This is a genomic window from Candidatus Pelagibacter communis (assembly GCF_001180185.1).
In the GTDB taxonomy this organism is placed as follows: domain Bacteria; phylum Pseudomonadota; class Alphaproteobacteria; order Pelagibacterales; family Pelagibacteraceae; genus Pelagibacter; species Pelagibacter ubique_F.
The window spans coordinates 1-47,531 of record NZ_CVSS01000013.1; the positions used below are offsets into that span (position 1 = coordinate 1).

The 47,531-nt window shown below is 28.5% G+C and carries 42 protein-coding genes and 2 tRNA genes; 24 read left to right on the forward strand and 20 right to left on the reverse strand.

Translation table 11 applies throughout. The features are described 5' to 3' along the window. Nucleotides 1-50: 50 nt before the first annotated feature. Genes coaBC through ubiE form a run of 3 tightly spaced genes read right to left on the reverse strand, consistent with a single transcriptional unit; the run spans nt 51 to nt 3,246 of the window. On the reverse strand, nt 51-965 hold the full coding sequence (gene coaBC, locus AMN95_RS00950) for a bifunctional phosphopantothenoylcysteine decarboxylase/phosphopantothenate--cysteine ligase CoaBC (RefSeq protein WP_075522140.1): 915 nt from the start codon (nt 963-965) through the stop codon (nt 51-53). 8 nt (nt 966-973) lie between these two features. Next, nucleotides 974-2,542 carry a 2-polyprenylphenol 6-hydroxylase gene (ubiB, locus tag AMN95_RS00955; RefSeq protein ID WP_075522141.1) on the reverse strand — a complete coding sequence of 523 codons (1,569 nt, stop codon included), beginning with the start codon at nt 2,540-2,542 and terminating at the stop codon, nt 974-976. Beyond that, nucleotides 2,542-3,246 (reverse strand): bifunctional demethylmenaquinone methyltransferase/2-methoxy-6-polyprenyl-1,4-benzoquinol methylase UbiE, encoded by a 705-nt coding sequence (gene ubiE / locus AMN95_RS00960; RefSeq protein WP_075522142.1) that lies wholly within the window; start codon nt 3,244-3,246, stop codon nt 2,542-2,544. Before ubiE ends, ubiB begins: the two co-directional genes overlap by 1 nt. Before the next feature lie 31 nt (nt 3,247-3,277). Between ubiE and mutM the strand changes: the two genes are divergently transcribed. The 4 genes from mutM (at nt 3,278) to dnaN (ending at nt 7,244) form a co-directional block, all read left to right on the forward strand. Continuing rightward, nucleotides 3,278-4,141: a bifunctional DNA-formamidopyrimidine glycosylase/DNA-(apurinic or apyrimidinic site) lyase gene (mutM, locus tag AMN95_RS00965; protein ID WP_075522143.1), complete on the forward strand. Its 864-nt coding sequence runs from the start codon at nt 3,278-3,280 to the stop codon at nt 4,139-4,141. A 50-nt stretch (nt 4,142-4,191) separates the two neighbouring features. After that, entirely contained in the window at nt 4,192-4,452 is a 261-nt protein-coding gene (gene rpsT, locus AMN95_RS00970; RefSeq protein ID WP_075522179.1) for a 30S ribosomal protein S20, read from the forward strand. A gap of 268 nt (nt 4,453-4,720) precedes the next feature. Further along, the gene (gene dnaA / locus AMN95_RS00975; RefSeq protein WP_075522144.1) at nt 4,721-6,142 is read left to right on the forward strand and encodes a chromosomal replication initiator protein DnaA; all 1,422 of its coding nucleotides are present in this window, start codon (nt 4,721-4,723) and stop codon (nt 6,140-6,142) included. Beyond that, a complete protein-coding gene (gene dnaN, locus AMN95_RS00980) occupies nt 6,132-7,244 on the forward strand; it encodes a DNA polymerase III subunit beta (protein ID WP_075522145.1) in 1,113 nt (370 codons plus the stop codon). The genes dnaA and dnaN overlap by 11 nt, the downstream gene beginning before the upstream one ends. Here the strand turns inward: dnaN and AMN95_RS00985 are convergent. From AMN95_RS00985 to argH, 3 genes are all read right to left on the reverse strand, one after another. Next, nucleotides 7,241-7,942: a lysophospholipid acyltransferase family protein gene (locus AMN95_RS00985; protein ID WP_075522146.1), complete on the reverse strand. Its 702-nt coding sequence runs from the start codon at nt 7,940-7,942 to the stop codon at nt 7,241-7,243. The genes dnaN and AMN95_RS00985 overlap by 4 nt on opposite strands. Nucleotides 7,943-7,951: 9 nt before the next feature. After that, nucleotides 7,952-9,166, reverse strand: coding sequence for a diaminopimelate decarboxylase (gene lysA, locus AMN95_RS00990; protein ID WP_075522147.1), 1,215 nt, complete (start codon nt 9,164-9,166; stop codon nt 7,952-7,954). 127 nt (nt 9,167-9,293) lie between these two features. Further along, entirely contained in the window at nt 9,294-10,682 is a 1,389-nt protein-coding gene (argH, locus tag AMN95_RS00995) for an argininosuccinate lyase (RefSeq protein ID WP_075522148.1), read from the reverse strand. A 24-nt stretch (nt 10,683-10,706) separates the two neighbouring features. Between argH and AMN95_RS01000 the strand changes: the two genes are divergently transcribed. Next, the gene (locus tag AMN95_RS01000) at nt 10,707-11,216 is read left to right on the forward strand and encodes a TlpA family protein disulfide reductase (protein WP_075522180.1); all 510 of its coding nucleotides are present in this window, start codon (nt 10,707-10,709) and stop codon (nt 11,214-11,216) included. Here AMN95_RS01000 and AMN95_RS01005 read toward each other — a convergent pair. After that, nucleotides 11,213-11,416: a twin transmembrane helix small protein gene (locus AMN95_RS01005; protein WP_075522149.1), complete on the reverse strand. Its 204-nt coding sequence runs from the start codon at nt 11,414-11,416 to the stop codon at nt 11,213-11,215. The two genes, AMN95_RS01000 and AMN95_RS01005, sit on opposite strands and share 4 nt — an antisense overlap. Before the next feature lie 49 nt (nt 11,417-11,465). Between AMN95_RS01005 and AMN95_RS01010 the strand changes: the two genes are divergently transcribed. Continuing rightward, entirely contained in the window at nt 11,466-12,122 is a 657-nt protein-coding gene (locus AMN95_RS01010; protein ID WP_075522150.1) for an alpha/beta hydrolase, read from the forward strand. Nucleotides 12,123-12,164: 42 nt separating this feature from the next. Then, complete coding sequence (locus AMN95_RS01015; protein ID WP_075522151.1) at nt 12,165-12,734, forward strand: HNH endonuclease; 570 nt, start codon at nt 12,165-12,167, stop codon at nt 12,732-12,734. A gap of 5 nt (nt 12,735-12,739) precedes the next feature. Here AMN95_RS01015 and AMN95_RS01020 read toward each other — a convergent pair whose 3' ends face one another. From AMN95_RS01020 to AMN95_RS01030, 3 genes are read right to left on the reverse strand one after another with little or no spacing between them, the layout of a single operon-like run. Then, nucleotides 12,740-13,270 carry a demethoxyubiquinone hydroxylase family protein gene (locus AMN95_RS01020; protein WP_075522152.1) on the reverse strand — a complete coding sequence of 177 codons (531 nt, stop codon included), beginning with the start codon at nt 13,268-13,270 and terminating at the stop codon, nt 12,740-12,742. Beyond that, a complete protein-coding gene (locus tag AMN95_RS01025) occupies nt 13,251-13,739 on the reverse strand; it encodes a disulfide bond formation protein B (protein ID WP_075522153.1) in 489 nt (162 codons plus the stop codon). The genes AMN95_RS01020 and AMN95_RS01025 overlap by 20 nt, the downstream gene beginning before the upstream one ends. A gap of 4 nt (nt 13,740-13,743) precedes the next feature. Continuing rightward, nucleotides 13,744-14,337 carry a YqaA family protein gene (locus AMN95_RS01030; protein ID WP_075522154.1) on the reverse strand — a complete coding sequence of 198 codons (594 nt, stop codon included), beginning with the start codon at nt 14,335-14,337 and terminating at the stop codon, nt 13,744-13,746. A 59-nt stretch (nt 14,338-14,396) separates the two neighbouring features. On the opposite strand from AMN95_RS01030, the gene AMN95_RS01035 reads away from it, so the two are divergent. Next, a tRNA-Leu gene (locus AMN95_RS01035) sits at nt 14,397-14,481 on the forward strand. Between the two features lie 4 nt (nt 14,482-14,485). After that, entirely contained in the window at nt 14,486-16,219 is a 1,734-nt protein-coding gene (locus tag AMN95_RS01040; RefSeq protein WP_075522155.1) for an AMP-dependent synthetase/ligase, read from the forward strand. 343 nt (nt 16,220-16,562) lie between these two features. On the opposite strand, the gene AMN95_RS01045 is transcribed toward AMN95_RS01040, so the two are convergent. From AMN95_RS01045 to AMN95_RS01070, 6 genes are all read right to left on the reverse strand, one after another. Next, a complete protein-coding gene (locus AMN95_RS01045; protein WP_075522156.1) occupies nt 16,563-17,441 on the reverse strand; it encodes a CarD family transcriptional regulator in 879 nt (292 codons plus the stop codon). Beyond that, the gene (gene fdxA, locus AMN95_RS01050; RefSeq protein ID WP_075522157.1) at nt 17,398-17,724 is read right to left on the reverse strand and encodes a ferredoxin FdxA; all 327 of its coding nucleotides are present in this window, start codon (nt 17,722-17,724) and stop codon (nt 17,398-17,400) included. Before fdxA ends, AMN95_RS01045 begins: the two co-directional genes overlap by 44 nt. Next, nucleotides 17,724-18,125: a tellurite resistance TerB family protein gene (locus AMN95_RS01055; RefSeq protein WP_075522158.1), complete on the reverse strand. Its 402-nt coding sequence runs from the start codon at nt 18,123-18,125 to the stop codon at nt 17,724-17,726. Before AMN95_RS01055 ends, fdxA begins: the two co-directional genes overlap by 1 nt. After that, a complete protein-coding gene (locus tag AMN95_RS01060) occupies nt 18,125-20,608 on the reverse strand; it encodes a helicase-related protein (RefSeq protein WP_082256647.1) in 2,484 nt (827 codons plus the stop codon). Before AMN95_RS01060 ends, AMN95_RS01055 begins: the two co-directional genes overlap by 1 nt. 120 nt (nt 20,609-20,728) lie before the next feature. Continuing rightward, entirely contained in the window at nt 20,729-21,154 is a 426-nt protein-coding gene (locus AMN95_RS01065; protein ID WP_075522160.1) for a PaaI family thioesterase, read from the reverse strand. Between the two features lie 118 nt (nt 21,155-21,272). Next, nucleotides 21,273-22,163 carry a glycosyltransferase family 2 protein gene (locus tag AMN95_RS01070; protein WP_075522161.1) on the reverse strand — a complete coding sequence of 297 codons (891 nt, stop codon included), beginning with the start codon at nt 22,161-22,163 and terminating at the stop codon, nt 21,273-21,275. Nucleotides 22,164-22,318: 155 nt separating this feature from the next. Between AMN95_RS01070 and AMN95_RS01075 the strand changes: the two genes are divergently transcribed. Continuing rightward, nucleotides 22,319-23,425 carry a glycosyltransferase gene (locus AMN95_RS01075; RefSeq protein WP_075522162.1) on the forward strand — a complete coding sequence of 369 codons (1,107 nt, stop codon included), beginning with the start codon at nt 22,319-22,321 and terminating at the stop codon, nt 23,423-23,425. Here AMN95_RS01075 and AMN95_RS01080 read toward each other — a convergent pair. Further along, nucleotides 23,426-23,502 (reverse strand) — tRNA-Arg (locus tag AMN95_RS01080). Nucleotides 23,503-23,574: 72 nt separating this feature from the next. Between AMN95_RS01080 and AMN95_RS01085 the strand changes: the two genes are divergently transcribed. After that, the gene (locus tag AMN95_RS01085) at nt 23,575-24,750 is read left to right on the forward strand and encodes an acetyl-CoA C-acetyltransferase (protein WP_075522163.1); all 1,176 of its coding nucleotides are present in this window, start codon (nt 23,575-23,577) and stop codon (nt 24,748-24,750) included. Here AMN95_RS01085 and AMN95_RS05615 read toward each other — a convergent pair. Continuing rightward, complete coding sequence (locus AMN95_RS05615; protein WP_179850332.1) at nt 24,747-24,923, reverse strand: hypothetical protein; 177 nt, start codon at nt 24,921-24,923, stop codon at nt 24,747-24,749. The two genes, AMN95_RS01085 and AMN95_RS05615, sit on opposite strands and share 4 nt — an antisense overlap. A gap of 36 nt (nt 24,924-24,959) precedes the next feature. Between AMN95_RS05615 and aceE the strand changes: the two genes are divergently transcribed. Genes aceE through AMN95_RS01100 form a run of 3 tightly spaced genes read left to right on the forward strand, consistent with a single transcriptional unit; the run spans nt 24,960 to nt 30,156 of the window. Then, a complete protein-coding gene (gene aceE / locus AMN95_RS01090; protein WP_075522164.1) occupies nt 24,960-27,998 on the forward strand; it encodes a pyruvate dehydrogenase (acetyl-transferring), homodimeric type in 3,039 nt (1,012 codons plus the stop codon). Then, on the forward strand, nt 27,998-29,257 hold the full coding sequence (locus AMN95_RS01095) for a 2-oxo acid dehydrogenase subunit E2 (protein WP_075522165.1): 1,260 nt from the start codon (nt 27,998-28,000) through the stop codon (nt 29,255-29,257). The genes aceE and AMN95_RS01095 overlap by 1 nt, the downstream gene beginning before the upstream one ends. Before the next feature lie 8 nt (nt 29,258-29,265). Continuing rightward, a complete protein-coding gene (locus AMN95_RS01100; RefSeq protein ID WP_075522166.1) occupies nt 29,266-30,156 on the forward strand; it encodes a DMT family transporter in 891 nt (296 codons plus the stop codon). Here AMN95_RS01100 and AMN95_RS01105 read toward each other — a convergent pair. Then, nucleotides 30,153-30,920 (reverse strand): undecaprenyl-diphosphate phosphatase, encoded by a 768-nt coding sequence (locus AMN95_RS01105; RefSeq protein WP_075522167.1) that lies wholly within the window; start codon nt 30,918-30,920, stop codon nt 30,153-30,155. The genes AMN95_RS01100 and AMN95_RS01105 overlap by 4 nt on opposite strands. 183 nt (nt 30,921-31,103) lie before the next feature. Between AMN95_RS01105 and AMN95_RS01110 the strand changes: the two genes are divergently transcribed. Together AMN95_RS01110 and gltB are read left to right on the forward strand one after the other, a co-directional pair. Beyond that, on the forward strand, nt 31,104-32,543 hold the full coding sequence (locus AMN95_RS01110; protein WP_075522168.1) for an NAD(P)-dependent oxidoreductase: 1,440 nt from the start codon (nt 31,104-31,106) through the stop codon (nt 32,541-32,543). Further along, nucleotides 32,543-37,048, forward strand: a complete 4,506-nt coding sequence (gene gltB, locus AMN95_RS01115) for a glutamate synthase large subunit (RefSeq protein WP_075522169.1) — start codon at nt 32,543-32,545, stop codon at nt 37,046-37,048. The genes AMN95_RS01110 and gltB overlap by 1 nt, the downstream gene beginning before the upstream one ends. Here gltB and AMN95_RS01120 read toward each other — a convergent pair. Continuing rightward, on the reverse strand, nt 37,041-37,787 hold the full coding sequence (locus tag AMN95_RS01120; RefSeq protein ID WP_075522170.1) for an alpha/beta fold hydrolase: 747 nt from the start codon (nt 37,785-37,787) through the stop codon (nt 37,041-37,043). The two genes, gltB and AMN95_RS01120, sit on opposite strands and share 8 nt — an antisense overlap. A gap of 42 nt (nt 37,788-37,829) precedes the next feature. On the opposite strand from AMN95_RS01120, the gene AMN95_RS01125 reads away from it, so the two are divergent. Genes AMN95_RS01125 through lepA form a run of 8 tightly spaced genes read left to right on the forward strand, consistent with a single transcriptional unit; the run spans nt 37,830 to nt 47,399 of the window. Further along, nucleotides 37,830-38,984, forward strand: a complete 1,155-nt coding sequence (locus tag AMN95_RS01125; RefSeq protein ID WP_075522171.1) for a glycosyltransferase family 4 protein — start codon at nt 37,830-37,832, stop codon at nt 38,982-38,984. Next, the gene (thrS, locus tag AMN95_RS01130; RefSeq protein ID WP_075522172.1) at nt 38,985-40,901 is read left to right on the forward strand and encodes a threonine--tRNA ligase; all 1,917 of its coding nucleotides are present in this window, start codon (nt 38,985-38,987) and stop codon (nt 40,899-40,901) included. Then, nucleotides 40,902-41,447 (forward strand): translation initiation factor IF-3, encoded by a 546-nt coding sequence (gene infC / locus AMN95_RS01135; protein WP_075522173.1) that lies wholly within the window; start codon nt 40,902-40,904, stop codon nt 41,445-41,447. 53 nt (nt 41,448-41,500) lie between these two features. Further along, on the forward strand, nt 41,501-41,707 hold the full coding sequence (rpmI, locus tag AMN95_RS01140) for a 50S ribosomal protein L35 (RefSeq protein WP_075522174.1): 207 nt from the start codon (nt 41,501-41,503) through the stop codon (nt 41,705-41,707). A gap of 2 nt (nt 41,708-41,709) precedes the next feature. Next, nucleotides 41,710-42,066 (forward strand): 50S ribosomal protein L20, encoded by a 357-nt coding sequence (gene rplT / locus AMN95_RS01145; RefSeq protein WP_075522175.1) that lies wholly within the window; start codon nt 41,710-41,712, stop codon nt 42,064-42,066. 43 nt (nt 42,067-42,109) lie between these two features. Further along, nucleotides 42,110-43,177 carry a phenylalanine--tRNA ligase subunit alpha gene (gene pheS, locus AMN95_RS01150; RefSeq protein WP_075522176.1) on the forward strand — a complete coding sequence of 356 codons (1,068 nt, stop codon included), beginning with the start codon at nt 42,110-42,112 and terminating at the stop codon, nt 43,175-43,177. After that, complete coding sequence (pheT, locus tag AMN95_RS01155; RefSeq protein ID WP_075522177.1) at nt 43,174-45,582, forward strand: phenylalanine--tRNA ligase subunit beta; 2,409 nt, start codon at nt 43,174-43,176, stop codon at nt 45,580-45,582. The genes pheS and pheT overlap by 4 nt, the downstream gene beginning before the upstream one ends. Before the next feature lie 8 nt (nt 45,583-45,590). Continuing rightward, the gene (gene lepA / locus AMN95_RS01160) at nt 45,591-47,399 is read left to right on the forward strand and encodes a translation elongation factor 4 (RefSeq protein WP_075522178.1); all 1,809 of its coding nucleotides are present in this window, start codon (nt 45,591-45,593) and stop codon (nt 47,397-47,399) included. The last annotated feature ends 132 nt before the right edge of the window (nt 47,400-47,531 follow it).

The window sequence follows — 47,531 nt, forward strand, 5'->3', positions numbered from 1 at the left end:
TAACCAATTTTGGTCTTAATGAATTGTGATTAGAAACATAATTCAAGATATCAACATTTTTTTTCAAATTTTAATGTAAATTCTTCTTTTTTTTTTATTTTAATATTTTTTTTCTCAGTAACTTTAAAATCTGAGACTGCAGCTGAAAAAACAGCTACGTCTACAGGTAAATTTTTTTGTGTCTCTTTAAACATTTCCTCAGCAGTTTCAACCTTGATTAGATTGATTTCTTCATCAATTTTAAGGTTAGTAGGCCCAGATATTAACGTAGTTTGAAAGCCATTTCTTAAAAAAGATTTTGCAATTTCATATCCTTGTTTTCCACTAGATTTATTTGTTATAAATCTTACAGGATCTATATACTCATGAGTTGGACCAGCAGTAACAAGCGCTCGATATTTTTTATTATTATTTAAATTAAATAAATAATCATTCAATATCTTTATTATATCTTCTGGCTCAGTCATTTTTCCTTCACCATATTCACCACAAGCCATTTCACCAATTTCTGGTCCAATTATTTTGTACGAATATGATTTTAAAATTTTTAAATTTTCTTTAATAGAAGGGTGTTCCCACATTCGCACATTCATAGCAGGAGCTAAAAATATAGGTTTATTTGATGCCAGAATTACAGTTGAGGCTAAATCCTCAGATGAGCCATTAGCAAGTTTTGCAATTGTATTTGCTGTTGCTGGTTGTACTAGAACTAAATCTGCCCATCTAGATAAAGATATATGGTCCATTTCATTTTCATTTTCTGCATTAAAAAGTTCATCGTAAACTTTTCCTTGTGATAATGAGGTAACTGATAACGGTGTTACAAATTCTTTTGCATTTTTAGTCAAGATTGTTTTAATTTTACAACCATTTTTTTTTAAGATTCTTATTGTTTCAAGACTTTTATAGGCCGCAATACCTCCACAGATAATCAATAAAATTTTTTTGTTTTCTAAGTTTTTCATTTTACAAATTAAAATACTAATAAGCCTATAATTACAACAATTAATATCCCAATTATTGACTGATTTCTGAATGCAGTCATTTCTGATTTTTTATCATTTAAAGCAGTGTAAGAATTTGAATTTTGAGGTATTTGTCCACTTGCTAGATATGTTAAAGCTTGATTAGCTTTATCCATAATTTCAGGAAATTCTGGCAATCGTTTAATTACTTCAGATGTACTTTGAATTGTTTCACTTATTGTGTTGAGTGGATCTTTTGTTTCTTTTAACCAGTTTTCTAAAACTGGTTTTGAGGTGGTCCAGATATTTGTATTTGGATTGAGTTTTCTTGCGACTCCCTCAACAACCACCATAGTTTTTTGTAGCATCAATAACTGTGGTTGAGTTTGCATGTTAAATTTTTCTGTTACATCAAATAATTGTTTTAAGAGTTTTCCCCCAGATATATCTTTTACTGCTTGCCCAAAAATGGGCTCACCTATTGACCTCAAGGCTTGAGCTAAATCATCAATTGGAACATTTTTAGGTACTAATCCTGCAATTAAATGGACTTCAGCAACTTTTTTATAGTCTCTTTGTATAAACCCAAATAATATTTCAGCTAAAAATCTTTTACTCATTTTATCTAGTCTTCCCATTATTCCAAAATCTATAGGAACAATTTGACCATTATTATCTACAAAAATATTACCTTGATGCATATCAGCATGAAAGAAACCATCTCTTACTGCATGTCTTAAAAAATTTTGAATAATATCTTCAGCTATTTTACTTGTATCTATATTTCGTTTCTTAAGCTCCTCTGTTTCTCTAATGGATACACCATCAATCCAATCAAGTGTCATAACGTTTTCGCTTGTGAAATTCCAATAAATTTCAGGAACGCGAAAACCTACGTCGTTTTTTGTATTTTGTGCGTATTCATTTGCAGCTGCAGCCTCAAATCTTAAATCCATTTCTAAATTAGTTATTTCTTTAAGTAAAAAAACTACTTCCACAAGTTTTAATCTTCGCGTTTTTTTAATTAATGATTCAACTAAAAAAGCAAATAGCATCATGGCATCAATTTCTTCATTAAAAATCTTTTTGATGTCTGGTCTTAAAATTTTTATTGCTACATCTTTAAGAGTACCGTTATCATCTATTTGCGCTTTATGAACTTGAGCTATTGATGCTGCAGCTACTGGTTCACTTAAATTAATAATTGAGTTGAAAGTATTTTCACCTAAGTCTTTTCTGATTATTTCTTTTGCTTGATTAATTGAGAAAGGCGGCAGCTTATCTTGTAAGTTTTCTAATTTTTTTGATAACTCTTCCCCAATTATATCTGGTCGAGTAGCTAAAAATTGTCCAAGTTTGATAAAAGTTGTTCCCATGCCCTCCAATGCACTTGATAATCTTTCACCTTCATCTTGACTAGTAAGAGCTTGTTGTGTTCGAGAAAATGAAAAAGATAAAATTTTAAATAAAATTTTTATAACTAAGGGCGGACGATGAAACTTGGAGGTAATCTTTAGTATATCAGATTTAGCTACTTTTCTTCCAAGTTTTAATAACGTGAATAGCTTTCTAATCATTAATATTTCCAACCACTATGAATTGATACGATTCCGCCAGACAAATTTCGATATGTACATTTCTTAAAGCTGTTTTTTTGCATTAAATTAATTAACTCTTCTTGATTAACAAAGTTCTTAATACTTTTGATTAAATATTCATATGGTTCTTTTTCACCTACAATAATATTTCCAATAATCGGGATTAATTTTGAATAGTTATTATAAATAAAATTTAAATTTGAATTTTCAATTTTTGAAAATTCTAAACATAAAAATCGACCACCAGGTTTTAAAACTCTATAAGCTTCAGATAATGCTTTGTTAATATCCTTGGTATTTCTCAATCCAAAACTAATTGTGTAATAATCAAATGAATTATTAGAAATAGGTAGTTTTTCTGCTGAGGCAATTACCCATTTAATATTTTTATAATTATATAACTTTTCTTTTCCCTTAGTTATCATGCCCTTATTTGGATCAACACATGTGATTGACAAATTTTTTTTGGTATTATCTAAAAATAATTTTCCAATATCACCCGTGCCACACCCCACATCAATTAGATTGTTATTCAAAGAGGGATTCATCATATCAATCAAATTTTTCTTCCATATTCTATGTATACCCATAGACATAAAATCATTCATTAGATCATATTTACTGTAAACACGATCAAATATGCCTTGAACTAAGCCTTTTTTGTTTTGAAGATATTGTTGCATAAATAATTTTATACAATCAATATAGTATCAAATGCCAGAATTACCAGAAGTAGAAATAGTAAGACAATCCTTGAATAAAAAAATTAGTAAAAAAAAGGTAAAAAAAGTTATTATTAGAAATAAGAATTTGAGAATCAAAATTCCTAATAATTTTGGAAAGTTTATTGAGAACAAAATTGTAAAAAATGTATCTAGATTTTCTAAATATTTGATCATTAATTTTCCAAATAATCAATACTGTTTGATTCATTTAGGAATGTCTGGGACTATACATTTCATCAAAAATAACGACAAAAAATATAAATCTAATTTAAGTTTTTATCATTCTCCATTTTTACCAGAAAAACATAATCACGTTGAATTAATTTTTAATAAATTTAGAATTATTTACAACGACCCAAGAAGATTTGGTTTTTTTCAAATTATCACAAGTTTTAGTGATTTAGAAAAGAAGTTTGCTCACTTAGGGCCTGAACCATTTAACAAAAAATTTGATTTAAATTATTTTTATCAATATTCAAAAGGTAAAAATAAAAAAATAAGAGACTTATTAATTGATCAAAAATTTGTTTCCGGTATTGGAAATATTTATGCTAATGAAATTTTATTCTTATGTCGAATTAAACCTTATAAAAAAATAAAATTTCTTAACAAGGAGAATTTTAATCAAATTATAATTAATTCAAAAAAAATTCTGAGTGAAGCTATCAATAAAGGTGGATCTAGTATCAAGGATTTTAAAAATACAGAGGGTGATAAAGGTGGTTTTCAAGATAATTTTAAAGTTTATCAGAGAGAGGGACTAACTTGTAAAAGATTTAGTTGTAGAGGTAAAATCATAAAAAAAAGAATTGGAAATAGATCAATTTTTTTTTGTAATTCTTGTCAAATTTAAACAATTATTTGATTGACCGACATAAATTCTCAAGCTATACCCCTGCGCATATGGCTAATACAAAATCAGCAATTAAGAGAATTAGAAGAATTTCTAAGCAGACAGCAGTAAATAAAGTAAGAAAAAGCAGATATAAAATTGCTCTTAAAAAAATGAAACTTTTAATTGAGAATAAAAAGAAGCAAGAAGCGCTAAAATTCTTGCCAAAATTGAATTCTGAACTGATGAAGATTGCAAAGACTGGTATAATTAAAAAACAGAATGCATCAAGAAACGTTTCTAGGATTACAAAGAAGATATCTTCACTTTAAGTTTAACACCTGTAGTTGATTCAACTTTAATGATACGCATTATGTATATTAATCTAAAGAGGTTTAACTACATTTAGATTTAGTAAATAAATAAATTTATTTGATTCAATTAAAAATTTTACAATAACTGATTGCAGAATTTGTCTTAAAAAAAATTTTTAATTTAAAAAAAAATTTACACAATCCTAGATTACATTTTTTTTTGAATACAAAGAATTATTTCTTGCAAACATATCAATATGGTTTTAACTGAGAGACTTCCTTAATTATGAATAATATCTTTACAAATAAAAATTTAAAAAATTCAAAGGTTGAGAAATTAGATTGGAATTTTGTTCAAGCTCAGATGAAAAATAAATTAGGCATAGAAATCTATGAGAGCTGGTTAAAAAAGATAAATTTTATAGAAGAGTTTAATAATTATATTATATTAGAAGTTCCCACTAGATTTATAAGAGATTGGATTACTTCAAGGTATTTAGATCAAATTTTACAAATCATAAAAAGCTTTAAAAAAGATATAATTCGAATCGAATTCAAAATAGATGAAAAAAATTTGATTAATAATCCAGAAATTAGAAATAATTTAAATAATTTTAACAATAAAGAAAACGTATCTTTTATCAAAGACTCTTATCTTCAATACAACAGGATAGATTCAAACAAAAGACTTGATAATTTTCTTACAGGTTCTAGTAACAGACTTGCCTATGAAGCCTCACTAAAAGTATCAGAAAATATTTCGCATTATAATCCGTTATACATATATGGTGGAGTGGGCATGGGTAAAACTCATTTGCTAAATGCAATAGGATTGGAATTAAAAAAAAATAATAAAGTTATGTTTATTTCTGCTGAGAGATTTATGTATCAATTTGTCAAATCAATTAAATCAAATGATATGGTTAGATTTAAAGATTATTTCAGAAACACAGATATTTTATTGATTGATGATATCCAGTTTATGAATGGAAAAGAGGCTATGCAAGAGGAGTTTTTTCATACATTTAATGCATTATTAGATAAAGGATCACAAATAATAGTTTCAGCAGATCGTGCACCAAATAAATTAGCTAGAATTCAAGAAAGAATAAAATCTAGATTTTCAGGTGGTTTAGTTGTTGATATCCAAAGGCCAGATTTAGAATTGAGAAAAAAAATAGTTGAACAAAAAACTGATGAACTAAATAAATTTTATTCTGATAAGGTAAAGATTTCTGAAGAAATAAAAGATTATATTAGCACAGAAATAACCGCCAGTATTAGAGAACTAATAGGATCAATTAATAGAATAATTTCATTTTCGAGAATTTATAATAAAACACCTAATCTTTCAGAGGTAAAAATCATTTTAAAAGATTTATTAAATATGTCAGAAAATAAGGTTACTATTGATCTAATTCAAACATTGGTTTGTAAGTTTTTTAAGATAAGCAAAAATGAAATGTTGTCATCTAGAAGATCAAGATACTTGGTAAGACCACGTCAAACTGCTATATACCTTACAAAAATACTAACTTCAAAGTCATTACCTGAAATAGGTCGAGAGTTTTCAAATCGTGACCATACTACAATAATTCACTCTGTAAAAACTATTGAAAAACTTAAAGAAAAAAATCCAGAAATGGTAGAAAATATAAATAAACTCAAAAATCAAATATTATATAGTAATAGAGATAATGAGATTTAACGTTAATCAACAGGATTTACAGCAAGCTTTAAATTATTGCCAAGGGATTATTGAAAAAAGAAGTACTCTGCAAATTCTCTCAAATGTTTTGCTAGATGTAAATAATACGCATCTGACAATCACAGCTACAGACCTTGATTTAATTTTTATTCATAAAATTAAGAATATTGAAATTATTGAGGAGGGAAAAACTACGACAACTTCATCAATTATGTATGATATTGTGCGAAAATTTAATTCAGGAAATAAAATAAATTTATCTTTGTCAGCAACAAATAAGTTACAGCTGGAGTCTGAAAAGTCAATTTTTAATCTTAATTGTATTAGTTCATCAGAATTTCCATTAACAGATGAAAATTTTAACGATAATGAATTTTCTTTAAATTCAAAAAGTCTTTTAAAACTTTTAAATAAATGTAAATTCTCAGTTTCTAATGATGAAACAAGACATTATTTAAGTGGAATATATTTTCATCAAACCGAGGTAGAAAATAAACATTACCTTACTGCAGTAGCAACTGATAGTCACAGAATGTCTATTTCAAAGATAAGACTAGATCAAAAAATTAATTTTGACCCTATAATTTTACCAAAAAAAACAGTTTACCAGCTTGTATCATTACTAGATAATTATGAAGGAAATGTAAAAATATCAAACCTCAAATCAAAAATAAAATTTGAACTGGATAATAGTATTTTAATTTCGAAATTGATAGATGGTAAGTTTCCAAATTATATTCAAGTCATTCCAAAAAATAATCAAAAAAAATTAGAAATAGATCTTAAGTTATTTTTAGGATCTGTTGATCGAGTTGCATCAGTATCATTAGATAAAAAAGATGGTGTAAAATTCAAAATGACCAAAGATTCTCTTAATCTTTCAGTAAACAATACAAACAGTGGTGATGGAAATGAAACTTTAAGTGTTACGTTTGAACATGATTTGGAGATAAGTTTTAATTCAAGATATTTAATCGATGTAGCCTCTCAACTAGATGGAAAAAAAATTGAAATTTTTTTTAATGATACAGGATCACCTGCTTTGATAAAAGATCCAGGTGATTATGATAGTATTTATGTTGTTATGCCTATGAAGGGCTAATTAAATTTGTCTAGTTCACTATAAATTTGATTTTGTAAATCATCTACAAACTTATCTTTTTCTATTCCGTAATCTATAAGAGGTAAAATGGAAATATTTATTTCTTTATTGGATTTTTTATAACCTGTTTTTGGCCATACATGACCTGAGTTAATAGCAACTGGCTGGCATGATACTTTTAATTCATCATAGATTCTGCCAACTCCTTTTTTAAAAGTTGTTCTTTCCTCTGGATTTACTCTTGTACCTTGTGGAAAAATTACTAATGGTCTATCAGTTTTTTCCAAAACTTTTTTTATATTATCAAAAAAACTTAAATTATCTTTAGTAATTTTATTTCTATTAATAGAAATTGAGCCAATTTTTTTCAGATACCAGCCAAATATTGGGATGTAAAGTAATTCTTTTTTCAAAACAAAAATGGGAGAATTAAAAATTGTTTGAAGATAAAAAGTTTCAAACATTGATTGATGAGAAGAAGCAATAAAGAATTTTTTATTAGTGTTAATATTTTCTATACCATGAACTTTTACTTTTACACATAAAATAATTTTTAAACAAAAACTTGCCCAGTAACCCATTAATTTGCCTCCGACTATTACAAATTTTTGTGGCAGAATTAAAGAGGGTAAAAATATTAATGATATAAAAATTATTCCTGAAAAAAAAATACAAGAAAATAATAGATTTCTAAACATTAATAAATTTTATATCAACTCAGATATTTTTTGTCTTTTATTAATAACTTGAATCTTTGATCCTTTGATTAATATTTCAATTGGTTTTGCTCTTAAGTTATAGTTTGAAGCTAACGAAGTTCCGTACGCACCTACATCACATATTACTAAAAAGTCTTTTTCATTTAATTTTTGAAACTTTTTAACTGTAGAAAATCTATCTGTGCTCTCACAAATTGGACCTACAAATTCGTAAGTTTTTTTTGATAACCTACCAGTTTTTATATATGGCATTACTTTATGTTCAGCACCATATAACGCTGGTCTCATTAAATCATTCATTGCTGCATCCAAAATTATAAAATCTTTTTTATAACCCTCTTTGATATAAATTACTTTAGTTATTAAAATTCCTGAATCGCCAACAATTGATCTGCCTGGTTCAAAAATAATTTTACAATTATTTTTTTTTAAAAACTTATCAATGCTTAAGGAGTATTTTTTTAAATTTAATTTTAAATTTCGATGGCTATAGTCTATTCCAATGCCTCCACCTAAATCAACATATTCAAATTTGTAATTAGTCTTTTTTATAGTTCTATTCACAACTGAAAGCATATTTTTATAAGGTTTATAATTAAGAATTTGACTACCTATGTGAACACTTAGGCATTTAAGATTTAAATTTTTTGAATTTTTTGCATAATTTACTAATTTAATAAATGTTTTTTCATCTACACCAAATTTATTCTCTTTTTTTCCTGTAGAAATTTGACTTAATGTTTGTGCATCTGTATTCGGATTCAGTCTAATACCGATATCAATTTTTTTTTTTTTTGATTTTGCAATTTTTTCTATTGTCAAAATTTCACTTTTAGACTCTGCGTTTATCAACAATATATTTTTAAGAATTGCATATTCAATTTCACCCTCAGTTTTACCAACTCCTGAAAAAACAATTTTTTTTGGGTTGATACCTGCCTTAAGGGCCTTCATAAGTTCACCTTGTGAAACGACATCAGCTCCTAAGTCATTATTCTTCAACTCTTTTAGAATAGCTAAGTTTGCATTTGCTTTGACTGCATAACAAAATAAGGGTTTTATTTTTTTAAAGTTTTTTTTTAAATTTAAGATATTATTTTTGATAGTTTTTAGCGAATAGCAATATATTGGAGTTTTAAATTTTTTACCAAGATACCTAATATCAAAATTGTCAAAAATTAATTTATTTTTTTTATAAATCATATTATAAAAATATTCTGGTTGCTATATCTATCTAAGTTTTGAACCTTCTCATTAAAAACAGGATCTCCTTTCTTACCACAAGAAACAAGTAGAAGAATTGAGACTATAAAAATTAAAAATAATTTTCTCATAAGTTTTTTTTATATTTGAATATCATCCTTTTAATATTTTCAAAAGATGTTCCTCCGTAAGATTTTTTAGAATTTACTGAATTTTTTAAAATAAATATTTTAAGCACTTCAGTTGTTAAGTTTGGTTCAATTTTTTTTAAATCTTCTAATTTTAGCTCTCGGAGTTTCTTTTTTTTCTTTTCAGCTAAATTTACAATTTCAGCAGTTTTTTGATATGCTTCTCTAAAAGACATTGAATGATTTCTTACTAAATAATCTGCTAAATCTGTGGCAGTAATGAAGCCAGAGTCAGCCAATTCATACATCTTTTTTTTATTTGGTGAAAAATTTTTTAAAATTTCATCCAATATTTTTAAACAATTGATAAGTGTATCATTAGATTTAAAAATTAATTCTTTGTCCTCTTGTAAATCTTTAAAATAAGATAAAGGCAGCCCTTTTAATATTGTAAGCATTGAAAATAAATTCCCAAAAGCTGTTCCAGTTTTTCCTCTTAAAAATTCTAATAAATCTGGATTTTTTTTTTGTGGCATTATTGATGATCCAGTAACAACTTTATCTGAAAGATTAATTAAATTATATCCCTCTGAGTTCCAAATAATTAGCTCTTCCGCAATTCTTGAAATATGCATTGAGCATACAGATATACTAAAAAGAAAATCTAGAACAAAATCTCTATCTGAAACTGTGTCTATAGAGTTATTTGTAGGATTATTAAAACCTAATCTTTTTGCAGTATAATTTCTATCAATATTAAAAGATGTTCCTGAAAGAGCAGCTACTCCTAAAGGAGACTCATTTAAATTTTCTAAATTATTATTAAATCTTTTTTTATCTCTTCGAAACATTTCAATGTATGCCATAAAGTAGTGGGCTAAAGATATTGGTTGAGCATTTTTAAGATGGGTAAAACCTGGCATAATTGTTTCAACATTTTTTTCTGCAATTTTAAGTGTTGACTTAATAATCTTGTTTAAATTAATTACAATTTCTTTGTTTGAATTTTTAATCCAAATTTTTAAATCAGTGATTACTTGGTCATTTCTTGATCTTGCAGTGTGAATATATCCCGCATCCTCTCCAATAATCTCAAAAAGTCTTTTTTCTATATTCATATGAATATCTTCATGTTTTTTATTAAATATAAATTTTTTTTTAACTATTTCTTTTTCTATTTTCTGAAGTCCATAAATAATCTTATTCTTAATTTTAAAAGATATAATTTTTTGTTTAAACAACATATCAACATGAGCAATTGATCCGAGAATGTCCTCTTTATATAATCTTTTATCAATATCTATTGAGCTTCCCACTTTTTGAAAAATAGATGATACATCTTTAATTCTAGTGCTCCATATTGCTTGGTTGTTTTTATTTTTAGCCATGATAATTACTTATACATATTAAATATGAGATTTTTAATAATTTTTATATTTCTTATTGCAAATGCAAAGGCAGTAGAACCACCAAAAATTAAAAATTTAGTTATTAATAAAGAATATAAAGTGTATGAAGATATTTCTTTTTTGGACTCAAACAGAAAAATAACTAATTTAGCTGATTATAAGGGTAAATTGGTATTAATCAATTTCTGGGCCACTTGGTGTGCACCTTGTAAAGAAGAAATGCCATCTTTAGATGCTTTAAAGATTAATCCAAATTTAAAAGATTTAGTAATATTTCCAGTAAATATTGGTAAGGACAATTTGAGAAAATCGAGAATATTTTTCGAGGATCTTGGTATAAAAAATTTAGATATTTATTTTGATAACCCTATGACGCTTGCAAAAAAATTTAATTTAAGAGGTGTTCCAACAACTATTTTATTTAATAAAGAGAATAAAGAATTTGCTAGAGTAATTGGCTCAATTGATTTTACAGATGAAAATTTTTTGAATTGGATTAAACAGTATAATTAATCTTTGAAAAAATAGGCAAAAGCTACAAGAATTATAATTGCTAAAAATTGCAAAAGAACTCTAAGTTGCATTAATTTATTAGAATATTTTTTGCTTGCGTTTCCTCCTTTAAATAAAGTTCCAATCCCAAGAATCAATACTACTCCTACGGCAATTAAAAGAGTTATAGATAAAACTTTAACAAATATTCCTGTAAACATATTTATATTGTAAAGTGTTTTTTAAAATAAAAAACAAATTAAATTTATTATGACATTTTGTCTTGATAGCACAATTATAAAACCTGAGAAAAGTGAAGATATTAACAGTATTGTAGTATTGCTCCACGGATATGGAGGAGACGGTAAAGATATAAGCATGCTCTCTTTGAATTGGAAACGATACATGCCAAATACAATATTTATATGTCCAAATGGACATGAAGTATGCTCAATTAATCCCGGAGGCTATCAATGGTTCGATCTATCATTAGATGATCCTAAATATATATTAGAACAATGTATGAAGGCAGAAAAAAAACTTAATAAGTTTCTAGATGAAATTAAAAGAAAATATAGTCTTGATAATAATAGAATTATCTTGTCTGGTTTTAGTCAAGGTTGCATGATGTCAATTAATGTTGGCCTAACAGCATCAAAAAAATTCAATAGTATTTTAGGATTTTCTGGAAAAATTATTGACTTAAACGATTTAAAACAAAGAAAAAAAAATAATACTAGCATCTTATTAATTCATGGAGATCAAGATGATATAGTTTCACCTACTCATTTACTTGAAGCAAAGGATTTTCTTTTAAGGGAAAAAATTGATGTGGAGTCGCACCTTATTAGAAATTGTGGACACCATATCCCTATTGATGCATCTAGTATAGCTTTAAACTATATGTTAAAAAAATTAACTATTTGAGAAATATTGATATCATAATTTAATTGATATAAGATTTATTAAATGAACGAATTAATTGAACAAAATGTATCCTTAGAGAAGTGTCCAGCTCTTGTATTAAATGCTGATTACAGACCTTTAAGTTACTATCCACTTTCTTTATGGTCATGGCAAGATGCAATAAAATCAGTTTTTTTAGATAGAGTAATCATAGTTAGTAATTACGATAGAAAAATTAGAAGCCCCTCTTTCGAAATGAAACTTCCAAGTGTAATTGCACTTAAAAGTTACATAGTTCCTCAAACCAAACCAAGCTTTACACGATTTAATGTTTTTTTAAGAGATAGGTTTTCTTGCCAATATTGTGGCAGTAAAGAAGAATTAACTTTTGATCATTTGCTTCCTAGATCTAAAGGAGGAGAAACGAATTGGGATAATGTTGTGACTGCATGCTCAAATTGTAACGTTAAAAAAGGGGGAAAATTGCTGAAGGTTTCAGGAATGAAACTACATCAATATCCTTATCAACCTTCAACAGAAGACTTACATAAAAATGGTAAACATTTTCCACCTAATTATTTGCACAAAAGTTGGATGGACTATCTTTACTGGGATGTTGAATTGGAGTCTTAATTTTATTAAATTTTTTCAGAAATATTAATTGCAATCTTTGATCCAGTTTTAATAATTTTATCCATTACAAAGTAAAAGCCTTTTTTTGTTGCACCTTTTTCATAAGCAATATCTTTATGATGAAGTTCATCTTCTCTAAATTTAACAATTTTTTTTTTTAATTCTTTTTCGTTAGAGTCTAATTGATCAATTTGACTTTGATAATGTTTATCGATTACTTCCTCAACAGATGCTGTACACAACATAGCAGCTTTTTTTCCTAATAAAGTTGAGCCAAAACCTAAGCTAACACCTAATAAATCCCACAATGGAAGAAATTTTGTAGGTTTGATTTTTCTTTTTTTTATTTCCTTCTCAAAAAAATCACAATGTTCTTTTTCATGAACTTTCATTTCTTCAATTGTTTTTTTCAGATTTTCATCTTTGATGAGGGTATTTAGTGCAAGTAGCTGTCCTTCATAAATTTTTACAGCTCCTCGTTCACCGGCGTGATCCACTCTAATGAATTCCTCTATTCTATTTTTTGAGCTTTTCATAATTTACAAATATTTTTGTTAATAAAATTAATAAAACTAAACTTATTACCATATTAAATGAAGTTAATGAAAATCCAAAAATTCTAAATGTCACATCTTTGCAGCTTACAATTTTATCTTTTAGCTGATTTAATATTTCTTCTTTGGTAATAATATCAGATATATTTTTAAGTCCACAAACTGATGATTCTTCAAAAAAACCCTGTTCAATACCAAAGTGATAAAAAGATAGAATAAAAGAAAAAGAGAATGTTATGATTAATAATAAAATAATAAATTGTTCTTTTTTTTTAAACAATAATTTTGTAATTATCAAAAATATAGTTAACACATAAGGGATTCTTTGCATTAAGCATAAATTACAAGGTTGATGTCCTAAAATGTATTCTATAAAAAAAGCTGAAATTATTGATACGAAACTAATAAATAAAATGATATTTAGGTAAATTTGTATTTTATTTTTAAGCATTAATTTATAATAGTAAATAAATTATAACTCCTATTAGAACAATTAATATACCAATAACTGTAAACCATTTAGATCCATATTTATCCATAAATTCTGTAAAAAGATTACCAAATTTATAAGAAAGATAAGATACTATAAAAAAACGTAATCCTCTTGAAATAAAACTTATAAAAATAAAAGTTAAAATGTTAAAACTAATTAAACCACTTGCAATAGTAAAGACTTTGTAAGGTAGAGGTGTAAAACCAGCTAAAAAAAGAATTCCTAGCCAAGCGTAAAAACCTTGAGAATTTAATAGATTGTTTTTTAGATCAGCCATTTTATCCTCATAACCATAAAAACTCATAATTTGCATTGATATATCAAAGAAGAAAGCACCAATAAAATATCCTAATATACCTCCCAAAACAGAAAATATTGTAGTAATTAAAAATATTTTTATAAACTCTTTTTTTTTGGAGATTACCATAGGCACTATCATTACATCTGGTGGAATGGGAAAAACAGAACTTTCAATAAATGAAACTAACGCTAAATAATATTTAGAATTTTTATGTGCTGCTAGATTTAAACACTTTTTATATAGAGTATTAAACATTTTTTGGTTTTATTATAATTTTAGTTCTTATACTATTTAATAAATAATTAAACTAATAAGGGCGAATGGCGGAACTGGTAGACGCGCACGACTCAAAATCGTGTTTCGCAAGAAGTGAGAGTTCGATTCTCTCTTCGCCCACCAATTTATGGAACTAAAACAAATAAATAGTCTTGTTGAACTTTTTTTTAAGAAATATGAAGAAATAATTTTAAGTAATTCAAAAAATATTGATGATACTTTTTTAGTTTCTCTTAAAGAGAAAAACAAAGGTAATAAATTATTTTCTTACTCATGGGGAGTTGTTAATAATAAAATCACAGTTTTATCAGAATATTTAAAAAGTATAATATCTAAGGGTGATAGGTGTATTTTGTTATCAGAAAATCGACCTGAGTGGCTGATTTCTGATATTTCGATAATGAATGCTGGAGGGGTGACGGTTCCACTTTTTACAACTTATTCAGAAAATGATTACAAATATATTATTAACGATTGTAAACCGAAAGTTTGCATTATTTCAAATGATAACCAATTCAGAAAAATTAAAGATTTTATTAAAGATGAGACAATTATTATTTCTATAGATCTATTAAATCAAAATATAGTTCATTTTAATGAAATCTTTCAAAAAAATTTTTCTGATAATATTAAAGAAAGCGAGAAAGAGAAAAAATCATATAACAAAGATATAAAGAGAAATAATCTAGCTTGTATAATTTATACATCTGGAACAACAGGTAATCCTAAAGGTGTAATGTTGAGCCATGGAGGGATTTTATCAAACTGTGAGGGTGCACAAGAAATTTTGAACTCATTAGTCAAAGATGAAATACCTGTCTTTTTGACTTGGCTTCCTTTATCTCACTCTTATGAGCACACTGTTCAATACGTTCAAATATTGTTCAGAGCAAAAGTTTATTATGCCGAAAGTCTAGAAAAATTATTACCGAATATGGCTATTGCACAACCAACCATTATGACTGCTGTTCCAAGATTTTATCAAAACTTGTATAGTAAAATTTATTTAAATTTTTCAAAACAGCAGGGATTAAAAAAAAAATTAATAGATAAGACTATTTTACTTGGAACTAAAAATTTAAATCAAGAAAAACTGAATTTTAAGGAAAAGTTACTCAATTATTTATGTGAAAAATTAGTTAGGAAAAAAGTTAGAAATCAATTTGGAGGTAATTTGAAAGCTTTTGTCTCTGGAGGAGGTGCATTAGACAAAAAAATAGGTGAATTCTTAAACTCGATAGGATTACCTACTTTACAAGGTTATGGCTTAACAGAGACCTCTCCAGTTGTAAGTTGTAATATCCCAGGAAAAATTAAGATTGAAACTGTAGGTCCACCTTTCAAAACTAATGAAGTGAGGATTGCTGCTGATGGTGAAATACTTGTAAAAGGTGAAAACCTCATGCTTGGTTATTGGAATATGAAACAAGAGACAGATGAGGTAATCAAAAATGGATGGTTACACACTGGAGATATAGGTGAAATCACTCAAGAAGGAAACTTAAAAATAACTGACAGAAAGAAAGAAATTATAGTTAACCTTGGTGGAGAGAATATTTCACCAACAAAAATCGAAAATTTACTTTGTCTTAATGAAAAAATTAAGCAAAGTTTTGTTTATGGTGATAAAAAAACTTATTTAGTTGCTTTAATTGTAAGTGAAGTTGATAAAAATCGAAAAGAAATTGAAATTTATTTAGAAAATTTAAATAAAAGTCTGTCTTTAGTGGAAAGAGTAAAAAAATTTAAATTAATTAAAGAGGAATTTACAATTGAAAATGGAATGTTAACTCCTACTTTAAAACTTAAAAGAAAAAAAATTTTACAAAAATACAAAGAAGATTTAGAAAAACTTTATTAATTAATTTAAATATTTGATTATAAAGCGCATAAACACTAACTTTTTTAATAATAATAAAAAATATTTTTATATTTATTTTTTTATATTTAATTTTTTTTTATGTTTTTATTAATTAAAATAAAGAATTGACATAACTTGTTTAAAAAAATAAAAATAAGTTAATAACGAATCAAATTGATTCGTTTAACTAAAAAGGGAGCTAAAGATGCCTAAGAGAAGAAAAAAAGCAAAGAAGGCTAAGAAAAAAGCTAAGAAAAAAGCTAAAAAAAGAAGAAGAAGATAAACACTTAGTATTCTTTATAAAAAACGCTTCTCATAACATTTTGTGTGAGAGGCGTTTTTTTTAATCATCTACAGGATCTGCCTCATCAACATCACTAATTGGTTCTTCACTTGGAAGGTCAGTCGAGGGAGTTTTAGGAGTTGTTGGAGTAGCCGGTTGAGCATTAACCAAATTTCTTTTTAATGCTTTATCAAGTTTTTTTTGCGTATCTTCATTAGATATACCTAAAATTATTTGAAATTCTGAAAGAATTCTTTCGTAAGCTTTTTCAAACAATTGTCGTTCACTATATGATTGATCGACCATTAGATCATCACCTTTATTTAAATCTCTAACTACTTCAGCTAACTCATAAATTTTCCCAGACGATATTTTAGCCTCATATTCTTGTGCTCTTCTGCTCCACATAGATCTTTTGATCTTAGGTTTACTTTTTAAAATCGATATACATTTGTTTACTTGATTGATTGTTGCTAACGAACGTAAATGTGATTGCTTATTTACTGGAACCATTCCATTCGCTTTATCTTTTTCAAACTTAATTACATAAGTCTCTACATCTATGCCACCAATATTAATCTTTTTAAATTCAGTAATTTGGCCCACACCATGTTTTGGATAAACAACGTAATCTTTTACTTTATACTCTTTTTTTTCAGATTCTTGTTTTTTTACTTTTTTAATTTCTGGTTTTATTTCATTACTTTTTGGAATTCTTAGATTATCAGTTTTTTGCTCTTGATTTTTATTTGTTTTTTCTGTTTTCTTAATTTTTGATATATTTTTTTTGGAAATTTTTTTAACTGTTTTTTTTAGTATTTTTTTTTTTACTTTTTTAATTTTTGTTATTTTTTTCTTGGAAGTTTTTTTTGTATCTTTTTTGGAGCTCTTTTTTTTAAAGGTTTTCTTTAAAATACTTTTCAAACTTATTTTGCTCATTTTTATAATTTTCGTGATCCGGTGGGGGATCTTTTTTTTCACTTATATTTGGCCAGATTTCAGAATATTGTTTATTGATTTCCAACCATTTTTCGCTACCTGGCTCAGTATCAGCAGTAATTGCATCAACTGGACATTCAGGTTCACAAACGCCACAATCTATACACTCATCCGGTTTAATTACAAGCATATTTTTACCTTCATAAAAGCAATCTACTGGACAAACTTCCACACAGTCCATTAACTTACACTTTATACATTTGTCATTTACTATATAGGTCATTAAGAGTTTTCTTTAATTATATCCTTTTTGATATCTCCCATAGTCTTACTATCTATATAAAGCAACCCTGAAAGTCTTCGCATTAAATTTGTTTCATAAATATCAGCGTTATTATTAGAGTAGATTATCCTCCAAAGTGATTTAATAATTTTTATTTTATCTGATTCTGCAAGATTTTTAACTTCTCTAGTAAATTCGAGGATTTGATTTGAATTTTCCTCCATTTTTTTTGCTTTTATCATAAAAATTTCTAGATCTTCATTATTTAATCCAAGTTCAACTAATGTTTTTTTTATTATTTCTTGTTCTTCAGAAGAGTAATCTTCATCTATTTTTGCAGCATGGATTAATAAAGCTGCTATTTTGATATAATAATCATTGTTTTCTTTTTTAAAAATCATTAATTATTCCAATTTAAATTTTTTAATATACGAAAAGGATTTTCGTTATTAATTTTTTTATTATAAAATTTTTTTGATCTTTTTTTTGGCACATATTGAATGAAAATGTCATTATTTTTTTCAATAATTTTGTAATTCATTTTTTGAATAAGTTTTTTAAAATTATCCTTATTACACCCCAAGAGGTTTAACATTTCAGGTACTAATTTAATTTCTTTCTTTTGCTCTGAATTAGAGTTAATTATTTGAACAAATAATCTCTCCAAAATATCAATCCTTACAAAATAATTATCAAATTTTTCAAAACCACAAAGTAACATAAAATTTTTATTTTTCCCTTCATTATCCTCAATAAAATTAAGTCCAAAAGTAGGAGGCTTAAGCTTAAAATATTTTTGATGGTAATTTTTCCATAGTAAAGTTCTCAATTTTACAGTTTCAGGTTTAATCAATTTATATAAAAAAACATGATATCTTCCAAACTTTACACCTAAATTTCTTAAAATTTTTCTCTCATTTTGTCCTAAGTTTTTAAGGTAATCATTAACATTATCTCTTTTTAAAACTCCATTATTTTCATACAGCTGATAAGATAAAGCTTTAATTGAAGAATTTTTTTCTTTTAAATTTTTTAAATCAATCAAGCTTTGCAAAACAGTGTTAATTTTATTCTTTAACCATTTATTTATAAATAAATTTAACTTTTGCCTTTGATTTTGATCAATAATATCATCAACAATTAAATCAAAATTTGGACTTAAATAATCATTACCAGGAGCAAGTCTTCCAATTGCAAATTTGTTCCAATAAATTTTAAAATCATCATTAAGATCTATTAAACCAGTATCAATTATATTTTGTATTCTTTTTTCAAGTTCTGGACCTATTGTTTGTCTCGCAGCTTTTTTAAGCGACTTAATATCAGTTTCTAATGCACCTTTTTTAAGATCTAACTCAAGTTTTAATCCATTAATTTTACCTATAAATTGATCATCTATTTTGACATCATTATTTTCAAATATTTCTGTTTTAAATTCCATATCCTGTTTTAATCCTCTTGCAAGTATACTCGCCCTTTTGTCAATAAATGTTTTTGTAAGTTCTTCATGAAGTCGATCTGAAAGTCTATCTTCTAATAATTTTGTTTTTTCTTTCCAATATTCTTGATTTTCAATCCAATTATTTTTATTTGAAACATAAGACCAAGTTCTTACATTTGCAATTCTATTTGATAAAGAATCTACATTTCCGTCTAATTTATCTAATTTTATGAGCTGTAACCTCATATACTCATTGGTAATTTTACCTTTTTTGCCAATAAGGAATTTAAATACATTTTCAATTACTTCATAATGGTTGCCATAAGTTTTTTTTACAAAATCAGGTATTTGACAACACTCCCAAAGCAAACTGAGCATATCTTTATCAAAATTTATATTTTCAAGATTTTTATTTCCTAAAAAATATTTAATGGCTTTTTCATCCTCACATTCACTTATTTTTCTCAACCAATCTTGTTGTGGCTTTTCATCTAATGATTTTATTAAACTTTTTGGATTGCTAAAATTTAGATTTGCATTTCTCCAAAATAAAGTTTTAATTTCCTCGAACTTATGATTTTCTAATAAATCCACTTCCTCAGGATTTATTTCTTTGCAATCGCCAGTTATACCAAAATTGCCATTATTGAGATATCGTCCAGCTCTACCAGCAATTTGTCCTACTTCTGATAAGTTTAGTCTTCTTAATTTTCTTCCATCAAATTTTTTTAAATTAGAAAAATAAACGGAGTCTATATCCATGTTAATACCCATACCAATTGCATCTGTAGCGACTAAAAAATCTACATCTCCTGATTGATATAAATTGACTTGAGCGTTCCTAGTTTTAGGACTTAGCGATCCCATTACAATCGCTGCTCCTCCTTTCTGTCTTCTAATTAATTCTGCTATTGCATACACTTCTTCAGCTGAGAAAGCTATAATTGCTGTTTTTCTATCAATCCTAGATATTTTTTTATGGCCACTATATGTTAGTTTTGAAAGTCTTTTCCTATTAATGAACTCAATGTCATCATCTAATTTTAATAAAATATTTTTTATAGTGTAAGATCCCATTAACATTGTTAATTTGCTGCCTCTTAAATTTAGAAGTCTGTCTGTAAAAATATGGCCTCTTTCGTGATCTGCGCACATTTGAATTTCATCTACACCTACAAAATCTAAAGATTTATCTATTGGCATAGATTCAACTGTACATAAAAAATATTTTGCATTGCTTGGAATTATTTTTTCTTCTCCAGTTATTAATGCAACATTGTTTTTATTAACTCTATTTATTATTTTATCGTAGACTTCTCTGGCTAAAAGTCTTAAAGGAAATCCAATCATTCCGCTATCAAAAGACAACATAGTTTCAATCGCTAGGTGGGTTTTGCCGGTATTCGTTGGTCCTAAAACAGCTGTAATTTTGTTTTTATTCATTTCTATCTTTGGTATATTTTTTTTGTTACCTACAAGATATTGTTGTTTATAAAGAACAAAAATAGACTAAAACGTGGCCGAATCTTTAAACAAAATGTTCTCATTTTAAAAATAAAAAGTCTATCCACCAGGACCTAAATTAGATGGATTTAATTTTAGTATTTTCCAAATTCCAGAGGCAGAGGCTATAATTTTGTTATTACAATTTAACTGACAAAATAAAAAAATTAAAGATTTTGTTTTTTTTAAAATCTTTGTTGTGCCTATAATTTCTTCATTAACTCTTGATACGCCAATATACTTTATATCAAGTGAAATTGTTACACATGGTGCATTATTTGCAGAACGATGTGCAGCTGTACCTGCACCTGCATCAATTAATGCAGCTAGATAACCACCATGGGTAACACCGGCAGCATTTAAATGATTTTCATTAATAGTAGATTTGAATTCATATTCGTTTTCAGAAATATTTCTGAAATATAATCCGCCGTTATGCATCATGAACCCAGGTTTTAAACTAATCTGATCAAATTTATTTGACATAATTTATAAAATTATTGTTAAGATAAGCAGAAAAACAAAAATTGAAATAAAAAAAAATATAACTGAGTTTCTGAGCGACATTTTTAATATTTTATTTTTCATTTTTTTAATATACTAATTAGTAACTAATAATATATCTAATTATATCAAAAATATCTGAGACATATTTATCTAGTCTTTTTTTATTATAAAGAATTTTTGCTAATGCAGACAAAATAACAAAAAATTTCGATTGACCATTATTTAAACGTATTACAGAAGACTCATAAATATGATCTTTAAATTTTTGCTTACTTGAGAATCCACCTCTATTAAAAATACCAAATAATTCATTTTTATTTGTTCCTACACCATCTAATTTATGGTGCTTTATCATTCTATAAAAATAATCATAATCTGCATGATATCTGTAATTTGTATTATAATACCCTATTTTTCTTGCTGATTGTTTCCTAATAAAAAAACCACAGGAATGTGCTGAATAGAAGTTCCAAGTGAAATTAATTTTCCAGCTTTTATAACCATATAAAATTCCCCAATGTTTTTTTACACTACCAAAAAAAAAGTCTTTGTTTGGATATTTATTTAAATAATTACTCAATATCTTAAGTGCATTTTTGTTCAAAGTATCATCAGAATTTACAAAGCCTATAACATCACCTAGGGCATAATTTAAACCTCTGTTAAAGGCATCATAAATACCTTTATCATTTTGACTTATCCAATAACTTATATGTCTCTCGTTTTTTCGTATGACGTTTAAAGTATCTTCTCGGGAACCACCATCAATTATTATATGTTCAAAGTTTCTGAATTTTTGTTGAGCTATACTTAAAATACATTTTTCAAGAAGTTTAGGGTTATCTTTAACTACAGTTATAATTGTAATTAAAGGTTTTTTTTTATAAAGGTTTTTATTTTTAACCCTTAATCCTCCATGAAATCTTTCTGAAACTGTTGGGTTGATGAATATTTTTCCAATTTTGCTGTTAAATGATTTTGAAAACATATAGGCTAAATTTTTTATATCATTAATGAATTCTTATTAAACATTTATATTTTATTATTATCAGCTTTATTAAAATAGAATTAATGGATTATTAGTATATTAAATGAAAACACTTTTTTATTTAAAAAAATTATAATATATAAATTTTAATTACTGTGAAAAGAAAAAAAATTTTATTTTATCATCCGTTATTTTTAGATGGTGGAGCAGAAAGAACAAATTTATTGATTTCTGAAAAATTTTCAAAAAAGTATGAGGTTATCTTTGTTTCTAATGTTTTTTCAAAAATTTATTCTAGTGAAATTAGAAGAATTGGTATTAAGAAAATTGAATTAAAAGCTAAAAGAACAATCACGTCTTTTTTTGAACTTTCAAAGATAATAAATAAATATAAGCCAGATATAATTTTTTCAGTACAAATGCATGCAAGTATATTGGCATTGTTAATAAATAAGATTTTATTCAAAAATAAATTGAAAATAATATGTTGTGAACGATTATCCTATCGAAGTTATTTAAAAGATTTTAAAGGTAATATAATAATTAAACTTGCTCAGTTACTTTATAAAAATGCAAAAAAAATTATTTGTAATTCAAAAGAATTATCTGATGAAATAAAAAAATTATGTAGATCAAATAACGTAACTTGTATTTACAATCCAACTTTAACCAGAAATTACAAAAGACTTTCAAAGCAGTTTAGTGTTCATGAAAAAGTGTTTTCAAGTAAAAAGAAAATTATTATTTCTATCGCAAGACTTGAAAAAGTAAAAAATCATTTAATGTTATTAAAAGCAATTAATCACTGTAAAAATAAACATAACTTAAATTTAGTATTGATCGGAGAAGGTAAGAAAAAAAATGAAATAATTGAATTTTCAAAAAAGAATGATTTTTTTAATAATTTACATATTCTTAATTATAAAAAAAATCCTTTTCCTTATTTAAGTAAATCAGATTTATTTATTCTTACTTCAGACTTTGAAGGAATGCCCAATGTTTTGATTGAGGCTATGGCTTTAAATATTCCTATAATTTCAACTAGATGTCCTACAGGGCCTAAGGAAATTTTACTGAATGGAAAAGCAGGTTTTTTAGTAAATAAGAATGATTACCACTCATTATCTAACAAAATTGATTTATTTTTTAGTAAACCTCACATATTTAAAAAAAAAAAAATTTATTATAAAAAAATTCTTACTAAATTTAATTCCAAGATAGCTCTTAAAAAATATATGAGTATTGTAGAAAATTATATTTAGTGGTGCGCCTGCTAGGAGTCGAACCCAGAACCTCCTGGTCCGTAGCCAAGCGCTCTATCCAGTTGAGCTACAGGCGCATTTTTGATTTTATTTAATTATAGTATACCATTTTTTAGTGTATTTTAATGATAAGACAGATTTAAAATTTTATGAGTAATAAATTAAAAGAAGTAGTTATTGTAAATGCTATAAGAACGCCAATTGGTACTTATAAAGGGTCATTAAAAAATATAAAATCTGACCAACTTGGATCTATGGTTATAAAAGAAGTTCTAAAAAAATCTAAATTTACTGCAGACGAAATTGATGAAGTAATTATGGGTCAGGTTTTAACTGCTGGAGCTGGACAGAATCCAGCAAGACAGGCCGCAGTTAATGCTGGAATACCAATTTCTAAACCAGCACACATAATTAATCAAGTTTGTGGATCAGGACTTAGAGCTATTATATCAGGTTATCAATCAATCAAATTAGGAGAGTCAAATAATGTCATTTCAGGAGGTCAAGAAAGTATGTCTTTAGCTCCACATTCAATTTTTTATAGAGATGAAAAAAAAATATCAGAAGACAAATTATTAGATACAATGGTTAATGATGGGTTAATAGATGCATTCAATAATTATCATATGGGCGTAACAGCAGAAAATGTTGCGAAAAAGTTTAATATAACAAGACAAGAACAAGATGAATTTGCTTTAAAATCTCAAAAAAAAGCAGAATTAGCTATCGCTAATAAAAAATTTAATGAAGAGTTAGTAAAAATTAATCATGATGGGAACATTTTAGATACTGATGAACATCCGAGGTTAGGATTAAAAATGTCAGATTTAGAAAAACTAAAAACTGTTTTTCAAGACAATGGAACTATTACACCAGGTAATTCCTCAGGTATAAACGATGGAGCTGCAGCTTTGTTATTAACCTCATTAGAGGAAGCAGAAAAAAGATCGATAAAACCATTAGCAAAAATTGTATCATGGTCTTCAGTTGGAGTAGATCCATCTGTAATGGGTTTAGGACCTATTGAGGCTGTTCGTAAAGCAAGTAAAAAAGCAAAATGGAATTTAGATGAAATTGACTTATTCGAAATTAATGAGGCTTTTGCATCTCAAAGTATTGCAGTAATCCGTGAATTAGGAATTGATGAAAATAAAGTAAACGTTAATGGTGGAGCTATAGCTCTTGGTCATCCTATCGGTGCTTCAGGATCAAGAATACTTGTAACTTTGATACATGAAATGAAAAGACAAAAAAAAAATAAAGGTTGTGCAACACTCTGCATAGGCGGAGGAATGGGTATAGCTTTGTGTGTGGAGAGAATTTAGGAATTAATTTTTCCGTATTTCTCCTCTAATAAAATTTTTTGTATCCATATTTTAGCATCTACATAGGTGCTAACTTTGGGCTGAATAAGTGTTTTAAATAACTTTTTAATCATTTTTGAAGCATGTATGGAAAGAGTGTCAAAAAATTGAACAGAATGTGGTAAGATTTGCATTTAACAACTTTTTTATAGTGTATAAGACATAAAAAAATGACTGAAAAATTATTAGTACCTGACATTGGTGATTTTGAGAATGTTGAGGTAATTGAATTATTAGTTAAAGAAGGTCAAGAAATTAAAAAGAACGATCCTGTAATAACTATAGAAAGCGATAAATCTAGTGTTGAAATACCATCAATTTTTTCAGGTAAAATTGAGTCTATACTTGTAAAAGTTGGTGATAAAGTTTCAAAAGATGATTTAATTTTAAATATATCAAGCGTTGATCAAAAGCTTTCTTCTTCACAAGATGTTCCAAAAAATACTGAGAATTTAATCCAAGAGGCAGAAAGCTCCTTAAAAAAAACTCAAGAACAAAAAAAACCAATTCAAAAATTAGAAAAAGAAAAACCTGAAATAATGCAGGTAGTAAATGAAGGAGACATTGATCCATTAGAGACAAGTGAGTGGTTAGAATCTCTTTCAGACGTTATAGAAAAGGATGGAAATCAGAGAGCTCACTATTTAATTAAGGAATTAATTAATAAAGCTTATATGGAAGGTGCTAATATTCCTTATACACAAAACACACCTTATATAAATACTATACCTGTTAGTGAGGAAAAAAAGTCGAATGGTGATCAAAATATTGAGAGAAGAATTAGATCATTAATTAGATGGAATGCTGCCGCGATGGTAGTAAGAGCAAATAAAAAATTTCCTGAACTTGGAGGCCATATAGGAACTTTTGCATCTGCAGCTACTCTTTACGATGTTGGAATGAATCATTTCTGGAGAGCGAAAAACAATAAATTTGGAGGTGATTTAGTTTACTTTCAAGGTCATAGTGCACCAGGGATGTATGCTAGAGCTTTTCTTGAAGGTCGACTTAATGAAAAGCAATTAGACAGTTTCAGACAAGAGGTTAATCCAGGTGGATTGTCTTCGTATCCACATCCATGGCTGATGCCAAACTTTTGGCAATTTCCAACAGTGTCTATGGGGCTAGGCCCAATGTTAGCAATCTATCAAGCAAGATACATGAAGTATTTAATTAATCGAGGTTTAATTAAAGATGAAGGTAGAAAAGTTTGGGCATTTTTAGGCGATGGAGAAATGGATGAACCAGAATCCTTGGGTGCTATTGGTTTAGCAGCAAGAGAAAATTTAGATAATTTAATATTTGTAGTGAATTGTAATCTTCAAAGATTGGATGGTCCAGTTCGAGGTAATGGAAAAATTATACAAGAATTAGAGGGAATTTTTAGAGGAGCAGGATGGAATGTGATTAAGGTGATTTGGGGTTCATATTGGGATCCGCTATTAGCAAATGATAAAACAGGCCATTTAGTAAAAACAATGAATGAAACTGTTGATGGAGAGTACCAAGCAATGAAGGCTAGAGATGGCGCTTATGTGAGAGAAAAATTTTTTGGTAAATATCCAGAAACAAAAGACTTAGTATCAAGTCTTTCTGATAAAGATATCTGGAGATTAAATAGAGGAGGACATGATCCTCATAAAGTTTTTGCTGCCTACGATAAAGCATCAAAAAATATTGGAAGTCCTACAGTGGTAATTGCAAAAACCATAAAAGGTTATGGAATGGGAAAAAGTGGAGAGAGTGTAAACACTACGCATCAAACGAAAAAACTAGATATAGATGATTTAATGTATTACAGAGATAGGTTCGATGTACCACTTACAGATCAACAAGTAAAAAACATAGAATATTACAAACCAGATCAAAACTCTCCTGAGATTAAGTATCTTAAAGAAAAAAGACTTCAATTAGGTGGTTTCATTCCAGAGAGAACTACATATGCAAAACCAATTAAGGCACCACCAAAAGACATTTTTGACAACATGAAAGAGTCCACAGGAAAGAAAGAAATGTCTACTACTATGGCTTTAGTTCGAATGCTTACAAATCTTTTAAGAGATAAAAATGTTGCTCCAAGATTGGTGCCAATTATCCCCGATGAAGCTAGAACATTTGGTATGGAAGGTTTTTTCCAAAAGATTGGTATTTATGCTCACGAAGGCCAAAAATACGAACCCGAAGATTCTGCACAATTAAGTTCTTATAGAGAGGAAAAAAGCGGACAAGTTTTAGAGGAAGGAATTAATGAAGCCGGCGCAATGTCTTCTTGGATTGCGGCAGGAACCTCATACACAAATCATGATATTGAAATGATACCTATTTATCTTTTTTACTCGATGTTTGGATTTCAAAGAGTTGGGGACCTTGCATGGGCTGGTGCGGATAGTCAGTCTAGAGGATTTTTAATTGGAGCTACAGCTGGAAGAACAACTTTAGCTGGTGAAGGACTGCAGCATCAAGATGGTCACAGTCATCTCATGGCTTCAACTATTCCCAATTGTGTATCATACGATCCAACATTTCATTATGAATTAGCAGTTATTTTTAGAGATGGATTAAAAAGGATGCATGAAAAAAAAGAGAATGTTTTTTACTACATTACAACTATGAATGAAAATTATCCTCACCCAGCTATGCCCAAAGATAGGTCTTGTGAAGAAGGAATTTTAAAAGGAATGTATAAAATTAAAGAATTTAATAAATATAAAAAAACTAAAATCCAATTTTTGGGATCTGGCACAATTTTAAGAGAAATGATTGCTGGCGCTGAAATATTACAAAAAGAATATCAGATAGATAGTGAAATTTGGAGTGTAACAAGTTTTAATGAGTTAAGAAGAGACGGTCTAGAAGTAGAAAGATATAATCTTTTAAATCCAGACAAAGAACCAAAGAAGTCTTATGTTGAAAAATGTTTGGGTAACACGGAAGGACCTATTTTGGCCGCTTCAGATTACATGAGAATGAATTCAGATCAAATTAGACCCTATATAAATAAAAGTTTTTATTCATTAGGAACAGATGGTTTTGGACGAAGTGATACTAGAAAAAATTTAAGAAATTTTTTTGAAGTTGATAAGGAACATGTTGCTACTTATGGATTAAGTGTATTAGCTAAAGAACAGCTTATAGCATCCAAGTACGCTAAAGAGGCAATCAAAAAATACAAAATAGATATTAATAAACCGATGCCAACAAAATTATAATGTCAGAAATTGAAATAAAAGTACCTAATATCGGAGATTTCAAAGATGTAGAAGTAATTGAGGTTTTAGTTTCTGAGGGTCAAACTCTAAAAAAAAATGATCCTTTAATAACAATAGAGAGTGACAAATCTAGCGTAGAAATTCCTTCAAATTTTGATGGAAAAATTAAAACTTTAAAAACGAAGGTGGGAGATAAAGTTTCAGAGGGTGACTTAATCTTAATTTTAGAAAATATTAATGAAGTACAGAAAAAAGTTGAAAAAAAAACAGAAATTAAAAAAGAGATTAAAAAAACTCAGGAAACAAAATTAGAGACTCAAAAAATAGCAGCTAATCAAAATAAAGTTTTAAATATATCATCTGCTAGTCCAAAGGTTCGAAAATTTGCAAGAGAGCTTGGTGTAGATATTAATCAAGTTGCAGGCAGTGAACGTAAAGGTAGAGTTATCGAGAGCGATATAAAATTATTTGTAGCTTCGAAATCTAATAACTTAGTTAATAATGAGAATAAAAGTAATGAAAAAACAAAACAGGAATACTCTCACTCAGAATTTGGAGAAGTAGAAATTAAAGATATACCAAGGGTTAAAAAATTATCATCAAAATATTTGATGAATTCTTGGACTAATATTCCTCATGTTACCAATCATGATGAAGCAGATATCACAGAGCTGGAGGAATTTAGAACATCGCTGACAGATATATATACTGGAGAAAAAAAAAAAATTACGCCTTTAGCCTTTATTGTCAAAGCTTTGACCGTTTCATTGAAAAAATTTCCTAATTTTAATAGCTCTATCGACGATATTGATGGTGGAAAAATGACTGTTAAAAAATATTATCATATTGGGATAGCTGTTGATACTCCGCATGGTTTAATGGTTCCTAAATTAAGAAATGCAGACAATAAAAATATTAATCTTATAAGTTCAGAACTTAAAAATCTTAGTGATCAATGTAGAAATCTTAAAATTGATAAAAAAGAATTATTTGGTGGATCTATGACAATAACAAGTTTAGGTGGAATTGGAGGATCGTTTTTCACACCTATTATTAATTTTCCTGAAGTTGCGATATTAGGAATTGGAAGATCTGAAAAAAAACAAGTTTTTTTAGATGGAAAATTCGTTACAAGAACTATGTTGCCTTTATCATTGTCTTACGATCATAGAATTATTGACGGAGCAGAAGCCGCCCGTTTTAACAATGAATTAAAAGAAAATTTAGGTAAAAACTTTGCTTATAAATTAGCAGTCTAGAACAGATTATGTCAAAAACAGTCTCATTATTTAGTGCATTATTATGCACATTTATTTGGGGAACCACTTTTATTGCTCAAGATACAGGAATGGACAATATAGGCCCTTTCACTTTTAACGCTGTAAGATTTTTTGTTGGATTTTTAGCAATTGTTCCACTTGCGTTTATATTTGAGGTAAAAAAATTTAAATCAGAGTTTAAATTAGACTTCAAAACATTTGCTATACTTTCTTTTTTAATTGGACTATCACTTTTTTTAGGTTCAGCATTACAACAAGTTGCTCTTTTGTATACAGATGTAGCTAACGCAGCATTTTTTACTATTTTTTATGTCCCAATGGTACCAATAATAATTTTTCTATTTAGAAAAAAATCAATACATTGGAGTGTTTGGCCCTCTGTAGTTCTATGTTTAATTGGTGGTTATCTACTTACGAATTTCCACGATGCAACAGTAAGACTTGGTGATACACTTGTTGTATTAGGTGCTTTGTTTTGGAGTACGCATATTATTTTTACAGGAATAATAGTTACTAAATATAATTTACCTCTAACTTTAGGCGCTATTCAAACTTTATTAGTAGCGATATTTTCTTTCATGATCGGATTTATTTATGAGGAATTTATAATCAAAAATATTTTAAATGAAATAGACTCAATTTTATACGCAGGAATTCTTTCAGGAGGCTTTGCTTTTGTTTTACAAATTTATGCACAAAAAAATATTACACCTGCCCCAGCAGCGATAATCTTTTCATTAGAAGGTGTTTTTGCAACAATTGCAGCTTGGTTTTTATTAAATCAGATATTAGGAGCTAATAATTTAGTAGGATGTTTTTTTATACTATGTGGTGTTTTATTGTCTCAATTACTACCTTTGATAAAACGACCTGTTTAAAAATAAATTATCGACAATAATATTAATGCAATTATTAATCTATAAATTACAAAAATATTTAATGAAAATTTATTTAAATAATTTAAAAAAAATTTTACGGTTATATATGAAAACAAAAAAGACAAGACTATAGCAATAATTACCAATAAATTAATTTCTAAAGTTTCATTCTGTATATCTTTTAACCCAAGAAAACTTGCTCCTGCTAATGCAGGGATAGAAAGCAAAAATGAAATTTTTCCTGAGTCGACTCTATTAAAATTTAAAAATCTTGCAGCAGTCATAGTAATACCTGCTCTACTAACACCAGGTATTAAAGCAAGTATTTGAAATAATCCTATGAATATTATTGATTTAATACTTAAATTTGAGGAAATATTTTGATCAGTTTTTTTCTGATCAGCAAAGTATAAAATAATACCAAAAAATAATGTGGTCCATGCTATAACTTTAATATTTCTTAAAAGATGTATTAATTCTGTTGAATGTAATATGTATCCAAAAATAATAAGTGGTACCGAACCTATTATGATTAATTTTAATAATTTGTGATTATTTTTAAGGCTGAATAAATCTTTTCTAAAAAAAAATATTATTGCTATCAAAGAACCTAAATGTAAACTTATATCTATTAACAAGGAGCTTGCTTTAAGATCATATAAGCTGGACACTATAATCAAATGAGCTGATGAACTAATTGGTAAAAATTCTGATATTCCCTGAATAGCTGAGAGAACAAGGATTTCTATAAAATCTTGAAACATATAGTTGTCGTAACTTAAAAAATATCCTTTTAAAACAATTCGATTTAATCATAGTAGGTATGCAAAAATTAAAATTTCATTATTTCTTGCCCATTTTAATCAAATTTAAGTCATACTTATTGACCTAAATAATTCTTTTACTAATAAAAACAATGTATATTTTGCCACTATTTTAAATAAATTATGACTGATAAAATGCTTAAATTTGTAAAAATAGGTCAACAGACTCCACCTAAAAGGAAGGTTGAGAATAGAAAGGATGATTTTAATGAAATTTATGACGATTTCATAAAACAAAAAGCTCAAGAGCAATCTAGCAGATGTTCACAATGTGGAGTTCCTTTTTGTCAGGTCCATTGTCCACTTAGCAATAACATTCCAGACTGGTTAAAATTAACAGCAGAGGGAAGACTAAAAGAAGCTTACGAATTATCTCAAAGCACAAACAATATGCCTGAAGTTTGTGGAAGAATATGTCCACAGGACCGTCTTTGTGAGGGCAATTGTGTTATTGAGCAGTCAGGTCATGGGACAGTAACGATAGGATCAGTAGAAAAATATATAACAGATAATGCTTGGGAACAAGGCTGGGTAAAACCAATTGAGGTAGAATATGAAAAAAATCAGAGCGTTGGTATTATTGGTGCAGGACCAGCTGGTTTAGCAGCAGCTGAACAGTTAAGAAAAAATGGATACAAAATTACAGTGTATGATCGTTATGATCGTGCAGGAGGTTTATTAATTTATGGTATCCCAAATTTTAAATTAGAGAAACATGTTGTCGAAAGACGAACTAAGCTTCTCAAAGATGGTGGCATAAAATTTGAACATAATTTTGAGGTTGGTAAAGATGCTACTTTAGAAAATTTGAGAAAAAAGCATGATGCAATTTTAATTGCTACAGGGGTATATAAACCAAGAGAAATTAACTTACCTGGAAATGACTTAGAAAATATTTTTCCAGCTATGGAATTTCTTACAGCATCAAATAAAAAAGGTTTGGGAGATAAAGTTGAATTATTTGATAAAGGAATTTTAAATGCAGAAGGAAAAGATATTGTTGTAATTGGTGGTGGTGACACTGCTATGGACTGTGTAAGAACCTCTGTAAGACAGAAAGCAAAGTCGGTTAAGTGTCTTTATAGGAGAGATAAAGAGAATATGCCAGGTTCTGCAAGGGAAGTTTCTAATGCCGAAGAAGAGGGAGTTGAATTTGTTTGGTTATCAAGTCCTAAAGAATTTAAAGGCACAAATAAAATAGAAAAATTAATTATTGATCAAATTCAACTAGGTGAACCTGATGAATCAGGTAGAAGAAAACCAGAAATTAAAGAAGGTTCAGAATTTGAAATTAAAGCTGATATGGTTATTAAAGCTCTTGGATTTGATCCAGAGGACTTGCCTTATTTATTTGACTCAAAAGAATTACAAGTAACAAAATGGGGAACTTTAAAAACAAACTTCGATACTATGGAGACAAATTTAGAGGGGGTATTTGCAGCTGGGGATATAGTAAGAGGTGCATCACTTGTCGTTTGGTCAATTAAAGATGGTAGAGATGCAGCAATTGCTATGAAAAATTATTTGGAAAGTAAAGAATTAAAGAAAATAAAAGTAGCATGATGGATAATTATAAAAAAAATTTAAAACTCTTAACTGATAATCATGTTTATTCAAAAGAAATGGAGCATGATGCTTGTGGAGTTGGTGTAATTGCTTCAACTGAGGGAAAAAAATCAAGAGAAGTTGTGGAGTACGGAATCGAGGCTTTAAAAGCTGTTTGGCATCGAGGTGCAGTCGATGCTGACGGTAAAACAGGAGATGGAGCAGGAATACACGTCGAAATTCCAAAGGATTTTTTTATAGAAAAAATTGAGGTTACTGGACATAGTTATGAAAATTCTGAAATTTGTGTAGGAATGATATTCTTGCCAAGAAATGATTATTCATCTCAAGAAAGCTGTAAAACAATCGTTGAAAGTGAATTAACAAAAAATAATTTTAGCATTTATGGTTGGAGACAAGTTCCAGTAAACCCTAAAGTTTTAGGTGAAAAAGCATTTCAAACAATGCCTGAAATAATTCAGGTTTTATTTAAATCAAATGATAATAATTTAACAGATAAAGATCTAGAGAGAAAAATATATGAAACTAGAAAAAAAATTGAAAATGAAGCTTTTAATCTTTCATTAAATAATTTTTATATTTGTTCTATAAGTTCAAAATCAATAATTTATAAAGGAATGTTCTTAGCTGAGGCTATTTCAAATTTCTATTTGGACTTAAAAGATAAAAGATTTGTATCTCGGTACGCAATATTTCATCAAAGATTTTCGACAAATACCGCTCCCAGTTGGAGCTTAGCTCAACCTTTCAGAGCAGTTGCGCATAATGGTGAGATTAATACTTATAAAGGAAATAAAAATTGGATGAAAGTTCATGAACAAGAAATGAGCAGTCCTCTTTTTGATGACGTTGAAAATTTGAAGCCAGTTATACAAAAAGGAGTTTCAGACTCAGCTGCCTTGGATAATGTTTTTGAATTATTAAATAAATCTGGACAATCTGCACCCTTGGCAAAACTGATGTTAGTCCCAGATGCCTGGTCTAAGAAAAACAAAACACTACCAAAAAATCATCAACAACTATTCAACTTTTTGAATAGTACAATGGAGCCTTGGGATGGACCTGCTGCAATAGCGGCAACTGACAATGAGTGGGTTATTGCTGCAAACGATAGAAATGGTTTAAGGCCGCTTAGATATGCTATAACAAAAGATAAACTTTTATTCGCTGGCTCTGAAACAGGCATGATAGAGCTTAACGAAAAAAGAATTCTATCAAAAGGAAGATTAGGTCCTGGTGAAATTATTGGTATAAGAATTGAAAAAGGTAAAGTGTTTTTCAATGACCAAATTAAAGATTACTTAGCAAAAGAATTTAAACATTTTAATTCACAGATAATTGATCTAGATGAAAAATTATCTATATCAAATGAAAAACATAATTTTTCAGGTGAGGAATTAAGAAGAAGACAGCATACATTTGGAATTAGTTTGGAGGATTTAGAATTAATTTTGCATCCTATGGCTGAGGATGCAAAAGAAGCAACTGGCTCGATGGGAGATGATACTCCTTTAGCAGTTTTATCAGACAAATATAGACCTCTTTATCATTTTTTTAGGCAAAATTTTAGTCAAGTCACTAATCCCCCTATTGACTCATTAAGAGAAAATAAAGTTATGAGTTTAAAAACAAGATTTGGAAATCTTGGAAATATCTTAGATTTTGACACTTTAACTAAAGAAAATATATACGTTTTAAATAGCCCGATACTTTCAAATTCACAATTTAATAAATTTATTAATTTTTTTGGAAAAAACTCACTTCCAATTGATTGTACTTTTTCTATTCAGGAAAAGTTAGTTGATGCAATTAAAAGAATACAAAAAGAAGCTGAAATTGCAGTTAGACAAGGAGTTACACAATTAATTTTAAGTGATAAAGACCTTTCATTTGAAAAAATGCCAATGCCGATGTTACTATGCGTAGGCGCAATTAACACTTTTTTAATTGAAAAAAAACTTAGAGGATATGTTTCAATAAACGTTCAATCAGGCGAGGCATTAGACACTCATTCATTTGCAACTCTGATAGGTGTCGGTGCAACAACAGTTAACCCTTATTTAGCTTTTGATAGTTTATATCAAAGACATGAAAAAAAGCTATTTGGTCAATTTAATTTTGATGAATGTGTTCAAAGGTATATTAAGTCTGTTAATGCAGGTCTTTTAAAGATCATGTCTAAAATGGGTATTTCAGTTCTTAGTTCGTATAGGGGTGGATGTAATTTTGAAACAGTTGGGTTAAGCAGAACTATAGTTAATGATTATTTTCAAGGTGTTACCTCAAAAATTTCTGGAATTGGACTAACTGGAATAGAGAAAAAAATTCGTAAAATTCATAAAGAGGCTTATGAAAGCACTGATACTGTTTTGCCTATTGGTGGAATTTATCGATATAGAAAAAATGGTGAAACACATCAATACCAAGGTAGATTAATTCACTTATTACAAAGTGCGGTTGGCTCTAATTCTTATTCTGCATACAAAAAGTATGTGGAAGGAATATATGACTTACCTCCAATAAACCTAAGGGACCTAATTGATTTTAGAAAAAAAAAATTAGGACCTTCAATTGACATTACTGAAGTTGAGCCAATAGAAAATATCTTAAAAAGATTTGGAAGTGGAAGCATGTCTCATGGTGCATTGTCAAAAGAGGCACATGAAACTTTAGCTATTGGAATGAACAGAATTAAAGGGGCATCATGTAGTGGTGAGGGTGGTGAAGACGAAAGTAGATTTAAAATAATGAAAAGTGGAGATAGTGCAAACTCAAGAGTAAAACAAATTGCATCTGCACGATTTGGTGTAACAATAAACTATTTAAATAATTGTAATGAAATTGAAATCAAAATTGCTCAAGGAGCAAAACCAGGTGAAGGTGGTCAATTACCAGGCTTTAAAGTAACAGATGAAATTGCTAAATTAAGACATTCCACCCCTGGAGTGTCATTAATTTCTCCTCCGCCTCATCACGATATTTATTCTATAGAGGATCTAGCCCAATTGATTTATGATTTGAAGCAAATAAATCCAAAAGCAAGAATTGGAGTTAAACTAGTCGCTTCATCTGGTGTAGGAACTATCGCAGCGGGAGTAGCTAAAGCTAAAGCTGATATCATATTGATATCTGGACATAATGGAGGCACAGGAGCCACTCCTCAGACAAGTGTTAAATATGTTGGTATACCTTGGGAAATGGGTCTTACAGAAGCTAATCAAGTATTAACATTAAATAATTTAAGACACAAAGTAACTCTAAGAACTGACGGAGGAATAAAAACAGGAAGAGATGTTGTTATTGCCGCGATGATGGGCGCAGAGGAATACGGCGTAGCGACGACTGCTCTTGTTGCGATGGGATGCATTATGGTAAGACAGTGTCATTCAAACACATGTCCTGTGGGTGTATGTACACAAGATGATAAATTAAGAGAAAAATTCACAGGCACACCAGAGAAAATAGTTAATTTATTCACGTTTATTGCATCAGAGGTCAGAGAAATTTTAGCTGAACTTGGATTTAAGTCATTGAATGAAGTTATTGGTAGAACTGATTTATTAATGCAAGTAAGTAAGGCTTCACCAAATTTAGATGATTTAGATTTAAACCCATTGTTTGTTCAAGCGGATCCAGGTGAAAATAAAAGATACTGTGACTCAGTAGATATTAACAAAGTTCCAGATACACTAGATCAAGAAATTTGGCCTGAAATAGAAAATGCCTTAAATAACTCAGAGAAGATTAATAAAGAATTTATAATAAAAAATACAAACAGAGCAGTTGGAACTAGGATTTCACATCAACTATTTAAAAGATACGGATATGAAAATTTAGAAGAAAATTTTTTAACTTTAAATTTTAAAGGGTCAGCTGGACAATCATTTGGGGCTTTTGCTACTAAGGGGCTAAAATTGAATCTTAAAGGTGATGCAAACGATTATGTAGGTAAAGGATTGTCAGGAGCAACAATATCAATAAAACTTTCAGATGAAAGCAATCTGGTTTCTAATGAGAATACAATAATCGGAAATACGGTTCTTTACGGCGCAACATCTGGTAAACTTTTTGCAGCTGGCCAAGCAGGAGATAGGTTTGCAGTTAGAAATTCTGGAGCAATGACAGTAATAGAGGGTTGTGACTCTAATGGATGTGAATATATGACAGGCGGAACAGTGGTAATACTAGGACATGTTGGAGATAATTTTGCAGCTGGTATGACGGGTGGTATGTCATTTGTTTATGATCCTTCAAATAATTTTGATAAAAAAGTAAACCCAGACTCAGTAATTTGGCAACAAGTCGAGACAAAGTTTTGGATAAATCATTTAAAAAATTTGTTAGAGGAACACACAAAAGAAACTGAGTCAAAATTGTCAAAGAATTTACTAAAAAATTTTGATGATGAAATAAAAAATTTTGTTCAAATATGTCCTAAAGAGATGGTAAACAAACTAGAGGAGCCAATCTCTTTAAAAAAATCAATAAGAGAAGTTAGCTGAGCAATATATTCAATTCTTTAATCAGGATTTTTAAATATTTATTTGATGAAAGACTGTGATCACCATTTTTAACAATTACTAATTTTTTAAATGCATTTTTAAAGAGTCTTAATACTTTTTTTGAGTAAACTGAAGGTACAGACTCATCTTTTTCTCCGTGTATCATAGTTACTTTCAATTCATGATGAATACTTTTATTTAATATTTTATTATTTCTTCCATCTTTAATTAATTGATAGGTAATTGGGTATTCATAATTTCCATGTCTTAAGTTAATGATGCCTTTAGAATATATTTCTTGTTTCATTTTTTTTGTAAATTTTTTCCACATCAAATTTTCTAAAAATTCTGGTGCTGCCCCTATACCAAGAAAACCTTTAATTTGTTTTTTAAAAATTTTAAATTGATTTAGAGATATCCAGGCACCCATGCTTGAACCAATTAATATAAATTGATTTTTTTTTACAATCTTTTTTATTAAAATTGTTGTTTCTTTGGTCCATTTAGTCACATTACCTTCAATGAATTTTCCAGAAGATTTTCCATGTCCAGAGTATTCTAAAGCAAGAAAACCTAACTTTTTTTTTTTTGCAAATTTTAAAAAAGTTTTTGGTTTTTTTCCGTTAAGGTCTGACATGAAACCATGCAAGAAAACTATAAAGGTTTCATTCTTTTGATTATTCTTTAAATATCTAATTTTTTTTGATTTTAATAATCTAATATAATTGTATTTTATCATTAGAGTTTAATAGTTAAATCTATTCATGTATAATCATATCAGATGTCATCTGATTTAAAAGTTTTACAAGTAATTCCCAGGTTAGGTTATGGAGGAGCTGAAACAGGTTGCTATGATTTAGCTCATTATTTACCTGAAAATAATTGTAAGTCATTTATTGTAACGAGTGGTGGAGAATTAATTAAATTTATCGATAAAAAAAAAGTTAATTTAATTAAACTACCCGTTAATAGCAAAAACCCGCTAATTATTTTATTTAATTCGATAATTCTAACATTTATCATTTTATTTTATAAAATATCAATTGTTCATGCTAGAAGTAGAGCGCCTGCGTGGTCATGTCTATTAGCAACTAAAATTACTGGAAGAAAATTTGTTACCACGTTTCATGGTACTTATTCTTTTGAAAATAAAATTAAAAAATTTTATAATTCAGTCATGGTCAGGTCAAATCTAGTTATTGCAGGATCGAATTTTATTTTTTCACATATTAAAGAAAATTATTCTGATTATCTAAATTTTAAAAATAAATTAATGGTTATATTTAGAGGAATAAATGTAGATTATTTTGATCCGACAACAAAAACGGAGATTGAAGAAAAAAAACTTCTTAAAAAATGGGAGATAGAGGAAAATAAAAAAATAGTTTTACTGCCAGGAAGATTAACTTCTTGGAAAGGACAAGAGCTTTTTCTAGAGGCAATTAATTTAGTGAATATACAGCTCGGTTACGAGGCTTTTTATGCTGTCATACTTGGAAGTGAACAAGGTCGTGATTTATATAAAAAGAAATTGTTAAGATTAAGTGAACAATTTAGAACTACCAAACAAGTAAAATTTGTTGATCATTGTAAAGATATGGCGCTTGCATATAAAATTGCAGATATAATAGTATCGCCTTCTATAAAACCAGAAGCATTTGGAAGGGTGGCTGTTGAGGCCCAGTCTATGGAAAAGATAATTATTGCAAGTAATATTGGTGGGTCTAATGAGACTGTTATTGATGGAAAAACGGGATATTTATTTGAGTCTAGTAATGCGAAATCTTTAAGCGAAAAAATCCTTAAAGTATTAAATTTAGATGATACAACATTAAAAACACTTGGGATTCAGGGAAGAAAAAATGTTATTAAAAAATTTAATGTTGAAAAAATGTGTTTTTCTACTTATTCAGAATACAAAAAATTAATAAATTAAATGCCAACTATAACATTACCTGACGGAAAAAGTTTAGAATTTACAAATCAAGTAACTGGTTTGCAAATAGCAGAAAAAATTGGAAAATCACTAGCTAAACAAGCAATGGTTATATCAGTTGATGGTAAATTGAGAGATTTAAATTTTGTAATAGAAAAAGATTGTTCAGTAAAGATTTTTACATCGAAAAATGATGAGGGCCTTGAGACAATAAGACATGACACAGCCCATATATTAGCTATGGCTGTTCAAGAACTTTATCCTGGAACCCAAGTTACTATCGGACCAGTAATTGAGAATGGATTTTACTATGATTTTGCTAGAAAAGAGCCATTTACTGAGGATGATTTAAAAAGAATTGAAGAAAAAATGCGAGAGATTGTTGATCGAAATGAAATAACTAAAAGAGAGGTTTGGTCTAGAGATAAGGCTATTAAGCATTTTAAAAATAAAGGTGAATTTTACAAAGCTCAGCTCATAGAGAGTATCCCTGAAGGAGAAGAAGTTTCAATTTATTTTCACGGTGAATGGCATGACTTATGTAGAGGTCCACATCTTTCCTCAACAGGAAAAATTGGAAAATTTTTTAAACTTACAAAAGTAGCTGGTGCATATTGGCGAGGAGACTCAAACAATGAAATGCTTCAAAGAATTTATGGAACTAGTTGGGCTTCTCAAAAAGATTTGGATGATTATTTAAAAAGAATTGAAGAGGCAGAAAAAAGAGATCATAGAAAATTAGGCAAAGAAATGGACTTATTTCACTTTAGAGAAGAAAGTCCAGGATCTGTTTTTTGGCATGAGAAAGGCTGGGCATTATTTCAAAAATTGATTGATTATATGAGAATGAAACAGGATATTGCAGGATATAAAGAAATAAATACTCCAGAGGTTTTAGATCGTTCTTTATGGGAAAAATCAGGCCATTGGGAAAAATTTGGGGCAAATATGTATACGTCAACTACTCCAGATGAAAAAGTTTTTGCAATTAAACCTATGAATTGTCCAGGCTGTCTTGAAGTTTTTAATCAAGGTCTAAAAAGTTATAAAGATTTACCTTTGAAGATGTCTGAATTTGGAAAAGTACATCGTTATGAGCCTTCGGGAGCGCTACATGGCCTTTTGAGAGTTAGGGCATTTACTCAAGACGATGCTCACATATTTTGCACTGAAGATCAAATTACAGAAGAATGCTTGATAGTAACAAATCTTATTTTAGAAATTTACAGAGATTTAGGTTTTGAAAATGTTATTTTAAAATATTCTGATAGACCTGAATTAAGAGTTGGTGATGATAAAGTATGGGATAAAGCTGAAAGTGCTTTATTAAAGGCAGTAAAAGCTTCTAAATTAGAATATAGCATTAACAAAGGAGAGGGCGCATTTTATGGGCCTAAAATTGAATTTGTTTTGAGAGATGCGATTGGAAGAGATTGGCAATGTGGAACCTTGCAAGTTGATTTTAATTTACCAGGGAGACTTGGAGCTTCTTATGTAGACAAAGATGGTTCAAAAAAAATTCCTGTTATGTTGCATAGAGCTTTATTTGGTTCGCTAGAGAGATTTATTGGAATTTTAATTGAAAATTATGCAGGTAAATTTCCCTTTTGGATTTCACCCCTTCAAACAGTGGTCATCCCTATATCAGAAGAATTTGACGATTACGCAATTGAAGTTACAAAAAAAATAAAAGAGGCTGGTATAAGTTCGCATGTTGATTTAAAAAAGCATAATTTAAACAATAAAATTAAAGAACATTCACTTGCAAAAATACCAGTTTTATTAATTTGTGGTAAAAAAGAAGTTGACACCAACTCAGTAACGATTAGAAGGTTGGACTCTAATAAACAAGAAAATATGGATTTAAATCTATTCTTAAAAAAATTTTCTGCTTTTAATAAAGCATCATCAAACTAAGTGCCAGATTTTAAACAAAATTATTTTCAAAGAAGAACTAAAGAACGTGGTCCTAGATCAAATAACAGGATTTCCTCTCCTGAAGTTCAAGTAATAGCAAGTGATGGTGAAAACTTAGGAGTTCTAAATACTAATGAGGCTATCTCATTAGCCAAAAATCAAGGATTAGATTTAATTGAAATTGCTCCAAATGCAAATCCACCGGTTTGTAAAATTATGGATATGGGCAAATTTAAATATGATGCTCAAAAAAAAGCAAATCTTGCAAAAAAGAAACAAAAAATTATTTTATTAAAAGAAATTAAGATGAGACCAGTTACAGAAACACATGATTATGAATTTAAGGTTAAAAATGCCAAAAAATTTATTTCAAAAGGAGATAAAGTAAAATTTACAATAAGATTTAAGGGAAGAGAATTACAACATTCACATTTAGGAAATGAATTGATGAATAAAATCAAAGAGGACATGAAGGAAGTAGGTAAAGTAGAATTACATCCTAAATTTGATGGAAAACAAATGATAATGGTAATTCAACCAATATAAGACTTAATTAAGGTTGTAAATTTAAATCATTCTTTGTATAACCTCGCAGAATTATGCCAAAACTTAAAACTAAAAGTTCAGCAAAAAAAAGATTTAAAATTTCAGCAAAAGGCAAAGTAATGAGTGCTCAAGCTGGAAAACGACATGGTATGATTAAGAGAACGAATTCGCAAATAAGAAAATTAAGAGGTACAACGACAATGTCAAAACAGGATGGAAAAATTGTTAAGTCGTATATGCCTTACAGTCTAAGAGGTTAATAATGGCAAGAGTGAAAAGAGGAGTTACTAGTAAAGCTAAACACAAAAAAGTTTTAAAAGCTGTAAAAGGTCAATGGGGCAGAAGAAAAAATACAATTAGAGTTGCCAAGCAAGCTATGGAAAAATCCATGCAATACGCATACAGAGACAGACGAAATAAAAAAAGAGATTTTAAATCATTGTGGATACAGAGAATCAACGCTGGAGTTAGAGCTGAAGGCTTAACATACTCAAAATTTATCAATGGGTTAAATAAATGTGGCATCACAATAGATAGAAAAATTCTTGCTGAAATTGCTTACGATAGCCCAGAAGCATTCAAAACAATTGTACAAAAAGCTCAATCGGCTTTAAATTAATCTTCGCTATTGTTTTTATTTCTTAAGGAAATAATCTACTAATATGTCAGAGATAAAAAATATTAGAGATCAGTTTATATCAAAGCTTGAAAATGATTTAAGCATTGATCAAATAAATGAAATCAAAACCGAGCTCTTTGGTAAAAATGGTTTAATTTCGTCAAAATTTAAAACAATAGGATCGATTCCAGATACTGATAGAAAAAAATTTGCATCAGATTTAAATCAAGCAAAAGACGAACTACAGAATTTGATAACTTCTAAAATTAATGAGTTAGAGGGAAAAAAAATAAACGAAAAATTGGAAAAAGAAAAAGTTGATATAACTTTACCTGAAAGACCATTCGTTAGAGGGAAAGTTCACCCAGTATCACAAACTATTGATGAAATTTCATCTATTTTCTCTGAAATAGGATTTAGTGTTGAGGAAGGCCCTGATGTTGAAAATGAATATTATAACTTTACTGCTTTAAACACACCTGACAATCATCCAGCACGAGATATGCATGATACATTTTACTTAGATGAAAACAAAGAGTTTTTGTTACGAACTCATACATCACCAGTTCAAATCAGAACTATGCTAAAAGACAAACCACCATTTAAGATCATTGCCCCTGGAAGAACTTATAGATCTGATAGTGATCAAACACACTCGCCAATGTTTCATCAAGTAGAGGGTTTGCATATTGACACAAATATTAATATGGGGCATTTGAAGGGATGCTTGAATTATTTCATTAAAGAATTTTTTGAAGTTGAAAAAATTAAAATGAGATTCAGACCTAGCCATTTTCCATTCACAGAACCTTCTGCTGAAGTAGATATTGGATATGAAATCAAAGATGGAAAAATAATTATTGGAGAGGGAGATAAATGGCTTGAAATTTTAGGCTGCGGTATGGTGCATCCTAATGTTTTAAAAAATGTAAAAGTAGATCCCTCTAAATATCAAGGATATGCATTTGGTATAGGTATAGATCGACTGGCAATGCTTAAATACGGCATTAATGATTTAAGAGCTTTTTTTGATTGTGACTACAGATGGTTAAATCATTTTGGTTTTGATCCACTTGATGTTCCTTCAAATTACAGAGGTTTAAGCAGATGAAGATTACATATGATTGGTTAAAAGATCATTTGAAAATAAGTGCCAAAGAAGAAAAACTTCTTGAGAAACTAACAGATATAGGTCTTGAAGTTGAGAGTATAGAGAATCTATTTGAGGGATTAGATTTATTTAAGATAGCAAAAATTGTAAAAACTGAAAAACATCCAAATGCTGATAGACTTAAAGTTTGTGAAGTTGATGTTGGTAATAAAAAAATAAAAAAAGTTGTTTGTGGGGCTGCAAATGCAAGAGAGGGTCTTCTTACTGTATATGCTCCACCAGGTGCAATAATTCCAAAAAATAAAACCAAACTAGTTGTTGCTAAAATCAGAGATGTTACATCTTATGGCATGCTTTGTTCGGAATCTGAATTAAATTTATCAAATGAAAGCGAGGGGATTATTGAGCTGACGTCATCCAAATATGCAAAAAATATTGGAAAAAGTTATTTTTCTAAACCAAGTTCTAATCTTATAGATTTATCAATTACACCAAATAGACCTGACTGTCTTGGTGTTAGAGGAATAGCGAGAGATTTATCAGCCGCAGGTTTTGGAAACTTAAAAACAGATAAAGAAAAAAAAATAAAATCTAATAAAAAACAGACTTTAAAAGTAAAAATTATAAAAGAAAAAAGTCAAGGCTGTTTATCTTTTGGAAGCTGTTTGATAACTAACGTCAAAAATACAGAAAGCCCTCAATGGTTAAAAGATAAATTAATTTCTATAGGCCAAAAACCAATATCCGCAATTGTAGATATTACAAATTATGTCATGATTGATATTAATCGTCCCTTACATGCATACGATGCTGACAAAATCGAGAAAGGTATAATTGTTAGAAATACAAAATCAGGAGAAGAATTTACTGCTTTAGACAATAAAAATTATAAACTAAATGAAGGAATGTGTGTAATAAGTGATAACAAAGGCGTCCTAGGCCTAGGAGGAATTATTGGAGGAACAAGATCTGGTACAGAGCTAGATACAAAAAATGTTTTATTAGAGTCAGCTTATTTTGATCCAAGATCAATTAGAAAAACTGCTAAGAAGTTGAATATCGATACAGATGCTAAATTTAGATTTGAAAGAGGTATTGATCAGTTATCTATTGAAAATGGATTAAATAAAGCAGCCTTCTTAATTAAGGAAATTTGTGGTGGTGAAATTAGTAAAATAGATATTCAAAAAATCGGATCCTATAAAAAAAAAATCTTAAAGTTTGATCCAAATATATTTGAGAGAATCACAGGTTTTAAAATTTCAGTTAAAGAAATGATAAATATTTTAGAGAAGCTCGGTTTTGAAACAAAAATAGAAAAAAAAATTATCAAATTATTAGTACCCTCTTGGAGACCAGATATTGTTCAAGAAATTGATATAGTTGAGGAACTTGTGAGAATTAGTGGCTACAGGAAAATAAAAATAGAAAATCCCATTAAAGAAAGATCAAAAAATACTTTAAATCCAACTCAAAAGCTATTTCATTTTCTTCAAAGGGCGGTAGCATCTAAAGGGTATTTGGAAACAATTACCTGGTCTTTTACAGATACTAAATATAACGATCACTTTAAAGAATCTAATAAAGAAATAAAGATTGTAAATCCAATTAGCTCTGAGTTGGGAGTATTAAGAAATTCAATTTTTTCAAATTTAGTAATGTACATGAGTAAAAACTTAGATAGAGGAATTAAAGATTTATCAATATTTGAAATAGGACCAACATTTTATGGTTCACGACCTGGAGAACAGAATACAGTTGTTTGTGGTTTGTCAGCTGGAAAAAAATCTAGACTTTCTTGGGTCGAAAAAGAGAGAAATGTAGATGTTTTTGATATTAAAAGAGATGTTGTACAAACTTTAGTAGAGGCCGGATATAACTCAGAAAAATTCTACCTAGATGATGCAAGCCCAAATTATTTTCATCCAGGAAAGTCAGGAAGAATATTTTTAAATAAGGGAAAAGATAAAGTAGCTGCTTATTTTGGTGAAATCCATCCAAATATTATAAAAACTCTAGATATTAAAACAGACTCTTTAGTAGGTTTTGAGATATTTTTGGATAATTTAAGATTACCAAAAAAACCTATAAAAGATCAAAAAACAAAATACTTTGTGTCTGAGTTTCAAAAATCTGAGAGAGATTTTGCATTTATTGTTGATAAGAATGTAAATGTACAAGAATTAGTTAGTGTAATATCTGGTATTGATAAAAATTTAATATCAAATATTAAAGTGTTTGACGTTTATGAGGGAGAAAATATTCCCAAAAATCAAAAATCAATAGCTATAAGCGTCACTATTCAATCTTTAGAAAAAACTTTAACAGATAATGATTTAGAAAAAATTAATAATTTGATAATAGAAACAGTTGAAAATAAAACTGGTGCTAAAATACGTTCCTAAAAAAATTAATGAGCTCAATTGATAATATTAGAAATTTTGCGATTATTGCGCATATCGATCATGGAAAATCTACTATTGCTGATCGAATTATTCATAGTTGTGGTGGATTGACTGAAAGAGAAATGAAAGCACAAGTTTTAGATTCTATGGATATAGAAAGAGAAAGAGGAATTACAATTAAAGCTCAAACTGTAAAATTAAATTACAAAGCTAAAAATGGAAAAAATTATATTTTAAACATTATTGATACCCCAGGTCACGTAGATTTTAGTTATGAAGTTAGCAGATCTTTATATGCATGTGAGGGTTCAATTTTAATCGTTGATAGTACTCAGGGAGTAGAAGCTCAAACTTTAGCAAATGTCTATCAAGCTTTAGATACTAATCATGAGATAGTACCAGTTTTAAATAAAGTTGACTTACCTGCATCAGATTTAGACAGAACCAAAAAACAAATTGAGGAAGTTATAGGAATTGACACTGAAAATGCAATTCCATGTTCAGGTAAAACTGGTGAAGGAATTGGGGATATTTTAGAACAAATAATTACAACATTGCCAGGTCCTAAAGGAGAAAGTTCAGCAGATTTAAAATGTTTATTGGTTGATAGTTGGTATGATACATATCTTGGTGTAGTAATTTTAGTGAGAGTGATTGATGGTAAACTTTCAAAGCACATGAAAATAAAAATGATGTCAACTAATCAAGAATATATTGTTGAAAAAGTTGGAGTTTTTACTCCAAAACCAGTAGACATAAATGAATTAAAAACTGGTGAAATTGGATTTATTACAACTGGAATAAAAGTTTTATCTGAAACAAAAGTTGGAGATACAATATGTGATGCATCAAGGCCATTAAAAGAGGCTTTGCCTGGATTTAAACCAAGCAAACCAGTAGTGTTTTGTGGGCTATTTCCAGTAGATAGTTCTGAATTTCAAAAACTTAAAGATGGTCTAGCTAAATTACAATTAAATGATGCAAGTTTTTCATTTGAACCCGAGTCATCATCTGCTTTAGGATTAGGTTTTAGGTGTGGATTTTTAGGTTTACTTCATTTGGAAATTGTAACAGAAAGGCTAGAAAGGGAATTTGATGTTAATTTGTTAACAACTACACCTGGTGTTGTTTATAAAGTCCACCTTAATAATAGAAATATAATTGATCTTCAAAATCCAACAAGTTTACCTGATCCAACTTTGATAAAATATATTGAGGAGCCATGGATAAAAGCAACAATTATTACTCCTGACCAATATTTAGGTTCAATTATAAAGATGTGTCAGGATAAAAGGGGAATTCAAACTAATTTAAGTTACTCAGGAAATAGAGCTGTCGTAAATTATGAATTACCATTGAATGAAGTCGTTTTCGATTTTAATGATAGATTAAAATCCATGACAAGTGGATATGCTAGTTTCGATTATGAAATTATTGAACATAGAGAGGGAGATTTAGTAAAACTTGGTATTTTAGTAAATGGAGAGTCTGTCGATGCTTTAGCGATGATGATACATAAAGATTTTGCACAAAAAACGGGGAGAGAAGTTTGCGAAAAATTAAAAGATTTAATACCACGACATAATTTTATGATCCCGGTTCAAGCTGCAATAGGAGGCAAAATTATTGCGAGAGAAACAATAAAAGGATTCAAGAAAGACGTATTAACTAAAATTCATGGTGGCGGCGCAACGGACAGAAAAAGAAAACTTTTAGAAAAACAGAAAAAAGGAAAAGCTAGATCAAAACAATTTGGTAGAGTAGAAATACCTCAAGAGGCTTTTATTGGTGTTTTAAAAATTAATAAAGAAAAATGATAAATAAAATTGCTGATTGTATAACTTTCTTTGATAATAATTTTATGTTTAAACTGAGATATAAAATTTTAGAGAAGTATGTTGTTATTTTTCCCCATTTTGTTACTTGTAATTCTTTTGAGTCAAATAAAT

What these genes read in the sequence shown, in the direction of transcription:
- ubiE (WP_075522142.1), bottom strand. Translation starts at nt 3,246, where the DNA reads ATGCAACAATATCTTCAAAACAAAAAAGGCTTAGTTCAAGGCATATTT.
- coaBC (WP_075522140.1), bottom strand. Translation starts at nt 965, where the DNA reads ATGAAAAACTTAGAAAACAAAAAAATTTTATTGATTATCTGTGGAGGT.
- gltB (WP_075522169.1), top strand. Translation starts at nt 32,543, where the DNA reads ATGGATAATTATAAAAAAAATTTAAAACTCTTAACTGATAATCATGTT.
- AMN95_RS01065 (WP_075522160.1), bottom strand. Translation starts at nt 21,154, where the DNA reads ATGTCAAATAAATTTGATCAGATTAGTTTAAAACCTGGGTTCATGATG.
- AMN95_RS05615 (WP_179850332.1), bottom strand. Translation starts at nt 24,923, where the DNA reads ATGCAAATCTTACCACATTCTGTTCAATTTTTTGACACTCTTTCCATA.
- rplT (WP_075522175.1), top strand. Translation starts at nt 41,710, where the DNA reads ATGGCAAGAGTGAAAAGAGGAGTTACTAGTAAAGCTAAACACAAAAAA.
- thrS (WP_075522172.1), top strand. Translation starts at nt 38,985, where the DNA reads ATGCCAACTATAACATTACCTGACGGAAAAAGTTTAGAATTTACAAAT.
- AMN95_RS01000 (WP_075522180.1), top strand. Translation starts at nt 10,707, where the DNA reads ATGAGATTTTTAATAATTTTTATATTTCTTATTGCAAATGCAAAGGCA.
- pheT (WP_075522177.1), top strand. Translation starts at nt 43,174, where the DNA reads ATGAAGATTACATATGATTGGTTAAAAGATCATTTGAAAATAAGTGCC.
- AMN95_RS01040 (WP_075522155.1), top strand. Translation starts at nt 14,486, where the DNA reads ATGGAACTAAAACAAATAAATAGTCTTGTTGAACTTTTTTTTAAGAAA.
- AMN95_RS01085 (WP_075522163.1), top strand. Translation starts at nt 23,575, where the DNA reads ATGAGTAATAAATTAAAAGAAGTAGTTATTGTAAATGCTATAAGAACG.
- argH (WP_075522148.1), bottom strand. Translation starts at nt 10,682, where the DNA reads ATGGCTAAAAATAAAAACAACCAAGCAATATGGAGCACTAGAATTAAA.
- AMN95_RS01110 (WP_075522168.1), top strand. Translation starts at nt 31,104, where the DNA reads ATGACTGATAAAATGCTTAAATTTGTAAAAATAGGTCAACAGACTCCA.
- mutM (WP_075522143.1), top strand. Translation starts at nt 3,278, where the DNA reads ATGCCAGAATTACCAGAAGTAGAAATAGTAAGACAATCCTTGAATAAA.
- AMN95_RS01100 (WP_075522166.1), top strand. Translation starts at nt 29,266, where the DNA reads ATGTCAAAAACAGTCTCATTATTTAGTGCATTATTATGCACATTTATT.
- AMN95_RS01060 (WP_082256647.1), bottom strand. Translation starts at nt 20,608, where the DNA reads ATGAATAAAAACAAAATTACAGCTGTTTTAGGACCAACGAATACCGGC.
- AMN95_RS01020 (WP_075522152.1), bottom strand. Translation starts at nt 13,270, where the DNA reads ATGAAAAGCTCAAAAAATAGAATAGAGGAATTCATTAGAGTGGATCAC.
- AMN95_RS01055 (WP_075522158.1), bottom strand. Translation starts at nt 18,125, where the DNA reads ATGATTTTTAAAAAAGAAAACAATGATTATTATATCAAAATAGCAGCT.
- lepA (WP_075522178.1), top strand. Translation starts at nt 45,591, where the DNA reads ATGAGCTCAATTGATAATATTAGAAATTTTGCGATTATTGCGCATATC.
- pheS (WP_075522176.1), top strand. Translation starts at nt 42,110, where the DNA reads ATGTCAGAGATAAAAAATATTAGAGATCAGTTTATATCAAAGCTTGAA.
- AMN95_RS01125 (WP_075522171.1), top strand. Translation starts at nt 37,830, where the DNA reads ATGTCATCTGATTTAAAAGTTTTACAAGTAATTCCCAGGTTAGGTTAT.
- AMN95_RS01095 (WP_075522165.1), top strand. Translation starts at nt 27,998, where the DNA reads ATGTCAGAAATTGAAATAAAAGTACCTAATATCGGAGATTTCAAAGAT.
- rpsT (WP_075522179.1), top strand. Translation starts at nt 4,192, where the DNA reads ATGGCTAATACAAAATCAGCAATTAAGAGAATTAGAAGAATTTCTAAG.
- AMN95_RS01005 (WP_075522149.1), bottom strand. Translation starts at nt 11,416, where the DNA reads ATGTTTACAGGAATATTTGTTAAAGTTTTATCTATAACTCTTTTAATT.
- rpmI (WP_075522174.1), top strand. Translation starts at nt 41,501, where the DNA reads ATGCCAAAACTTAAAACTAAAAGTTCAGCAAAAAAAAGATTTAAAATT.
- AMN95_RS01010 (WP_075522150.1), top strand. Translation starts at nt 11,466, where the DNA reads ATGACATTTTGTCTTGATAGCACAATTATAAAACCTGAGAAAAGTGAA.
- AMN95_RS01015 (WP_075522151.1), top strand. Translation starts at nt 12,165, where the DNA reads ATGAACGAATTAATTGAACAAAATGTATCCTTAGAGAAGTGTCCAGCT.
- AMN95_RS01030 (WP_075522154.1), bottom strand. Translation starts at nt 14,337, where the DNA reads ATGTTTAATACTCTATATAAAAAGTGTTTAAATCTAGCAGCACATAAA.
- AMN95_RS00985 (WP_075522146.1), bottom strand. Translation starts at nt 7,942, where the DNA reads ATGTTTAGAAATCTATTATTTTCTTGTATTTTTTTTTCAGGAATAATT.
- dnaN (WP_075522145.1), top strand. Translation starts at nt 6,132, where the DNA reads ATGAGATTTAACGTTAATCAACAGGATTTACAGCAAGCTTTAAATTAT.
- lysA (WP_075522147.1), bottom strand. Translation starts at nt 9,166, where the DNA reads ATGATTTATAAAAAAAATAAATTAATTTTTGACAATTTTGATATTAGG.
- ubiB (WP_075522141.1), bottom strand. Translation starts at nt 2,542, where the DNA reads ATGATTAGAAAGCTATTCACGTTATTAAAACTTGGAAGAAAAGTAGCT.
- aceE (WP_075522164.1), top strand. Translation starts at nt 24,960, where the DNA reads ATGACTGAAAAATTATTAGTACCTGACATTGGTGATTTTGAGAATGTT.
- dnaA (WP_075522144.1), top strand. Translation starts at nt 4,721, where the DNA reads ATGAATAATATCTTTACAAATAAAAATTTAAAAAATTCAAAGGTTGAG.
- AMN95_RS01105 (WP_075522167.1), bottom strand. Translation starts at nt 30,920, where the DNA reads ATGTTTCAAGATTTTATAGAAATCCTTGTTCTCTCAGCTATTCAGGGA.
- AMN95_RS01070 (WP_075522161.1), bottom strand. Translation starts at nt 22,163, where the DNA reads ATGTTTTCAAAATCATTTAACAGCAAAATTGGAAAAATATTCATCAAC.
- AMN95_RS01045 (WP_075522156.1), bottom strand. Translation starts at nt 17,441, where the DNA reads ATGAGCAAAATAAGTTTGAAAAGTATTTTAAAGAAAACCTTTAAAAAA.
- AMN95_RS01120 (WP_075522170.1), bottom strand. Translation starts at nt 37,787, where the DNA reads ATGATAAAATACAATTATATTAGATTATTAAAATCAAAAAAAATTAGA.
- fdxA (WP_075522157.1), bottom strand. Translation starts at nt 17,724, where the DNA reads ATGACCTATATAGTAAATGACAAATGTATAAAGTGTAAGTTAATGGAC.
- AMN95_RS01025 (WP_075522153.1), bottom strand. Translation starts at nt 13,739, where the DNA reads ATGCTTAAAAATAAAATACAAATTTACCTAAATATCATTTTATTTATT.